At 62.0% G+C, this 55,926-nt stretch carries 53 protein-coding genes and 1 other annotated feature (2 of these 54 only partly in view); of the genes, 18 read left to right on the plus strand and 35 right to left on the minus strand.

All coding sequences use genetic code 11. The features are described from left to right. A protein-coding gene (rnhA, locus tag H8S34_RS04925; protein ID WP_101692572.1) for a ribonuclease HI crosses the window boundary here: on the plus strand, positions 1-266 show its 3' portion. The gene continues 172 nt to the left of window position 1, outside the view; only the last 266 of its 438 coding nucleotides appear in the window; the start codon falls outside the window, past its left edge; it ends in the stop codon at positions 264-266. A gap of 157 nt (positions 267-423) precedes the next feature. Here rnhA and H8S34_RS04930 read toward each other — a convergent pair whose 3' ends face one another. From H8S34_RS04930 to pta, 6 genes are all read right to left on the minus strand, one after another. Continuing rightward, positions 424-981 carry a sugar O-acetyltransferase gene (locus H8S34_RS04930; RefSeq protein ID WP_101692573.1) on the minus strand — a complete coding sequence of 186 codons (558 nt, stop codon included), beginning with the start codon at positions 979-981 and terminating at the stop codon, positions 424-426. Between the two features lie 72 nt (positions 982-1,053). Next, the gene (locus H8S34_RS15425) at positions 1,054-2,346 is read right to left on the minus strand and encodes a regulatory iron-sulfur-containing complex subunit RicT (protein WP_186963201.1); all 1,293 of its coding nucleotides are present in this window, start codon (positions 2,344-2,346) and stop codon (positions 1,054-1,056) included. Between the two features lie 14 nt (positions 2,347-2,360). Then, the gene (locus tag H8S34_RS04940; protein WP_186963202.1) at positions 2,361-3,368 is read right to left on the minus strand and encodes a DNA polymerase III subunit; all 1,008 of its coding nucleotides are present in this window, start codon (positions 3,366-3,368) and stop codon (positions 2,361-2,363) included. A 2-nt stretch (positions 3,369-3,370) separates the two neighbouring features. Further along, positions 3,371-3,694: a cyclic-di-AMP receptor gene (locus tag H8S34_RS04945; RefSeq protein ID WP_101692575.1), complete on the minus strand. Its 324-nt coding sequence runs from the start codon at positions 3,692-3,694 to the stop codon at positions 3,371-3,373. Positions 3,695-3,744: 50 nt separating this feature from the next. Beyond that, entirely contained in the window at positions 3,745-5,073 is a 1,329-nt protein-coding gene (locus H8S34_RS04950; protein ID WP_186963203.1) for an aminotransferase class I/II-fold pyridoxal phosphate-dependent enzyme, read from the minus strand. A gap of 180 nt (positions 5,074-5,253) precedes the next feature. Then, positions 5,254-6,231 carry a phosphate acetyltransferase gene (pta, locus tag H8S34_RS04955; RefSeq protein ID WP_186963204.1) on the minus strand — a complete coding sequence of 326 codons (978 nt, stop codon included), beginning with the start codon at positions 6,229-6,231 and terminating at the stop codon, positions 5,254-5,256. Between the two features lie 249 nt (positions 6,232-6,480). Here pta and H8S34_RS04960 point away from each other — a divergent pair, with 249 nt between their 5' ends. The 4 genes from H8S34_RS04960 (at position 6,481) to H8S34_RS04975 (ending at position 11,250) form a co-directional block, all read left to right on the plus strand. Then, a complete protein-coding gene (locus H8S34_RS04960; protein ID WP_101692578.1) occupies positions 6,481-7,182 on the plus strand; it encodes a helix-turn-helix domain-containing protein in 702 nt (233 codons plus the stop codon). Between the two features lie 147 nt (positions 7,183-7,329). Continuing rightward, positions 7,330-9,138, plus strand: a complete 1,809-nt coding sequence (gene lepA / locus H8S34_RS04965; protein WP_101692579.1) for a translation elongation factor 4 — start codon at positions 7,330-7,332, stop codon at positions 9,136-9,138. A 571-nt stretch (positions 9,139-9,709) separates the two neighbouring features. Continuing rightward, a complete protein-coding gene (locus H8S34_RS04970; RefSeq protein WP_101692581.1) occupies positions 9,710-10,186 on the plus strand; it encodes an RNA polymerase sigma factor in 477 nt (158 codons plus the stop codon). Continuing rightward, entirely contained in the window at positions 10,183-11,250 is a 1,068-nt protein-coding gene (locus tag H8S34_RS04975; protein ID WP_186963205.1) for a DUF4179 domain-containing protein, read from the plus strand. The genes H8S34_RS04970 and H8S34_RS04975 overlap by 4 nt, the downstream gene beginning before the upstream one ends. A 55-nt stretch (positions 11,251-11,305) precedes the next feature. Here H8S34_RS04975 and H8S34_RS04980 read toward each other — a convergent pair whose 3' ends face one another. The 4 genes from H8S34_RS04980 to gpr form a co-directional block, all read right to left on the minus strand. Further along, positions 11,306-11,959: a pentapeptide repeat-containing protein gene (locus H8S34_RS04980; protein ID WP_186963206.1), complete on the minus strand. Its 654-nt coding sequence runs from the start codon at positions 11,957-11,959 to the stop codon at positions 11,306-11,308. A gap of 31 nt (positions 11,960-11,990) precedes the next feature. After that, positions 11,991-13,268 carry a hypothetical protein gene (locus H8S34_RS04985; protein ID WP_186963207.1) on the minus strand — a complete coding sequence of 426 codons (1,278 nt, stop codon included), beginning with the start codon at positions 13,266-13,268 and terminating at the stop codon, positions 11,991-11,993. 167 nt (positions 13,269-13,435) lie between these two features. Then, positions 13,436-14,857 (minus strand): glycine--tRNA ligase, encoded by a 1,422-nt coding sequence (locus H8S34_RS04990; RefSeq protein ID WP_101692585.1) that lies wholly within the window; start codon positions 14,855-14,857, stop codon positions 13,436-13,438. Between the two features lie 106 nt (positions 14,858-14,963). Then, positions 14,964-15,186: a binding site (T-box leader), on the minus strand. Between the two features lie 77 nt (positions 15,187-15,263). Continuing rightward, positions 15,264-16,172: a GPR endopeptidase gene (gpr, locus tag H8S34_RS04995; protein WP_186963208.1), complete on the minus strand. Its 909-nt coding sequence runs from the start codon at positions 16,170-16,172 to the stop codon at positions 15,264-15,266. A gap of 184 nt (positions 16,173-16,356) precedes the next feature. Here gpr and rpsT point away from each other — a divergent pair, with 184 nt between their 5' ends. Both rpsT and H8S34_RS05005 read left to right on the plus strand, forming a co-directional pair. Further along, positions 16,357-16,620 carry a 30S ribosomal protein S20 gene (rpsT, locus tag H8S34_RS05000; protein ID WP_101692587.1) on the plus strand — a complete coding sequence of 88 codons (264 nt, stop codon included), beginning with the start codon at positions 16,357-16,359 and terminating at the stop codon, positions 16,618-16,620. Positions 16,621-16,761: 141 nt separating this feature from the next. Next, entirely contained in the window at positions 16,762-17,634 is an 873-nt protein-coding gene (locus H8S34_RS05005; protein WP_101692675.1) for a YihY/virulence factor BrkB family protein, read from the plus strand. Positions 17,635-17,683: 49 nt separating this feature from the next. Here the strand turns inward: H8S34_RS05005 and H8S34_RS05010 are convergent, their stop codons facing one another. The 14 genes from H8S34_RS05010 to H8S34_RS05075 form a co-directional block, all read right to left on the minus strand. After that, complete coding sequence (locus H8S34_RS05010; protein ID WP_101692588.1) at positions 17,684-19,180, minus strand: peptidoglycan DD-metalloendopeptidase family protein; 1,497 nt, start codon at positions 19,178-19,180, stop codon at positions 17,684-17,686. A gap of 569 nt (positions 19,181-19,749) precedes the next feature. Then, positions 19,750-21,537: an aspartate--tRNA ligase gene (aspS, locus tag H8S34_RS05015; protein WP_186963209.1), complete on the minus strand. Its 1,788-nt coding sequence runs from the start codon at positions 21,535-21,537 to the stop codon at positions 19,750-19,752. Between the two features lie 77 nt (positions 21,538-21,614). Continuing rightward, complete coding sequence (gene hisS / locus H8S34_RS05020) at positions 21,615-22,967, minus strand: histidine--tRNA ligase (protein WP_101692590.1); 1,353 nt, start codon at positions 22,965-22,967, stop codon at positions 21,615-21,617. 343 nt (positions 22,968-23,310) lie between these two features. Further along, entirely contained in the window at positions 23,311-24,195 is an 885-nt protein-coding gene (locus H8S34_RS05025) for a hypothetical protein (protein ID WP_186963210.1), read from the minus strand. Between the two features lie 92 nt (positions 24,196-24,287). Continuing rightward, a complete protein-coding gene (locus tag H8S34_RS05030) occupies positions 24,288-24,704 on the minus strand; it encodes a methylglyoxal synthase (RefSeq protein WP_101692592.1) in 417 nt (138 codons plus the stop codon). A 43-nt stretch (positions 24,705-24,747) separates the two neighbouring features. Continuing rightward, positions 24,748-25,488 carry a septum site-determining protein MinD gene (minD, locus tag H8S34_RS05035; RefSeq protein ID WP_101692593.1) on the minus strand — a complete coding sequence of 247 codons (741 nt, stop codon included), beginning with the start codon at positions 25,486-25,488 and terminating at the stop codon, positions 24,748-24,750. Positions 25,489-25,603: 115 nt separating this feature from the next. Next, positions 25,604-26,320, minus strand: coding sequence for a 16S rRNA (guanine(527)-N(7))-methyltransferase RsmG (gene rsmG / locus H8S34_RS05040; RefSeq protein ID WP_186963211.1), 717 nt, complete (start codon positions 26,318-26,320; stop codon positions 25,604-25,606). Positions 26,321-26,324: 4 nt separating this feature from the next. After that, entirely contained in the window at positions 26,325-26,651 is a 327-nt protein-coding gene (locus H8S34_RS05045) for a DUF6442 family protein (protein WP_101692595.1), read from the minus strand. Beyond that, on the minus strand, positions 26,651-27,046 hold the full coding sequence (gene mscL, locus H8S34_RS05050) for a large conductance mechanosensitive channel protein MscL (protein WP_101692596.1): 396 nt from the start codon (positions 27,044-27,046) through the stop codon (positions 26,651-26,653). The genes H8S34_RS05045 and mscL overlap by 1 nt, the downstream gene beginning before the upstream one ends. 85 nt (positions 27,047-27,131) lie before the next feature. Then, complete coding sequence (gene serS, locus H8S34_RS05055; protein WP_101692597.1) at positions 27,132-28,436, minus strand: serine--tRNA ligase; 1,305 nt, start codon at positions 28,434-28,436, stop codon at positions 27,132-27,134. 47 nt (positions 28,437-28,483) lie between these two features. Further along, on the minus strand, positions 28,484-29,062 hold the full coding sequence (locus H8S34_RS05060; protein WP_186963212.1) for a hypothetical protein: 579 nt from the start codon (positions 29,060-29,062) through the stop codon (positions 28,484-28,486). A gap of 3 nt (positions 29,063-29,065) precedes the next feature. Continuing rightward, positions 29,066-29,965 (minus strand): ParB/RepB/Spo0J family partition protein, encoded by a 900-nt coding sequence (locus H8S34_RS05065; protein ID WP_186963213.1) that lies wholly within the window; start codon positions 29,963-29,965, stop codon positions 29,066-29,068. Positions 29,966-29,996: 31 nt separating this feature from the next. Then, the gene (locus H8S34_RS05070; protein WP_186963214.1) at positions 29,997-30,758 is read right to left on the minus strand and encodes a ParA family protein; all 762 of its coding nucleotides are present in this window, start codon (positions 30,756-30,758) and stop codon (positions 29,997-29,999) included. Between the two features lie 248 nt (positions 30,759-31,006). Then, entirely contained in the window at positions 31,007-31,819 is an 813-nt protein-coding gene (locus tag H8S34_RS05075; RefSeq protein WP_101692601.1) for a ParB/RepB/Spo0J family partition protein, read from the minus strand. Positions 31,820-32,032: 213 nt separating this feature from the next. On the opposite strand from H8S34_RS05075, the gene H8S34_RS05080 reads away from it, so the two are divergent. Then, positions 32,033-32,344, plus strand: coding sequence for a magnetosome magnetite crystal formation protein family (locus tag H8S34_RS05080; RefSeq protein WP_101692602.1), 312 nt, complete (start codon positions 32,033-32,035; stop codon positions 32,342-32,344). 52 nt (positions 32,345-32,396) lie between these two features. On the opposite strand, the gene H8S34_RS05085 is transcribed toward H8S34_RS05080, so the two are convergent. Both H8S34_RS05085 and H8S34_RS05090 read right to left on the minus strand, forming a co-directional pair. After that, the gene (locus H8S34_RS05085; protein ID WP_186963215.1) at positions 32,397-33,260 is read right to left on the minus strand and encodes a YitT family protein; all 864 of its coding nucleotides are present in this window, start codon (positions 33,258-33,260) and stop codon (positions 32,397-32,399) included. A 46-nt stretch (positions 33,261-33,306) separates the two neighbouring features. Then, positions 33,307-34,956 carry an S-layer homology domain-containing protein gene (locus H8S34_RS05090; protein WP_186963216.1) on the minus strand — a complete coding sequence of 550 codons (1,650 nt, stop codon included), beginning with the start codon at positions 34,954-34,956 and terminating at the stop codon, positions 33,307-33,309. A gap of 288 nt (positions 34,957-35,244) precedes the next feature. On the opposite strand from H8S34_RS05090, the gene H8S34_RS05095 reads away from it, so the two are divergent. The 5 genes from H8S34_RS05095 (at position 35,245) to H8S34_RS05115 (ending at position 40,939) form a co-directional block, all read left to right on the plus strand. Then, positions 35,245-35,823 (plus strand): xanthine phosphoribosyltransferase, encoded by a 579-nt coding sequence (locus H8S34_RS05095; RefSeq protein ID WP_101692605.1) that lies wholly within the window; start codon positions 35,245-35,247, stop codon positions 35,821-35,823. Between the two features lie 140 nt (positions 35,824-35,963). Then, entirely contained in the window at positions 35,964-37,166 is a 1,203-nt protein-coding gene (locus tag H8S34_RS05100) for a BMP family ABC transporter substrate-binding protein (protein ID WP_186963217.1), read from the plus strand. 104 nt (positions 37,167-37,270) lie between these two features. Continuing rightward, a complete protein-coding gene (locus H8S34_RS05105) occupies positions 37,271-38,860 on the plus strand; it encodes an ABC transporter ATP-binding protein (protein WP_101692607.1) in 1,590 nt (529 codons plus the stop codon). Further along, positions 38,857-39,960: an ABC transporter permease gene (locus tag H8S34_RS05110; protein WP_101692608.1), complete on the plus strand. Its 1,104-nt coding sequence runs from the start codon at positions 38,857-38,859 to the stop codon at positions 39,958-39,960. Before H8S34_RS05105 ends, H8S34_RS05110 begins: the two co-directional genes overlap by 4 nt. Further along, positions 39,953-40,939 carry an ABC transporter permease gene (locus H8S34_RS05115; RefSeq protein ID WP_186963218.1) on the plus strand — a complete coding sequence of 329 codons (987 nt, stop codon included), beginning with the start codon at positions 39,953-39,955 and terminating at the stop codon, positions 40,937-40,939. Before H8S34_RS05110 ends, H8S34_RS05115 begins: the two co-directional genes overlap by 8 nt. Positions 40,940-41,065: 126 nt before the next feature. On the opposite strand, the gene H8S34_RS05120 is transcribed toward H8S34_RS05115, so the two are convergent. Together H8S34_RS05120 and tadA are read right to left on the minus strand one after the other, a co-directional pair. Further along, a complete protein-coding gene (locus tag H8S34_RS05120) occupies positions 41,066-42,487 on the minus strand; it encodes a VanZ family protein (RefSeq protein ID WP_186963219.1) in 1,422 nt (473 codons plus the stop codon). 265 nt (positions 42,488-42,752) lie between these two features. Then, a complete protein-coding gene (gene tadA / locus H8S34_RS05125) occupies positions 42,753-43,274 on the minus strand; it encodes a tRNA adenosine(34) deaminase TadA (RefSeq protein ID WP_101692610.1) in 522 nt (173 codons plus the stop codon). A 199-nt stretch (positions 43,275-43,473) separates the two neighbouring features. Between tadA and H8S34_RS05130 the strand changes: the two genes are divergently transcribed. Genes H8S34_RS05130 through H8S34_RS05150 form a run of 5 tightly spaced genes read left to right on the plus strand, consistent with a single transcriptional unit; the run spans position 43,474 to position 46,631 of the window. Continuing rightward, positions 43,474-44,034, plus strand: a complete 561-nt coding sequence (locus H8S34_RS05130; protein ID WP_186963220.1) for a manganese efflux pump MntP — start codon at positions 43,474-43,476, stop codon at positions 44,032-44,034. Between the two features lie 12 nt (positions 44,035-44,046). Continuing rightward, positions 44,047-44,769 (plus strand): selenium cofactor biosynthesis protein YqeC, encoded by a 723-nt coding sequence (gene yqeC / locus H8S34_RS05135; RefSeq protein WP_101692612.1) that lies wholly within the window; start codon positions 44,047-44,049, stop codon positions 44,767-44,769. Continuing rightward, on the plus strand, positions 44,757-45,548 hold the full coding sequence (gene yqeB, locus H8S34_RS05140) for a selenium-dependent molybdenum cofactor biosynthesis protein YqeB (RefSeq protein ID WP_101692613.1): 792 nt from the start codon (positions 44,757-44,759) through the stop codon (positions 45,546-45,548). Before yqeC ends, yqeB begins: the two co-directional genes overlap by 13 nt. A 52-nt stretch (positions 45,549-45,600) precedes the next feature. Continuing rightward, on the plus strand, positions 45,601-46,356 hold the full coding sequence (locus tag H8S34_RS05145) for an XdhC family protein (RefSeq protein ID WP_101692614.1): 756 nt from the start codon (positions 45,601-45,603) through the stop codon (positions 46,354-46,356). A 5-nt stretch (positions 46,357-46,361) separates the two neighbouring features. After that, positions 46,362-46,631, plus strand: coding sequence for a thioredoxin family protein (locus H8S34_RS05150; RefSeq protein WP_101692676.1), 270 nt, complete (start codon positions 46,362-46,364; stop codon positions 46,629-46,631). Between the two features lie 41 nt (positions 46,632-46,672). Here H8S34_RS05150 and H8S34_RS05155 read toward each other — a convergent pair whose 3' ends face one another. From H8S34_RS05155 to H8S34_RS05185, 7 genes are all read right to left on the minus strand, one after another. After that, complete coding sequence (locus H8S34_RS05155) at positions 46,673-47,239, minus strand: nucleotidyltransferase family protein (RefSeq protein WP_243207911.1); 567 nt, start codon at positions 47,237-47,239, stop codon at positions 46,673-46,675. A gap of 6 nt (positions 47,240-47,245) precedes the next feature. Beyond that, the gene (hydA, locus tag H8S34_RS05160; protein WP_186963221.1) at positions 47,246-48,628 is read right to left on the minus strand and encodes a dihydropyrimidinase; all 1,383 of its coding nucleotides are present in this window, start codon (positions 48,626-48,628) and stop codon (positions 47,246-47,248) included. Between the two features lie 159 nt (positions 48,629-48,787). After that, the gene (locus tag H8S34_RS05165) at positions 48,788-50,026 is read right to left on the minus strand and encodes a threonine synthase (RefSeq protein WP_186963253.1); all 1,239 of its coding nucleotides are present in this window, start codon (positions 50,024-50,026) and stop codon (positions 48,788-48,790) included. Positions 50,027-50,110: 84 nt separating this feature from the next. Continuing rightward, the gene (locus tag H8S34_RS05170) at positions 50,111-51,586 is read right to left on the minus strand and encodes a pyridoxal-5-phosphate-dependent protein subunit beta (RefSeq protein ID WP_186963222.1); all 1,476 of its coding nucleotides are present in this window, start codon (positions 51,584-51,586) and stop codon (positions 50,111-50,113) included. Positions 51,587-51,872: 286 nt separating this feature from the next. After that, the gene (locus tag H8S34_RS05175; RefSeq protein ID WP_186963223.1) at positions 51,873-53,054 is read right to left on the minus strand and encodes an acetyl-CoA C-acetyltransferase; all 1,182 of its coding nucleotides are present in this window, start codon (positions 53,052-53,054) and stop codon (positions 51,873-51,875) included. A gap of 278 nt (positions 53,055-53,332) precedes the next feature. Continuing rightward, on the minus strand, positions 53,333-55,228 hold the full coding sequence (locus H8S34_RS05180) for an ABC-2 transporter permease family protein (RefSeq protein WP_186963224.1): 1,896 nt from the start codon (positions 55,226-55,228) through the stop codon (positions 53,333-53,335). Next, positions 55,203-55,926 carry the 3' portion of an ABC transporter ATP-binding protein gene (locus H8S34_RS05185; RefSeq protein ID WP_101692619.1) on the minus strand. The gene runs 179 nt beyond the window's last position, so the window shows 724 of its 903 coding nt (coding positions 180-903); its start codon lies off the right edge, out of view; its stop codon occupies positions 55,203-55,205. The genes H8S34_RS05180 and H8S34_RS05185 overlap by 26 nt, the downstream gene beginning before the upstream one ends.

Below are 55,926 nucleotides of genomic sequence, written 5' to 3' on the forward strand. Positions count from 1 at the left end.
TGAAAGAGCCCTGTGAGGTGGATCTCTATTCCGACTCGAAATATGTCCTGGACGCCCTGGAAAAGGGCTGGGCCAAGGGCTGGCGTGCCCGGGGTTGGGTGAAGTCCGACAAGAAGCCCGCCCTCAATTCCGACCTGTGGGCGGTGCTGCTGGACCTGTGTGACTATCATACGGTCCATCTCCACTGGGTGAAGGGCCACGCCGAGAATCCCTTCAACAACCGCTGTGACGAGCTGGCGGTGGCCGAGAGCCGGAAATTCCGGTAGGGGAGGGCGCCTGCCCGCGGGAGCGCGCCTATTCGGCGGGAACCCCTCTTTCTTACGGAAAAGAAAGCGGTGCCCCCGCCGGGTAGGCTCGCTATCCTAAGCGAAGAAAAAGAGAGAGGATCGTCTTTTTGGACGATCCTCTCTTTTTCTTGGTATCTTACCCTTCCACCGGTTTGATGGGGCGGCAGGGGTTGCCCACGGCCACAACACCCTCCGGGATGTCATGGACCACCACGCTTCCCGCACCAATGACGCTGTTGCTGCCGATGGTGACGCCGGGGAGCACGGTGACTCCTCCGCCGATCCACACATTATCGCCCACGGTGATGGGCTTGGCCCACTCCAGGCCGGCGTTTCGGGTGGCGGGGTCCATGGGATGTCCGGCGGTATAGAAGCCGCAGTTGGGGGCGATGAACACGTTATCCCCAAAGGTCACCGGGGCGCAGTCCAGAATGACCAGATTGTGGTTGGCATAGAAGTGCTCCCCCAGGGTGATGTGATAGCCGTAGTCACACCAGAAGGAGGGTTCGATGGTAAAGTGTGTGCCGGTGCGGCCCAGAATGGTGCGCAGGAGGGCATTTCTGGCCTGCTGCTGGAGCGGGGGGATCTGGTTTGCCTGGTGGCACAGCTCCTTACAGCGGCTACGCTGTGCCTCGAGAGCGGGGTCTGTGGCGTCGTAGAGCAGGCCGGAGGCCATTTTTTCCTGTTCCGTCATGGGAGTTCCTCCTCCGTTGAAGTTAAGAGAAACGCTGCGCTCCACCGGGAGGGCGGAGCGCAGCGGGAAGAATCATTCGGCTTTGGGTGCGCCGCCCTCACCCTTGGGGCGGTTTCCACGGGGACGGCGGTACCGGCGGCGGGGCTTCTTGGTGCTCTCCTGTCCCTCGCCGCCCTCCTGGGCGGGTGCAGACTCGGCGTGCTCCTTTGCCTCCTTGGCCGGGGCGGGCCGCTCACTCTTTGGCTTGGGGGGCCGGGCGGGCCGCTCCGTTCGGGGCTTGTCCCCGCGGGCCTCCTTGGCAGGCGCCTCCTCCCCCTGGGGCTTGGCTGCCTGTGCGGGCTTTTTGCTCCGGGAGCGGCGGCGGCGGGAACGCTTCTCGCCCTCACTGCCCTCTTCCGGAGCCGGGGCAGCGGGCTTGGGCTCCTCTGCCAGGGTCAGATTGGCCAGGGCGGCAGAGAGACGGTCCTCCTCACTCTCGGGGGGAGCGGTCACCTTGCGGAGCTTGGCCAACTCCTCGGGGGGCGGGGCTACATAGCCCTCGGGCCGCTTGCCCTTGCCGTTGCGGACCACGCAGATCTCACAGTTGTGATAGCAGCGGGGATTTTCCGGCTCGTCATCCAGGCGGACCTTCACGGTCTCCCGCAGGAGGTTGACCTGCGAGACCGTACCCACGCCGTCGGGGGTCTCCACAAAGGACTCGTTCTTGGGCATGCGCTTGACGGCGTCCTCATAGGCGTCCTGCTCATACTTCAGGCAGCACATGAGCCGGCCGCAGGTGCCCGAGATCTTGGTGGGGTTGAGGGAGAGGCTCTGGGTCTTGGCCATCTTGATGGAGACGGGCTGAAAATCGTCCAGGAAGCCGCAGCAGCAGAAGGGCCGCCCGCAGATGCCCAGACCGCCCAGCATCTTGGCCTCGTCCCGCACGCCGATCTGGCGCAGCTCGATGCGGGTGTGGAACACGCTGGCCAGATCCTTTACCAGGGCCCGGAAGTCCACCCGGCACTCGCTGGTGAAGAAAAAGAGGATCTTGTTGCCGTCAAAGTTGTATTCCACGTCCACCAGCTTCATGTCCAGCCCGTGGTCGGCAATCTTCTCCTGGCAGATGCGGAAGGCCCGCTCCTCCTTTTCATGGTTGCGCCGTACAGTCTCCAGATCCTTGGGGGTGGCGATGCGGACCAGGGGACGCAGAGGCTGCACCACGGCGGAGTCCTCCACCATGGTGTTGGCCTGAACGCACTCGCCGTATTCCACGCCCCGGGAGGTCTCGATGATGACCCCCTGTCCGGCCTGGACCTGGGTGCCCTTTGGATCGAAATAGTATTGTTTGCCCCCGCTCTTAAAGCGGACGCCAATGATTTCCGTCATAGTTGGAACCTCATCTATCTGGTAATTTGCGCCGTTTGGATGGAGGCCAGGCGGGCGCAGAGCCACCCGGCCAGATGACCTGCGCCGACGTAAAAGCCGCAGGCGGTGCGCAGCTCCTCCAGGACCCGGATGGCCTCCAGCATAGCCCGGGGGGAGAGGGCAGACGCCAGGGAGGCCGCGGCGGCGCGGCGCTGGGGGTCTTCCTCCTGTCCGGCCCCGGCACGCTGGACCAGCGCGTCCCGCAGGAGGAGCACAGTCTCCCCCATGAGGGCGGCCAGATCGTCCCGCTCCCACTTTTCCAGGGAAATGCACAGCTCGGCCAGGGCCAGCTCGTCCCCGGCGGAGAGACGCTGGGCCAGCAGCAGGGCAGTGTCCCGCAGGCGGGAGTCCACGGCGGCCGTTCCCTCCAGCTCGGCCACAGCCCGTCCCAGCAGGCCCTCACACCGCCGGGCGGCGGCCGAGAGCTCCTCCCGGCTGCGCTGGGGATAGCGGGCATATAAAAAGGCCTCCGCCTCTGGCAGAGAGACGGGGGAGAGGGTCAGGGTCTCACACCGGGAGCGCACGGTGGGGAGCAGAGCGGCCGCGTTTTCGGTGAGCAGCAGAAAAGCCGCGTAGGGCGGTCCCTCCTCCAGCAGCTTGAGCATGGCGTTCTGGGCGCTGGGATTCATGGTATGGGCGCGCTCCAGCAGATAGACCTTGCGCGCGGCCTCATTGGGCCGGATATAGGCGTCGGCGCGCAGGGCGCGGATCTGGGCCACGTTGATGTCGCCCTCCGCCCCGGCGCGCACAATGTCCGGATGGATGCCGCCCATGGCCTTGCGGCAGCCCGAGCAGTGCAGGCAGGGGGCCTGCTCCGCGGGACCGGAGCACACCAGCGCGGCCGAGAGCAGAGCGGCCAAGGTGCGCTTGCCCGAGCCCGCCGGGCCGCTGAGAATGTAGGCGTGGGAGAGGCCCCGCCGGGCAGTCTGGAGGTCCAGCTGCCGCTTGAGGGGACCGTTGCCCGCCAGCGCGTGGAGATCCATCCTTACACGCGCTCGAACCGCTCGATGTCCACCACGAAGATGGTGGCGCCGCCCACCACGACCTCCACCGGCATGCTGGGATAGTAGCCGTAGCTCATCTCAGAGGTGGTGGGGATCATCTGCTTGCGGCTATGGGACTGCTCCTTGATGATGTCAATGACGGACTGGACCTTCTCCTCGTCCACGCCCACCAGGATGGTCACGTTGCCTGCCATCAGGAAGCCGCCGGTGGTGGCCAGCTTGGTGGAAGAGAACCCGTGCTTGGTCAGAGACTGGGTGACCGCATTGGCGTCGTCATGGTTGATGATTGCAAGGATCAGTTTCATAAGTAATCCCTCCTCGGAATAAAAGACAGGGGGCCCCGGGCCACACACCGTCAGGGGAGAACCACTTCCATGTCTTTCTCCATATTATAACCTATTTGCGATAAATATGCGATAGTTTTTTTCGTTACACGCTCTCCCGGGGCAAGAACGGGGACGCCCGGGGGATAGGGTGCCACCTGGGAGGCGGCGATCTCCCCCAGGGCCGCGCCGACGGGGAGGGAACGGGTGGAGGAGAAGCGGGCCTGCCGGGGGGAGAGGGCCTGCTCGGGCGCCGGGGCCGGGGGCAGGGGCGGGAGTTGAGAGAGGGGAGGCTGATGGGCCCACACGGCGGCGAGGGTTTCCTCCAGCCGGGCAAAATCCGCCTCTGTGTCGGCGGCGGTACAGATGAAGACCACATGGCGGGCATCGGCCATCTCGGGGTAGACCCCCAGGTCTTGCAGGGCCTTCTCGGCGGCAAAGCCGTCGGCGCAGCGGAGGACCAGCCGGGTGGGGTCCAAGGGGGCCTGCTCCAGGGTGAGGGCGGGGAAGCGGCGGCGCAGGCGGGCCACCTGCTCGGCGGTGCGCCGGAGAGCGGCGCGGCCCTCCTCCTCCATCCAGGCCCGGGCGGCATCCAGGGCGGCCATCATGGGGTAGGAGGGGGAGGAGCTGCCGTAGAGGGAGGCCGCCCGGCGCAGCTCGTCCAGGGAGAAGCGGGAGGAGAAGAGGAGGGCGGACTGCCCGGGAGCGGGCAGGGTCTTGTGGGCCGAGACCACCGCCACGTCAGCCGCGGCCAGGCTCCGGTCCTCCAGAAAGGGCAGATGGGCCCCGTGGGCCCCGTCTACCAGGAGCAGCACCCCGTGGGCATGGCAGACCCGGGCCAGGGCGGGCAGATCGGAGCACACCCCGTAGTAGGTGGGGGAGGTGACGCACACGGCCCGGACAGCGGGGTTGGCCTCCAGGGCCTCCTCCAGGTCCCGGGGAGAGATGGGGCCGGTGACCTCGCCCTCCCGGAGCCAGGGGCGGAAGAGGTAGTGGGGGTGGAGATCCAACAGGGCCATGGCGTTGAAGGCCGAGCGGTGACAGCCCCGGTCCACCAGGACCTGGTCCCCCGGGCGGCAGGCCAGGGTAAAGGCCGAGAGGACGCCCTGGGTGGAGCCGCCGGTGAGGAAAAGACAGTGTGCGCTGCCAAAGGTGCGGGCCCAGAGGGCCTCGGCGGCCTCGATGGGACCGCCGGACTCAAAGAGGTTGCCGGTGGGGGGGAGCTCGGTCACATCCAGGGCCGCGGCGGGGGAGAGCTCCGGCAGGGGGAGAAAGTGGCCCTTGTGGCCGGGCATGTGCATTCGCAGGGGGCGCTGTCCGGCAAAGCGGCGCAGGGCATCGCAGAGGGGCGTCTGGTTCATGGGGGGGACCTCCTGTGAGAAAAATGGCATTTGATATGGTTATAGCACAGCCCTTCCCAAAAGAAAAGAAAGTTTTCCACATTTGCATGTGGAAAACTTGGGGGAAAAGTGTAAAACTAATGTTCCATTGAAAAAGAGAAAAAGGGAGCACTCCAAATGGAGTGCTCCCAAAGTGTAAAATTAGTCGGCCAGAGCGGCGGTGATGATGGCCATGGAGTAGACCTCCTGGGCGTTGCAGCCGCGGGAGAGGTCGTTGATGGGGGCGTTCAGACCCAGCAGGATGGGGCCGTAGGCGTCGAAGCTGCCCAGACGCTGGGCAATCTTGTAGCCGATGTTGCCGGCGTTGATGTCGGGGAAGATGAAGGTGTTGGCGTGACCGGCCACCTTGGAGTCCTTGCACTTGGTGCGGGCCACGTTGGGGGACACGGCGGCGTCGAACTGGATTTCGCCTTCCACGGGCAGATCGGGAGCGGCAGCGCGGATCTTGGCGGTGGCGTTGCGGACCTTGTCCACGTCTTCGCCGGCGCCGGAGCCCAGGGTGGAGTAGGACAGCATGGCGACCTGGGGATCCACGCCGAAGATCTTGCCGCACTGAGCGGCCTCCAGGGCGATCTCCACCAGATCATCCTCGGTGGGCTTGATGTTGATGGCGCAGTCGCCCATCACCAGGACCTCGTTGCCGCCGGTAGCGGAGGGACGGACCATGATGAAGCAGGAGGAGACGATCTTGTTGCCCGGCTTGGTCTTGATGAGCTGCAGGGCGGGACGCACGGTGTCGGCGGTGGAGTAGGTGGCGCCGCCCAGCAGAGCGTCGGCCTCGCCCATCTTCACCAGCATGGTGCCGAAGTAGTTGCCCTTCTTCAGGTAGCCGCGGACCTGCTCCTCGGTCATCTTGCCCTTGCGCAGCTCCACCATCTTCTGGACCATCTCCTCCATGCGGGGATAGGTCTCGGGATCCACGATCTCGGCGCCGCGGATGTTGAAGCCGGCCTCTTCAGCGGCAGCGCGGACCTCATCGGGGTTGCCCACCAGCACGGGGGTCAGCCAGGTACCGGCCAGCAGACGGGCGCTGGCCTCCAGGATGCGGGGATCGGTACCCTCGGTAAAGACGATCTTCTTGGGGTTTGCTTTCAGCTTTGCGATTAGCTTGCCAAACATTGTCGTAACGCCTCCATAAAGTTGGTTCATAGGGGTTTAAATATGGTGTTACCTATTATACACCATTTTCAGGAATCTTCACAATGGACAAAAACGAAAAAATCCAAGAAAATACCCCTTTACTTTTTGTATTTACTACGCTATACTATACACGCTGTTTTTTGGATTTCTCCGGTAAAACCTGCTGTGCAGGAGTGGAAGATCCTCTTTTTTGGTTACTTTTTTGCGATTTTGAGAGGGGTATCGACTATGCATTCGGATTTTTCCCGCTGCCTTTCCCTGCTGCGTCAGGAGAAGGGGATCTCCCAGCGCGCCGCGGCCAAGGATCTGGGGATCAGCCAGGCCCTGCTGTCCCACTATGAGAACGGCGTGCGGGAGCCGGGACTTGCCTTTGTGACGCGGGCCTGTGACTACTACAACGTGTCGGCGGATTTTCTGCTGGGCCGCACCCTGACCAAAAACGGTGCCACCATCGTCTCGCCCGACGAGCTGTATGACTATTCTACCGAGAAGGACAATGTGCTCCACGGGAGCATCGTGGCCACCCTGAACAAGAAGCTGCTGGTCAACTCCATCAGCGTCCTCTTTGACCTGCTGGGTAAGACGGGCTGCAAGGGGGCGGTCAAGGCCGCGGCGGAGTATCTCTCCACCGCCATTTATACCCTCTTCCGCCATCTCTACCGGGCACCCGGCACCCAGAATGAGGACTTTTTTGCCGTGCCTCCGCTGTCCTTTACCGCGGGCGTGGCCCAGAGCGATCTCATCTACGCCCAGTGTGCCTATGTGGAGTCTCTGGAGGAGCACCGCAGGGAGAAGGGCGAGTTCCCCAGCATGAACCACGACGCCCTGATGGAGAACTATCCGGGCACCTACCAGTCTCTGCTCCAGATCATCCACAATACGGGCGGGCGGATTACCGCTTGCGTCCAGGAGCGGAAAACGATAAAATAAGGGTCATAAAATACCGCATCGGCCTCCGGAACGTGTCCGGAAGGCCGGTGTTTTCTCTCCAAAACGGCGGAACATCCGGCCGTGGCGGGATACACGCCGCCGGAGCCCAAAGGCCCCGCGCGGACATTTAGACGGAGGTTTCTGTATATGCGCGACCAGAGCAAGATCCGCAATTTCAGTATCATCGCCCATATCGACCACGGGAAATCCACCCTCTCCGACCGGCTCATCGAGAAGTGCGACGCCGTCTCCCAGCGGGAGATGGAGAGCCAGCTGCTGGATAACATGGATCTGGAGCGGGAGCGTGGCATCACCATCAAGGCCCGGGCGGTCAAGCTCAATTACAAGGCCCAGGATGGGGAGGAATATGAGCTCAATCTCATCGACACTCCCGGCCACGTGGACTTCAACTATGAGGTCTCCCGCTCGCTGGCGGCCTGTGAGGGCGCCATCCTGGTGGTGGACGCCGCCCAGGGAATCGAGGCTCAGACCCTGGCCAACACCTATCTGGCCCTGGAGCACGACCTGGAGATCCGCCCGGTGGTGAACAAGATCGATCTGCCCGCCGCCGACCCCCAGAAGGTCAAGCACGAGATCGAGGACGTCATCGGCCTGCCCGCCATGGACGCACCCGAGATCTCGGCCAAGGTGGGACTCAACATCGACGCAGTGCTGGAGGACATCGTCCACAACATCCCCGCCCCCAAGGGCGATCCGGATGCCCCCCTCAAGGCTCTGATCTTTGACAGCCAGTATGACGCCTATCGGGGAGTCATCGTCTATTTCCGGGTCATGGAGGGCACCATCCGCACCGGGATGAAGGTCAAGATGATGGCCTCTGGTGCCTCCTACGAGGTCATCGAGTGCGGCTGCCTGCGTCCCCTGGGGCTGGAGCCCACCGACAGCCTGTCGGCCGGCGAAGTGGGCTATTTCACCGCCTCCATCAAGAACGTGAAGGACACCCGGGTGGGCGACACCATCACCGGCGTGGAGCATCCCGCCGCCGAGCCCCTGCCCGGATACCGGCCCGCCCAGGCCATGGTGTACTGCGGCGTGTATACCGAGGACGGCTCCAAGTACCCCGATCTGCGGGACGCGCTGGAAAAGCTCCAGCTCAACGACGCATCCCTCTCCTTTGAGCCGGAATCCTCCGCCGCCCTGGGCTTCGGCTTCCGCTGCGGCTTTTTGGGCATGCTCCATATGGAGATCATCCAGGAGCGGCTGGAGCGGGAGTTCGACCTGGATCTGGTGACCACTCTGCCCTCGGTCATCTACGAGATCACCAAGACCGACGGCACCGTGGTACAGGTGGACAATCCCCACAACTACCCGGACCCCGCCCACATTGAGGAGGCGCGGGAGCCCTTTGCCAAGGTTTCCATCATCGCGCCCCCCGACTACGTGGGAAATATCATGCCCATGTGCCAGGAGCGCCGGGCGGAGTTCAAGGACATGCAGTATCTGGACACCAATCTGGTAGAGCTCCACTACTCCATGCCCCTCAACGAGATCATCTATGATTTCTTTGACGCCCTGAAGGCCAACACCAAGGGCTATGCCTCTCTGGACTATGAGGTAGAGGGCTACCGGCCCAGCGAGCTGGTCAAGGTGGATATGCTCCTCAACGGCGAGCAGGTGGACGCCCTCTCCTTCATCGCGCATAAGGAGAAGGCCTACAAGCGTGCCCGCCGCATCTGCGAGAAGCTCAAGGACAACATCCCCCGTCAGCTCTTTGAGGTGCCGGTCCAGGCTGCCATCGGCGGCAAGGTCATCGCCCGTGAGACCGTCCGGGCCATGCGCAAGGACGTGCTGGCCAAGTGCTACGGCGGCGACATCACCCGAAAGAAAAAGCTGCTGGAAAAGCAGAAAGAGGGCAAGAAGAAGATGCGCTCTCTGGGGTCGGTGCAGCTACCCACCGAGGCCTTTATGGCTGTGCTCAAGCTGGACGAGGAATAAGAAGATTGGGAGCCGCCCTGATGGGCGGCTCTCTTTTTGGTTTCCGGGGCTGGTATAGAGAACGCCTATTTGGAGGGAACCGCCTGCCCGGCGGGGGCACCGCTTTCTTTTCCGTAAGAAAGCGGTGGGAAAGAACGGGCCGGGGGAGGTATCCCCCGGCGCCCCCTCCAAGTACGCCCCAACGGGCTGGGCTCAAGTCGCTGCAATTGCAAAAGTGCGGTGGGCCAAAGGCAATGGCGGTTGCCTATGAGGTACTTGGTGAGCCTGGTGGTGTTTTAAGCTGCTCTCTCCCGACGGCAGTCGAAGTCGGGAGTACGCACTTCTGCGGACGCTGGTCTGCCGTCTCCGCCGGGGGTGCACGGAGGGGGAATCATCCCTGTTCCCCCTCCGGCGTTTTCTTTCTCCCCTCTTTCTTTTCGAAAAGAAAGAGGGGTTTCCGCCGAACAGGCGGCCCGCGTGGCAGCAAAAGAAAAGATTCCCCCTCGTGAAAGATTTCCCGGTCCTGAATCGTATTCCAGGTGAAAGCGCTTTTGAAACGGAAGAAAAGGATGTGAGGCATACGAGACCGACGTTGAGCCGCCAGGAGGCGGAGCGGCTGGTGGAGACCTATTCCGATCTGGTCTTGCGGCTGAGCTATACCTATCTCAAGAGCCGGGAGGACGCGAAAGACATCTGTCAGACGGTCTTTCTCAAGCTGCTAGAGAAGCCACGGGCCTTTGACTCGCCGGAGCATGAGAAGGCATGGATCATCCGCACGGCGGCAAATGCCTGTAAGGATATGCTGAAGAGTCACTGGCACAGGACCAGGGCCGATCTCCAGGAGGCCGACGGGATGGCCTGTCCCCAGGCCGAGGAGGGAAGCCTTTTGGCGGCGGTGGAGCTCCTTCCGCCCAAATACCGGGCCGTCATTTATCTCTATTACTACGAGGGCTATACCGCCAAGGAGATCGCACAGATGCTGGGGGAACACCCGGCGACCGTATCCACCCAGCTCAGCCGGGGCCGCTCCCGGCTGCGCACACTGCTGGAACAGGAGGGTTTGGCATGAAAACCTATCATCAGTCCATGGATGAACTGCATTTTACCCCCGAGGAAAAAGAGGCCATGACAGAGCGTCTCCTGAAGGCGTCCCAGGCACCGGTACATCGGGTGCGCCCGCTTCGGCGGATGGCCGCGGTGGGCGTGGCTGCCGCGCTGGTGCTGACTGTTGGGGTGGGAGCCGCGGCCACCGGCGTGCTCAAAAGCGCGGGCGAGGCCTTTTCCGAGGTCTTCGGCGGCGCTCCCGCACAGACGGAGATCATCGACCGGATCGGCCGTCCCGTGGGCGCCAGCGACATGGCGGACGGCGTGGTCATCACGGCCGACGCCATTGTGGGCGACCGGTACAGCTACGCCATCGTCTATACCATTGCCCGGGAGGACGGGAAGCCTCTGGCCGAGGATTTGACCCCCAATGACTTCGGCTATCTCCCTCTCCGGTTTGAAAGCGCCGATGTGGACGTGGGACAGCAGGGCGGAAGCCACGGCGCCTCCTACTTCTTTGACGCCGACCCGGAGGACAATGCGGTGCAGTATGTGGACCTGCGCACCGGGGATACCCCGCTGACACCGGGAACGGCCCGGGCCTCCTTCCGGAACCTGTCGGTCTATACCGACAATGACTATACCAAGAGTACCCCGGTGGCCCAGGGAAAGTGGAAGATGCGCTTTGCCTTCCAGTTTGAGGATACCTCGGTGAGTCTTCCGGCTGGACAGTCCTTCCTGCTCAATGGGATGGAGGCCACGCTGGACTCGGTGGTCCTCTCTCCGCTCTCCTTCCAGGTGAGCTACACCGTGCAGCAGGAGGTACAGTGGGACAACGCCGGAGGGAATGGCCAACAGAGCGCCCACGACCGGGAGGAGTCCCTGCGCTATCTGGAGTCCCTCCCCGTGGTACTGACCAAGCGGGACGGCACCACCATAGACCTCACCTCCAGCGGCGGGAGCATCTCCCCCCAGGGAGGTAAGACGGTGTGCCAGAAGAGCGATATTTTCTCCTCCGTCCTTTCGCTGGAGGAGATCGAGAGCATCACGGTGGCCGATCTGACCTTCCCCCTCGCGCAGGGAGAATGACCCCGAAAAAATGTCCCCCGGACAGACCGTTTTCCGTCTGCCCGGGGGACGTTCTTTATTCCCGGATGACAATGCCCAGCCGCCGGGCCAGCTCTCCGGCCTGCCAGCGGTCCACGATGACGCCCCGGAGCTCCTCTCCGGCGTCCGAGAGGATCAGCCCCTCCAGGCGGCAGGTGGTGAGATCCACCCCCGCCAGCGGGGTGTGAAAGAAGCGCACCCCGGTGAGGTTGCATTCCGAGTATGCCACACCCTTCCACACACAGGAGGCCATGGAGGCCTGAGAGAGGTCACAGCCGCTCCACAGTCCCCCCTTCACCCGCTGGGCGGTAAAGTTGGCATAGGAGAGCTTGCAGCCCCGGAAGGACACATGCTGGAGCCCGCACTGCTGGAAGGCGGTCCCCAGGGCCCGGCAGTCCTCCAGTGCCACCCGGCACCAGATCCCGTCGGCAAAGGTGCTGCCCGAGAGGTCGCAGTCCTGAAAGACCACGTCAGTCATCTCCCAGTGGGAACAGTCGCACTCCAGAAACCGGCAGCCCTGAAAGCGCACCCCCTCCAGGGTCAGACCGGAGAGGTCGGCCCCGGTGAGAAGGGCGTGCTCCACCAGAAGACCGGAGAGGGGCTCCTGCGTTTCCACGCTGTGGGCAGCCTGTATGGAGAAATCAGGGGCGGGAGAGAGGTTTTGCGGGAGGGATGGGGACAAGAGTTTCATGGGACGACCTCCGAAGAAGGTATGGGGTAAATTATTTGCGGCGTCTGCGCCGCCGCCAGACCAGAAAGACGATTAGGGCAAGCAGGAGGACCAGGGGTACCAGGAGGAGACGGAAGAAGGCCAGGGTATAGGTGGTGATCCCCAGGGAGGAGGTTACCCGGTCGGAGAGGGAGAGCTGGGGCGCGGAGTAGAGGGTAAAGGAGAGGTCCTCTTCGGGCAGACCCTGGGTATGGGCGGTGTAGGAGCCGTCTGGCTGCTCCTCCAGAGGAAGGGAGGAGTGGATGACATAGGGATAGCCGCTTTCCCCGGCGTCCACTGTGAGATCCAGGGTACCGAAGTCCGCCCAGTGCCGGGCGGGCGAGAGAAGATAGGTAAAGGTGTGCTGCCAGTCGGCGGTACCCTTCCGCACGCCGTCGCTCCGGGTGGTGTAGGTCACGGCCACCTCCACGGTGCTCTCCGGAGGAAAGTCTACCGTGTAGAGGAACTGAAGGGGCAGGGCGGAGGGATCGGAATTTTCGATCCATTCAGCCAGAAGGATGGGATTGTTTTCCCAGGATTCCCACAACTCCTCCAGCTGGCGGTATTTGAGGGCCTGGATGGAATCCATATGCCCGGCAAAGCGGGTCCCATACCGTTCCTCCAGATAGGACTGAAAAACGGTGCGGAAGGGCAGCTCCTCCGTGGTCACGGTATAATTGCCCGAGACGGTATAGTCCGGCGCTCCATTCAGACCGAAGACCAGGACAGTGGCCTTCTCACTGGTACCCAGGGTCACGGAGCCGTCCTCCTCCCCGGAATAGGAGTGGATGCCGTCATAGGTCACCCACATACGCCCGCCGGAGGCAGGGAGAGTGAGGGTGTTGTCGCTTCCGTCCTGGGTGGGCGTGAGGATAAAGGTGCAAAGCGTACCGGTCTGGTCCGGGTCAAAGGTCTGAGGCTGATAGTCGGGGGATACGCCGTCCCAGATCAGCTGAAAGGGGAGGGCGCGTCCGTCGGCGGTGATGGACACGCTGGCGGGGTCAAAATCCCACACGGACTCCTCCAGGGAAAAGGCCATCTGGACTGCCCGGCCCTCCTCCGTGGGATTCTCCATCTGATAGCGGGCGGTGACCTGGGCCTCCAGTGAGTAGGAGTCCCCCTGGTCGATCTGAAAGGCGAGATCCTCATGGGTGACCGAAATGGGACAGTTCTCCTCCACGGAGAGCACCTCTGAGCCGGGAGAGCCCTCCCAGCGGGTGGGAGCCGAGTTGGCCTGGGCCGGCAGGAGCAGAACCGGCACAAGCAGAGCGCAAGAGAGCAGTCGTTTCATAAGAGCCTCCTTTCCTGAGATGGATCCTTACAGGTGCATCATATCATGGATTGGAGGAGAGAACCAGAACAAAAGGGTAACAAAAGTGCGCCCGACGAATAGGTGGCCGGATTTCAAAAGCAAAATAAGCCCCCCGCAGATCTCTGCGGGGGGCCGCTCAAAGCTTCTTAAAACGCCATCTTCTCAGCCAGATAGGCCTTCAGCTCGGAGATGGGCATACGCACCTGCTCCATGGTGTCGCGGTCGCGGACGGTGACGCAGTGGTCAGCCTCCTCGGTGTCGGTGCCCACGGTCTGGAAGTCCACGGTGACACAGAAGGGAGTGCCGATCTCGTCCTGACGGCGGTAGCGCTTGCCGATGGAGCCGGCCTCGTCGTAGTCCACCATAAAGTCCTTGGCCAGCATGTCGCGGATCTCCATGGCCTTGTCGCCCAGCTTCTTGGACAGGGGGAGCACCGCGCACTTGAAGGGGGCCAGAGCGGGATGGAGGCGCAGGACGGTGCGCACATCGTTCTTCGCGGCGTCCACCACCTCTTCGTCGTAGGCGTCGATGAGGAAGGCCAGGGTCACGCGATCGGCGCCCAGGGAGGGCTCGATGACGTAGGGGATATAGTGCTCGTTCTTCTCCTGGTCGAAGTAGGTCATATCCTTGCCGGAGGTGTTCTGATGCTGGGTCAGGTCGAAGTTGGTGCGGCTGGCCACGCCCCACAGCTCGCCCCAGCCGAAGGGGAAGACGAACTCGAAGTCGGTGGTGGCGTTGGAGTAGTGGGAGAGCTCCTCCGGGTCATGGTCGCGCAGGCGCAGGTTCTCGTCCTTCATGCCCAGGTCCAGCAGCCACTGGTGGCAGAACTGCTTCCAGTAGTTGAACCACTCCAGCTCGGTGCCGGGCTGGCAGAAGAACTCCAGCTCCATCTGCTCGAACTCACGGGTGCGGAAGGTGAAGTTGCCCGGGGTGATCTCGTTGCGGAAGGACTTGCCCACCTGGCACACGCCGAAGGGCAGCTTCTTACGGGTGGTGCGCTGGACGTTCTGGAAGTTGACAAAGATGCCCTGGGCGGTCTCGGGACGGAGATAGACGGTGTTCTTGGCATCCTCGGTGACGCCCTGGAAGGTCTTGAACATCAGGTTGAACTGGCGGATGTCGGTCCAGTTATGCTTGCCGCAGGAGGGGCAGGGGATCTGGTGCTCATCCACAAAGGCCTTCATCTCGGCCTGGGAGAGGGCGTCCACCGGCTTGGGCAGGGTGAAGTCGTGCTCGGCGCACCAGTCCTCGATGACCTTGTCGGCGCGGAAGCGCTCCTTGCACTCCTTACAGTCCATCAGAGGATCGGAGAAGCCGCCCACATGGCCGGAGGCCACCCACACCTGGGGATTCATCAGGATGGCGGCATCCAGGCCCACGTTGTAGTGGTTTTCCTGGACAAACTTTTTCCACCAGGCCTTCTTCACGTTGTTCTTGAGCTCTACGCCCAGAGGGCCGTAGTCCCAGGTGTTGGCCAGGCCGCCGTAGATCTCACTGCCGGCAAAGACAAAGCCGCGGCCCTTACACAGGGCGACGATTTTTTCCATGGTCTTTTCGGTGTTCTTCATACAGATCAAACTCCTTCGCTTGTTGTTTTTAGGGAAAGAAAGGGGGACCCCGACGGCACGGTTTGAAGGGAAGCGGCGGATGAAAAAACGCCCTGAGCCGATTTCGGCTCAGGGCGAACAAAGTCCGTGTTTCCACCTGAATTCGAAGCGGCAAACCGCTCCGCACTCAAACCCAATAACGGCGGGGGACCGGCGGCGCCTACTGGGGAATTTTCCCGTTGGGGCCGCGGCTCGCGGGTGCCTTCCGCACAGCCCTTCGGAAGCCTCGCACCAGACGGCTTCTCTCTTGGGCCGGGACCATGCGTACTCTTCCCGGTCAATGCCTTGCTCGATGTTGGGGACATTCTACCACCTTTTTTTCAGGCCGTCAAGCCGGAAAACGGGGCTGTTTTTGGAGAAATGGGGATTAACTGAGCAAGAGCTCGGCATCCTCCAGGGTGAGATGGGGCTGGAGGGCCAGGGTGATGGCATATCCCAGCACCTTGGAGAGATCGGCCATCTGGGCGTCGATGTCCTTGGGGGTGACGATGAGCCCATCCCCGGCGCCCATAAGGGTCTCCGGATCCAGATCGGCGCCCCCAGCCTCGGAGAGCACGTCGGCGGCCAGGGTGGCGGCATCCACCACGGTGGGCACGCCCACCGCCAGTACAGGCACCCCCAGCGTGGAGCGGTCCAGGGCGTGCCGGTGATTGCCCACCCCGGAACCGGGGGAGATACCGGTGTCGGAAAGCTGAACGGTCCGGCACACCCGCTTCAGGCTCCGGGAGGCGAGTGCGTCCACCGCGATGATGCAGGAGGGGCGGATGCGCTCGGCCACCGCCCGGGCCAGCTCACCGCTCTCCACGCCGGTAGTGCCCAGCACGCCGGCCGCCAGGGCGGCCACCGGGCGGAAGGCGGCAAAGTGCTCCGGCGCGCCCGAGACCAGATGGCGGGTGACCAGGGTGTGCTCCACCGTTTTGGGGCCGATGGCATCGGGGGTGATGGCCCGGTTGCCCAGTCCCACCACCAGCACCGGCACTTGAGCGGGCAGGGAGCCCAGCAGGGCAGTCAGTTCCGCCGCGATGGCCCGCACCGCCCGGGGAAGGGCCTCCGGCTCCCGCCGCTCCAGGCCGGAGAGCTCCAGAGTCACATATTGCCCCTCGGGCTTGCCCAGGGCCCGGGCCCCTTGATGGTCCAGGATCTCCACCCGGGTGACCGGGTAGCCCTCCCGGGTGTCGTCCCGGGCCCTCACGCCCGGAAGCGCAGTCTCCCGGGCGGCGCTCTCTTTCCAGAGGTCGTGGGCCTCCACGGCCAGGTCGGTCCGTCGCTGTAACATATGCCTTCCCCCTATATCTGGTGTTTTATCCCTATTCCGTTCCCAATAAAACCGGAAAGGGGACTACGACCTAAAATTTTCCGAAAAAAATTCAATTTACTAGTTGCATTTTTCCCAATTGCCTGCTAAAATATAAATCTGCACGGGTGAACTGTGCGAATCGTCATCGGAGGAGGTGTTTGGTTTGCCGAATATCAAGTCTGCCAAGAAGCGTGTCCTGGTGAACAAGACCAAGGCCATGCAGAACAAGACCGCTAAGTCCGCGCTGAAGACCGACATCAAGAAGTTTGAGGCCGCGGTGGCCGAAGGCAACCGCAGCGAGGCCGATAGCGCTTACAAGGTGGCTGTCAAGGCCGTCGACAAGGCCGTGCTGCATGGTCTGCTGCATAAGAACAACGGCGCCCGCAAGAAGAGCGCTATGACCATCAAGCTGAACAAGCTGGCCTAATTGATTTGTGGTCTGAAAAAACCGTCTGCATTGCAGGCGGTTTTTTTGTCAAATTCCGTCGAACAGGGCGCAATACGTTCTATCCCGCCCAAGAGCGGGGAAAGATAGGTGGAGTGGTGCGGACGAAAAGGGGGTATGTGTGTGAAGCAAGTACTCAACTGGCCGCTGGTGCGCTTTCTGCATGAGATCGTGGACATTTACTTCAGCAAGCGGATTTCCCGGTCTGCGGCTGAGCTGGCCTATTTTCTGATCCTGACCTTTTTTCCCATTCTGATCTGTGTCAACGCCTTTATCGGCCTGCTCCATCTGGATATCGGGGCGGTGCTCCAGGCGGCGGACGAACTGCTGCCCCGGGAGAGCCTGAGTATCCTGGCCGACTATCTCGCCTATATCAGCATCAATCAGTCCAGGGGCCTGCTGGTGGCGGGGATCATGACCACCCTGTTTGCCGCCTCGGCCGCCTTCCGGTCCCTGATGAACATTATGGATGACATCTATGACCGGCGCAGCTACCAGGGGATCCGGCAGATCGTGGCCAGCGTGGTCTTTTCCGTGCTGATGCTCATTACCATCTACCTCTCCATCGTAGTGGTCCTCACCGGGGAGTGGCTTTTCCAGCTCATCGCCCAGCTGCTGCGTCTGGAGGAATTGTGCCTGCCCTGGACCTGGCAGTGGCTGCGGTTTCTGCTGCTCTTCTGTCTGGTGATGGTATTTATCTCCCTGGTCTACCGGATGTCCGCCCCCATCGGGAAACCCCGCCCGCCGGTGCTGCGGGGGGCCTTTTTGGCGGCGGTGGCACTGGTGGGAGCATCGGCGCTCTTTTCCTGGTTTATCGGCATGTCCTCCCGCTACTCCCTGGTCTACGGGTCCCTGGCCTCGGTGATCATTCTGCTGGTGTGGCTCTACCTGTGCGGAAACATCCTGATCCTGGGCAATGTGGTCAACTGCGTGTGGTATACCCATAAAAAAAAGCGTTACCTCCAGCGCCTCAAGCGAGAGGAGAACGGACGTTAAAATAGGCAGCGCCCCCGCTCCGATCGGAGCGGGGGCGCTGTTTGCTTCATCAGGGAAGATAGTTATAGGGGTTGACCAAGCTGCCGTTCACATGGACCTCGAAGTGGCAGTGATTGCCGGTGGAGCGTCCGGTAGAGCCGGCCTTGGCGATGGTCTGACCCTGATAGACCTTGTCGCCCACATTGACCAGAAGGCTGGAGTTGTGGCCGTAGTAGGACTGACGGCCGTCGCCGTGGTCGATGATGACCAATTTGCCGTAAGTGCCCTGCCAGCCGGAGTAGATGACCGTTCCGCCGTCGGCGGCGGCAATGGAGGTGCCGTAGGGGACAGCGATGTCAATGCCCCGGTGGAAGCTGTAAGAACCAAAGATGGAGCGGTAGCCGTAGCCGGAAGTGACGTTGCCGTAAGTGGGCCAGATAAAATAGCCCTTGGGCAGCCAGGAGGGACGCTCCTTGGTGCCCACCGCCACGACCTTCTCGGTGGGCTGGGTGAGAACGGTGGTGTTGGTGACCTCCCGGGCGGTCTCCTTGCCGTTGATATAGGTGACGTTGGCGGAGACCTGCTGGGTGCCGGTCGAACCGGCGGAGAGGACCTTGGTGTCCCCCTCATACATGGAGCTGTCCTCCACCTCGCGCACGGGGGCGGCAATGGACTCGGTATAGGTCACCGCGTCCACGGTCTCCACCGAGAGGAAGGGGATCTCCTCCTTGATGTTGAGGACCTGACCGATCATGAGCTTGTTGACATCAATGCCGGGGTTGAGGGCCTCCAGCTCCTTCATGGTCATGCCGTTATCAAAGGCCAGCGCCATAAAGGTATCTCCGGCCTGCACCTCATAGGTGGTCTCGCCGTTGGTGTTGGAGGTGAGGGTGGACTGGATGTCGGCCACATCCTGCTCCACATCGGCGGAGATGTACTCCCGGGTGATGTTGACCTGATCCACAAACTTGGAGGAGATGGTATTCTCGTCCTCATAGGTAGCCTGGATGGAATCCAGAAGGGCGGTAAGAGTGGACTGATCCTCGGCCGCGCCCACCACCTGGCCGTTGACCGAGAGGACGTAGCTCTTCATCACGTCACCGATCCGGTCCAGCAGATAGGGCTCCAGGGTAGTGGCGGGGGGGATGCTGTCCCGCTCGGAGAGAGCGAAGCGATACTCCACCTCGCCGTCCATCACATATGTATGACCCAGGATCTCAGTGGCCCGGGCCTCCACCCGATCCACCGCGCCCTCAAAGTCGCTCTTGGTGGCGACCACGCCGATGGCCTGACCGTCCACCAGCACCTGATAGCTGGGAACATAGACGGTGGCGAGCACGCCGGCCACGCCCATCAGAGTGGCGGCAGCCAGGAAGATCAGCGGGTTGAAGGAGCGCATCCAGGCCAGGGCCTGATCTACCCGGCGCACCGCGGCGGAGTTCTCCTGCAGGAAACGCTCTGCCCGCGCAAAGGCGGAATCCCGCAGGCGGCGGGGAAGGGCGGCCGCATCGGCCGCAGAAAAGCCCTCGCGCCGCGGGGCGCGGGGCTGCTGTAATAACTCGTCCATGGGAAGGACCTCCCTTTTATCGTCGTTGTGCAGGACACAAACTGGTATCAAAAGATTACAAATTGGTTACAAAGAGTAGTTTACACTGTTTTGTCCTTCCCGTCAACCCCTTATTCTTGTGTTTTTGTGCGAATCAGGTCACAAGATGGGGGAGTTTGTCTGGAATCTAAAAAATTTTGTTCAGAGATATGCAAAATGAGGCGGCGCGCCTGCCCGGCGGGGGAGCGCGCCTGCTCGGCGGGAACTCCTCTTTCTTTTCGAAAAGAAAGAGGAGGGAAAGAAAACGCCGGAGGGGGAACGAGGGCGCTTCCCCCTCCGGACCTCCCCCTCAGTGCACCCCCGGCGGTGACGGCAGACCAGCGTCCGCGAGGCGTGTACCCCCTTCCGGGGTGGTTTTTACCCCTGCGGAAAGGGTTTGGTCTGGCATTTGCGGAAGCCCTCGGCTCGTTCTTTCCCAGCGCTTTCTTGCGGAAAAGAAAGCGGTACCCTCGCCGGGAAGGCGCGTCCCGAGAGTTGGCCCATACAAAACACCGGCGCCCGCGGAGTAATCCGCAGGCGCCGGTATTGTTTTATTCAGCGGTCTCTTCTTCCTTCTTGGTGCAGACGATGTTCAGCTCATCCAGCTGCTTGGGCTCTACGAAAGAGGGGGCGCCCATCATCAGGTCCTGGGCGTTCTTGTTCATGGGGAAGGGGATAATCTCCCGGATGGAGTCCTCACCGGCCAGCAGCATGACCATGCGGTCCACGCCGGGGGCGATGCCCGCATGGGGGGGCGCGCCGTAGGTAAAGGCGTTATACATGGCGGGGAACTTGGCCTTCACGTCGTCCTCGCCCAGACGGACCAGCTGGAAGGCCTCGATCATGATCTCAGGATCGTGGTTCCGCACGGCGCCGGAGGAGAGTTCCACGCCGTTGCACACCAGGTCGTACTGGAAGGCGGTGATGGTGAGGGGGTCCACCTCACCGGCGGCGGCCTGCTTCAGGATCTCCAGTCCGCCGTTGGGCATGGAGAAGGGGTTGTGGCAGAACTCCAGCTCGCCGGACTCCTCGCCCATCTCGTACATGGGGAAGTCCACGATCCAGCAGAACTCATAGCGCTCCTTGTCGAAGTGCTCGGGGGCCAGGGCGGCCACCTGCTTGAGCAGGACACCGGCGGTCTTCTGGGCGGTGAGCTTCTTGCCGGCGGTCAGGCCCACGAAGGTGTTGGGCTGAAGGTTCAGCGCGGCAATGACGGCGTCCTTGATGGGCTGGACAAACTTGGCGATGCCGCCCACGATCTCGCCCTTCTCGTCCAGGCGGAACCAGTAGGCCTTCTGACCGGACTGGACCTCCACGTCGGCGCAGAGCTTGTCGATCTGTTTGCGGGTGGCGGTGAAGTTGGTGACGGGCACGGCCTTGACGGTGTTGCCCTCAAAGGGACCGAAGCCGCAGCCGGACAGGACCTCGGTGGCATCCTGCACGGTCAGGTCAATGCGCAGGTCGGGCTTGTCGGTGCCGTACTTCTCCATGGCCTCCAGGTAGGGGATGCGCTGGAAGGGAGCGGAGGAGGCCACGTTGTAGGTGCCGTACTTGGCAAAGATGGGGGGAAGCACGTCCTCCAGCACGGCGAACACGTCCTCCTGATCGGCGAAGGCCATCTCCATATCCAGCTGGTAGAACTCGCCGGGGGAGCGGTCGCCGCGGGCGTCCTCATCCCGGAAGCAGGGGGCGATCTGGAAATACTTATCGAAGCCGGAGGCCATCAGCAGCTGCTTGAACTGCTGAGGAGCCTGGGGGAGGGCGTAGAACTTGCCGGGATGTTTTCTACTGGGCACCAGATAGTCCCGCGCACCCTCGGGGGAAGAGGCGGTGAGGATGGGGGTGGTGATCTCCATGAAGCCGTGGTCGATCATGGAGGCGCGGAGGGCGGCCACCACGTTGGAGCGCAGGATGATGTTCTGCTTCACGGCGGGGTTGCGCAGGTCCAGGTAGCGGTACTTCAGGCGGGCGGTCTCATCGGCCTCCCGGCTGCGGTTGATCTGGAAGGGGAGCTCGTTGTGGCGGCAGCGGCCCAGCACCTTGATCTCGGTGGGGACCACCTCGATGTCGCCGGTGGGGAGCTTGGGGTTCTTGGAATCACGCTCCCGCACCACGCCGGTGACCCGGATGGTGGACTCCTTGTTGAGGGGCTTGACCACGTTCATCATGTCCTCGGTCTCGATGACCACCTGGGTGGTGCCGTAGAAATCCCGCAGGACCAGGAAGGCGAAGTTCTGGCCCACCTCACGGACATTCTCCAGGAAACCGGCCAGGGTAACGGTCTGGCCCACATGCTCCATGCGGAGCTCGCCGCAGGTATGCGTGCGGTTCTGTGTCATAAAATCAACTCCAAATCGTAATATAGAAAAGAAATATAACTAACTGGCTTAAAAATTTGGGGGATAGGCCCCAAACATCAGTTGTGGGGATCCCGGATGGGGGTGCCCTCAGCCCGCTGGGCCAGACCCGCACGGATGCGGTCGATGGCCTCCTCCACGCTCTGGGTGAGCTGCTCACCGGTGGCCATGTCCTTGACGGCGGCCTTGCCCTCTTTCACCTCATCTTCGCCCAGGAAGATGACATAGGGGATGCCCAGCTTGTCGGCGTAGCCGATCTTCTGCTTGAACTTCTTGTTCTCGGTGTAGAGCTGGGTGCGGATGCCCGCCTCCCGCAGCTGGGTGGCCAGGGCAATGGCGGGGGAGAGGTCCTGCGTCATGGGCAGCACCAGCACGTCGGCGGGGGCAGTGAGCAGGTCGTCGTTCAGGTACTTCTGGTCCTCCAGCACGAAGAAGAGCCGGGTCAGGCCGATGGAGATGCCCACGCCGGGGAGTTGTTTGTTGGTGTAATATTCCGCCAGGTTATCATACCGGCCGCCGGAGCAGATGGAGCCGATCTCCGGGTGATCCAGCATGGCGGTCTCGTAGACGGTGCCGGTGTAGTAGTCCAGACCGCGGGCGATGGTCAGGTCCACCTGATAGTTTTCCGCGGGGACGCCGAAGGCAGACATATAATTCACCACGGTGGAGAGCTCCTCCACGCCCCGGTCAAAGAGCTCGTTCTGCCCCTTGAGGGCGTTGAGGGCGGCCATGGGATCGGCGGTGGAGAGGAGCTCCAGCAGCTGATCGGCGGTGGCGGCGGGGACGGAGAACTCGTTCACCAGCAGCTCCTTGACCTTCTCGGGGCCGATCTTCTCCAGCTTGTCGATAGTGCGCATCACGTCCCCAGCTTGCTCCTTCAGGCCCAGGATCTCAAAGAGGCCGTTCAGGACCTTGCGGTTGTTCACCCGGATCTGGAAGCGCTTGAGGCCCAGGGCGGTAAAGGTCTTGTAGATGATGGAGGGGATCTCCGCCTCGTTGATGATGTCCAGGGAGCCGTCGCCGATGACGTCGATGTCGGCCTGATAGAACTCCCGGAAGCGGCCCCGCTGGGCCCGCTCGCCCCGGTAGACCTTGCCGATCTGGAAGCGGCGGAAGGGGAAGGTCAGGTCACCGGTGTGGAGGGCCACATACTTGGCCAGGGGGACGGTGAGGTCAAAGCGCAGGGAGAGGTCGCTGTCTCCCTTGGTGAAGCGGTAGATCTGCTTCTCGGTCTCGCCGCCGCCCTTGGCCAGCAGGACCTCGCTGGCCTCGATGGCGGGAGTGTCCAGGGGGGTGAAGCCGTAGAGGGAATAGGTCTTGCGCAGGGTCTCCACCATCCGGTCAAACTGGACCTGCCGGGCGGGCAGCAGCTCCATAAAACCGGAAAGGGTGCGGGGTTTGATTTGAGCCATAGTGATTTCTCCTTTATAGAAGGATAGTGGATGTGACGGGATATCCGTATTGGGAGCGGGAGGATAAAAAAACGCTTTCGTCCCATCTCCTATGGGACGAAAGCGTCTGCTTCCGTGGTGCCACCCATGTTCAGCGGAGAGAGAAACCTCCGCCCTCTGGCCTTCACTGGTGCGGGAAGGGGACCGCGCCCGTCTCCGGGCCCGCTGGTAAGGCCGTCTCCCGTGTTCCTTGCCGTGGCGCGCTTGCAGCCCAAAGGCGCGCCTCTCTGTCCGGCGGTGTCCGCGGTACTTGCCCCGTCATAGCGGTCATGCCCCTCAATAGTATCCCAAACCGGGGAAAAAGTCAACTATCCTCCGGAAAAACCGGGACAAGATTAAAGGAACCGTAGGCATAGGAGAAGCTGTTGTCCGAAGAGAAGACCACCTCACTGGCGGAGTAGGAGCTGCGCAGCTCCAGACCGCCGTCGCTGCGCCCGGCGATCCAGTAGAGGAGAGGCTCCTCCTGCCCGTCCCCGGAAAAGGAGCTCAGATCAGCCTGCCAGCTCCCGTCGGACTGCTTGGACGCGGGGAAGGAGGCCAGCAGCTCACCGGGCAGAGTTTCGTCCGTGGGATGGACAGCGCGGACCTCCACCTCCAGGGTGGAGAGGGTGAGGGTGGAGTCAGCGGGGGAGAGGTTCAGGTCCATCCGGGTGGGAAGGGCGGTGTCCTCCGGCCCCATGCTGCAATCCCCGCTGAGGTAGAGCGTATCACTGGAAAGGGTGGGGAGTGCCTCGGAATAGCGTGTCTCCCCCCGCAGGAGGGTCACCGACGGCTTGAGCTCCCGCCGCAGAGAGCAGGGGAGGGCGCCGGTGAGCCGCCCGTTCTCCTGGTAGGTCAGAGGGATGCTCTCCCCGGTGTCCAAGGCGAGGAGGGCGGTATCTCCGGGGGAAAACTCCTTGGGAATGAGAGAGACCGTCAGGACCAGGCCGCCGTCCTGGTCGTCCAGCACGGTCTCCACGCCGGTAAAGAGGCTGGCCTCGGACGCCAGGGCGTCCCGGATGGTGGTCTCCTGGTTGGAGAGAGAGCGGCTGAATTCCTGGTTCCAGTGGGTCACATTCTCCTGATAGTCACTGACCCGGCGGGAGAGGTTTTCCACCTCGCTGTGGAGGGAGAGGTTCATCCAGCCCAGGGCCAGAAATCCAATCCCCACGCCCAGGACGGAGAGACGGTATCGCTTTTTGGGGTCCATAGGGGTGCCTCCTCTCTGAAAAAGCGAAATGTTTTCCACAAAAAGAGCGCATAATGTGGAAAACCGGGCCGCGAGATACGGCCCGGTTGCACTTAGGCGGTAAAAGGTTTGGTCTTGGGGTTGATGATATCTCTCCAGTCCAGATCGCCCCGCTCCAGACCGTGGATCAGCATCTCGGCCGTGGCCACATTGGTGGCGAAGGGGATGTTGTACTGGTCGCACAGGCGGGTGATATAGTTGAGATCGGCCTCCAGATCAGTGGACTGGGGATCGGAGAAGAAGAGCACCATGTCGATCTCATTGTAGGCGATGCGGGCGCCGATCTGCTGGCTGCCGCCGTGGGTGTGGGACAGGAAGAGATTGACCGGCAGACCCGTGGCCTCGGCCACCAGCCGTCCGGTGGTGTTGGTGGCGCACAGGGTGTGCTTGGACAGGATGCCGCAGTAAGCGATGCAGAACTGCACCATCAGCTCTTTCTTGCGGTCATGGCTCATCAGGGCGATATTCATAACAGGACTCCTCTCGTGTTGAGAAATACAGGGGCGGACCGGCTTACCGGATCCGCATCAGCGGGACGCGCTCGCCGGTCAGGCGGCGGGCAATGTTGAGATAGGCCCGGGCGGCGCCGTAGCGGGCCATCAGGATGAGGGGCTGGCCCCGGTTGGCGGCCAGCATAACCTGAGGGTCCTCGGGCACGACGCCCAAAAGGGGCAGACCGGCGGCGTCCATGGCGTCGTCAATGGTCGTGCGCAGCTGCCGGAGCAGCTTGGGCTGCACCCGGTTGACCACCAGATGCAGGGAACGGATGGAACGGCTCAGCTCTCCAACGGTGCGCTGGGCGTCCCGCAGGGCGGAGGCGTCGGTGGTGGAGACCACCAGCGCCCGGTCCGCGCCGCAGACCGACATACGGAACCCGCCGCCCAGACCGGCGGGGGCGTCCATCAGCACATAGTCGTAGGAAGCCTTGGCCTGCGCCAGGAAGGCGCGCAGTTTTTCCTCAGTGATCACATCCCGGGGCTGGGTCAGCGGCGCGGTGAGAAGATAGAGGCCCTGGATGACTGGGTGGGCCACCGCTGCCTTTTCCAGCGTCGTGCGGCCGGATACCACGTCGGTAAAGTCCATCAGGGCGCGGTCGCTCATCCCCAGGGAAAGGTCCAGATTGCGCAGTCCGATGTCCATATCGATGCACAAAACCTTGTGTCCCAGGGCGGCCAGGCAGGAGGCCACGCCGCCGGTGAGTGAGGTCTTGCCCGTCCCACCCTTGCCGGAGGTGATCGCGATTGCAGTTGACATGGGGTTGCCTCCCTTTTCGCCAGTCTAATGTATCATAAAATGGCGGAAAATACAATGGTCTTTCCCTCTGAATTTGTGCAAATCAGAAAAAATGAAACCATTTTTTAGAATTTCTTTATCTTATTGGTGATTTCTGTATTTTAGCCCATCTTCTGGGATACCCCTTCGGGGTGGGGGAAGTCTTGTCCACACGCACCAGACGGTGGGTGACTTCCGTGCCGGGGATGGTATAGTCCTGGCTGGGGCGCAGGGTCCCGCCCAGCTTGGCAATCCCCGCCGCGGCGCGGGAGAGCTCTTCTTCACAGTCCACGGCCTTCATGGCCAGGAACTGTCCGCCCACCTTCACATAGGGAAGGCACAGCTCGCTGAGCAGCTCCAGGGACGCCACCGCCCGGGAGGTCACCAGGTCAAAGCTGTCCCGCCAGCCGGGCTGGAGGGCCTGCTCCTCGGCTCGGGCGTGGAGGGTCTGGATGCCGGAGAGCCCCAGGGTCTGGGCCACCTCTCCCAGCCAGTCCAGTCGCTTATTCAGGCTGTCCAGCAGCACCACATCCAGAGAGGGGACCAGGATCTTGAGCACCATGCCGGGAAAACCGGCTCCGGTGCCCACATCGACGAGGCGCTTGTCCGCAAAGTCGGCGCAGGTGAGGAGGGCGGCACAGTCCAGCATGTGGAGCTTGACCACCTGGTCGGGGTCGGTGATGGCGGTCAGGTTCATGACCTGATTCTTTTCCAGCAGGAGACGGCCGTATTCGGCCAGCTGTTCCGGAGCCTGGGCGGGCACCCGGTCCAGAAGACCCAGGGCGGACAGCCCCGCTTGAATTTGTTCTTTCATGGGCTCAACCTCCCAGTGCGCCCAGGAGAGCGGTCACACCCAGCACCAGATTGACCAGGCAGGCCACGGCGGCCAGCACGGCCAGGAGGAGCATGGGCAGACGCTTCTCGGCGCGGTATTTCAGAAAAGAGATGGCGGAGAGTCCGCCGCAGGCGGGGAAGAGCAGGATGCCGGGGATACCGTGGAGCGGCTCCCCCGTGGCCAGATTATAGGTGGTGAGAAGGACCAGGATGACCATATAGACAATGCCCATCCAGGCCAGGGCACGCTTGATGGGGGAGGCGGGGGTATAGGTGGGCTTGTTCTCCCCGGGGATCTTGTCGTCCGGCATTACGATCTCTCCTTCAGCAGATCACGGATCTCGGTGAGCAGGATTTCCTCTTTGGAGGGAGCGGGAGGAGCGGCAGGGGCCTCCTCCTTTTTCCGGTGGAACACATTCAGGGCCTTGATCAGGCAGAACAGCGCAAAGGCGGTGATAAGAAAGCTGAGCACCGTGTCCAGAAAATGTCCCACGGCCACCGGACCGATGGTCCAGCCGGAGAGGGAGAGTCCGCTGGGGGTCAGCAGACCCAGCAGCGGCATGAGCAGGTCGTTGGACAGGGAGTCGGCAATGGACTTGAAGGCGCCGCCGATGATGACGCCCACCGCCAGGTCCATGACATTGCCCCGGGCAATGAACTTGCGGAACTCGGCCAGAAAGCCGGTGGCCTTTTGATTGACTGACATGATAAACCTCACGATCGTAAATAAAAAAGAAGGGAAGGGGCGGCGGAATTCCGCCGCCCCGGGTCTTGTGTTTGGATGTGCGCTCTTATTTCTTGGGCAGCAGGACTTCCTTGCCGCCCATGTAGGGCTGGAGGACCTTGGGGATCTTCACGCTGCCGTCGGCCTGGAGGTTGTTCTCCAGCAGGGCGATGAGCATGCGGGGAGGAGCCACGCAGGTATTGTTGAGGGTGTGGGCCAGGCAGACCTTGCCCTCGTCGTCCCGGTAGCGGATCTTCAGGCGGCGGGCCTGGGCGTCGCCCAGGTTGGAGCAGGAGCAGACCTCGAAGTACTTCTGCTGACGGGGGCTCCAGGCTTCGATGTCGCAGGACTTGACCTTCAGATCGGCCAGGTCGCCGGAGCAGCACTCCAGCTGGCGCACGGGAATGTCGAAGTTGCGGAAGAGCTCCACGGAGTAGCGCCACATCTTCTCGTACCAGTCCATGGACTCCTCGGGCTTACAGACCACGATCATCTCCTGCTTTTCGAACTGGTGGATGCGGTAGACGCCGCGCTCCTCGATGCCGTGAGAGCCCTTCTCCTTCCGGAAGCAGGGGGAGTAGGAGGTGAGGGTCTGGGGCATCTTCTCAGCGGGGATGATCTGGTCGATGAAGCGGCCGATCATAGAGTGCTCGCTGGTGCCGATGAGGTAGAGGTCCTCGCCCTCGATCTTGTACATCATGGACTCCATGTCGGCGAAGGACATGACGCCCTCCACCACGTTGCCGTGGATCATGAAGGGGGGGATGCAGTAGGTGAAGCCCTTGTCGATCATAAAGTCACGGCCATAGGCCAGCACGGCCTCGTGGAGGCGGGCGATGTCGCCCAGCAGGTAGTAGAAGCCGGAGCCGGACACGCGGCCGGCGGCGTCCATGTCGATGCCGTCAAAGGACTCCATGATCTCGGTGTGGTAGGGGATGGGGTAGTCGGGCACCACGGGCTCGCCGAAGCGCTCCACCTCCACATTGGCGGAGTCGTCGGGACCGATGGGCACGGAGGGATCGATGATCTGGGGGATGACCAGCATGATCTTGCGGATCTCCTCGGCCAGCTCGGTCTCGCGACCCTCCAGATAGGCCAGACGGTCGGCGTCCGCCTTGACCTCAGCCTTGAGGGCCTCGGCCTCGGCCAGCTTGGAGGGGTCCTTCTTGGACTGGCCCATCAGCACGCCCACCTGCTTGGACTTGGAGTTGCGGGCGGTGCGCAGGTCCTGGGCCTCCTGGATGGTGGCGCGGTTCTCAGCGTCCAGCTCCAGCACCTTGTCCACCAGGGGGAGCTTCTCCTCCTGGAACTTCTTCTTGATATTTTCCTTGACCAGTTCGGGGTTTTCCCGGACAAAACGAATATCCAACATTGTGTTACACCTCGTCATTCAAAATCGCGCGGGGGAAGCTCTGCCGCTCAGGGCTGGGCAGAGGGGGAAGGGGAGGGCGCGGAGGTCGTCTCCACATCCAGCAGGTCCAGGATATCCCGGTACTGCTCGGCAGGGGAGAGACCCTCCTGGCCGGTCAGGTTCTCGGTGGGGAGATACTGGGGAAGGCCGGTAGCCTCAAAGGCGGCGATGAGTTCCCGGGCCTTCGTGTAGTAGCCCCGGGAGTACTGCCGCTGGATGCGCCAGAACCAGTCCATGGCGGTGAGGGCCTGCTGAGAGGACTCCTTTTCCTCCGCCAGCTCCACCCGGCTGTCCTGGAGCTGTTCGTGGAGAGCCTCGTTGGCCTCCTCCAGCTCGGTCACCCGGTTTTTCAGATCCCCATTCTCCTGAAGCATGTTATCCAGGGTCTGCACGGTGGAATTGGAGGTCTGCTGCAGGTCGTTATAGCGCTCCTGATTGGTGCGCTGCTGCATAAAATAGGAGAGGAGCAACAGGAGGAAGGCCGCGGCAAAGAGGATCACCAGATAGAGGAGCACCGCGTTCTTCTTACCCGGCTTGGCGTGCTCCGCCTCATGCTGAAGAGGCTGCTCGTGGTTGTCATCGTGCACGGCTTATTCGACCTCCTTTCCGGAGGGGGGGAGCTGCTCCAGCACCTCCAGGAGAAGATTCAGGTCATCGGTATTGTAATACTCCAATTCGATTTTACCCTTCTTCTTGCCATTTATAATATGCACCTTCCGGCCGAAGCGGCTGGAGAGATCCTTTTCCGCGTCCCGCAGGTAGAGGGAGAAGTCGGCGGCAGCCGGTGTGGCGGGGGGCTCATCCAGGGCCTCCTCCGACTTGGCCAGCCGCTTGGCCAGCGCCTCGGTCTGGCGGACGGAGAGTCCGTCATTGACCACCTTCTGAGCCAGCTTCTTCTGGAGCTCCTTCACGGGGCAGGAGAGGATGGCCCGGGCGTGGCCTGCCGAGAGACGCCCCTCCTCCAACAGAAGGTGTACCGCGTCGGGCAGGGAGAGGAGACGCAGGGCGTTGGTCACGGCCGAGCGGGACTTGCCCACCCGCTTGGAGACCTCCTCCTGGGTGAGGCCGTACTCGTCGATGAGGGTCTGATAGCCGGCCGCTTCTTCGATGGGATTCAGGTCCTCCCGCTGGAGGTTTTCGATGAGGCCCAGCTCCATCACGGTGCGGTCGTCGGCCTCAATGATGACGGCGGGGACCTCATGGAGACCCGCCAGCTTGGCGGCCCGCCAGCGGCGCTCCCCGGCGATGATCTGATAATAGCCGGAGGAGAGGCGGCGGACGGTGAGGGGCTGGATGATGCCGTGGGTGCGGATGGAGTCGGCCAGATCGGCCAGCGTCTCATCGTCAAAGCGCTTGCGGGGCTGCTTGAGGCCCGGCTGTACCTCGGAGATGGGGAGGGAGAGGGAACCGCCCTCCTGGGGCTGAAGGGCGTTGTCGCCCAGCAGGGCGCCCAGGCCCTTGCCCAGTCCGCGGTCCTTTGAGGATGCCATATACTCAGTCCTTTCCTAAGTGATGTGAGCTTCAGGTGCGGTTCTGGTCCAGGACCTCCTGGGCCAGGGCGGCATAGGCCTCCGCACCCCGGGAAAAGCTGTCGTAGGCCGACACGGGAAGCCCGTGGCTGGGGGCCTCGGAGAGCCGTACATTGCGGGGGATGACGGTGGCATAGACCTGCCCGGGGAAATGGCGCTTGACCTCCTCGGCCACCTGGAGCGAGAGGTTGGTGCGCCCGTCGTACATGGTGAGGACCACGCCCTCCATGCTGATGTCCGGGTTGAGGGCCCGCTTGACGATCCGCACGGTGGAGAGGAGATCGGACAGTCCCTCCAGGGCATAGTATTCGCACTGGACCGGCACCAGGATGCTGTCGGCCGCACACAGGGCGTTGAGGGTGAGCAGCTCCAGAGAGGGAGGACAGTCAATGAAGATGTAGTCATAGTCTCCCGCCACTTTGGAGAGCGCGTCCTTGAGCCGGTATTCCCGCCGGTCCATGGCGATCATCTCCACCGTGGCGCCGGTGAGCGCCTTGTTGGTGGGCAGCACGTCGGCATAGTCGGTGTGAACGATGGCCTTGGTGATATCCGCGTCGTTGACCAACACATCATAGATGTTGGGAGAGGCGGTCACCTTGTCCACCCCAAAGCCGGACGTGGTGTTGGCCTGGGGATCAAAATCGCACACCAGTACCCGGGAGCCCAAGGCCTTCAGGGCGGCGGCCAGATTGACGCAGGTGGTAGTTTTGCCGACGCCGCCTTTCTGGTTGACGATTGCGATGGTTTTTGCCATAATGCACCTGCCTTTTACCTGCACGGTAGAATAAGTAAGTTGAATTTTGTCAAGTGGTTTCCATAATACAGCCCTGAGTGGGATAAAAGCAAAAACCACCGGAACATAGATTCAGCAGACCTTATTATAATGCCATCCTGGATGGAGCGCAACCGAAAATGCAAAAATAAAAAAACAACTCCGTATGTTTCACGTGAAACATACGGAGAGAGGGAAAAAAGAAGGGGAAGATGGTTTCACGTGAAACATCAGCTTCGACCGCGCTTTGGGATGCGAATGGTGAGCAGGATGGAGTCCTCAGTATCCTCCCGGTCACAGTTGGCATCCACCCCTGCGCTCTGCATCATGCTCAGTCCCTTGGTAATGGAATTGAGAAAGAGCCGGACATCCTTGAGGATAAAGACCGGCTTGCGCCGGGGAGCGGCCGGAGGAGGAGCCAGGAGAGAGTCAATGTACTCCTCAGTGCGGGCCACGGTCAGGGAGTGCTCCACCACATAGTGGGCGGCGGAGCGCTGCTCCTCGGCGGTGGGCAGACGGAGGAGGGCGCGGGCGTGCCGCTCGGAGTAGTGCTTCTCCCGCAGCAGGGCCAGCACATCGGGAGGGAGGCGGAGGAGCCGGAGCTTGTTGGCCACCGCAGACTGGGATTTTCCAATCTTCTGGGCGGCCTCCTCCTGGGAGAGATGGAAGGTGCGGATCAGCTTGGCCAGAGCGGCCGCCTCTTCCACAAAATCCAGATCCCGCCGCTGGAGATTTTCAATGAGGGCCAGCAGAGAGGAGGCCTCATCATCCACATTGACCAGAATACAGGGGACCTGGGTGAGGCCCGCCATCTGAGAGGCGCGGAGCCGGCGCTCCCCGGAGACCAGTTCATAGCCGCTCTCCACCTTGCGCACCGAAAGGGGCTGAAGGATGCCATATAACCGGATGCTGGCGGCCAGTTCCTCCAAGCCGTCCTGGGCAAAGGCCTTGCGGGGCTGGTTCGGGTTGGGCGCAATGGCGTCGGCGGGGAGAAAGAGGACGCGGGTACTCTCAAAGAGTCCCTTTTTTCGAGATAAAAGCATGGGAGCTTCCCTCCTTGTCACAACAGATTTGATAACCATATTTTACCATACAATCGCGCAAAGGGAGGGGAAGGGGGTCGAGTGGGAAATATTTCCTAAAGCTTCGGTCGCCCTTGAAGCCGGCCGGAGGGCTGTGCTATACTGAAAGAACCCAAATCACGCGGGCCCGGGGCGGCATGCCCCGGTGGAAAGAGAGGAAAGGAGCCAACGGCTATGAGTCGGAAAGCAACCAATGTTGTGGCATATTTGACGCTGATTGGACTGATTATTGCGCTTTTGCTGGGGGACCGGGCGGCCTGCCGCTTTCACCTGAACCAGGCGCTGACCCTGTGTGTGTGCAGTCTGGTGCTCTCGGTGGTCTCGCAGATTTTAGCGGTCATCCCGGTGCTGGGCTGGCTGCTGCTGATCGTGGTACAGATCCTCTATCTGGTGCTGTTGGTGTTGACCATTGTGGGCATCATCAACGCGGCTCAGGATGTGGAGAAGCCCCTGCCCATCGTGGGAGGCATCCAGCTTCTGCGATAAGAGAAAAACTGCGGCCGGATACCATTTGGTATCCGGCCGCAGTTTTTTGTACTCAGGCCCGCAGGAAGCCTTTGCCGAAGATCTCGCTGGAATTGGCAATGATGAAGAAGGCCTGGGGATCGTTCTCCTTGAGGTAGCGGCGCAGGGCCACCGCCTGTCCCCGGGAGAGCGCGGTGAGGACCACCCAGTGTTTTTCGTGGGTATAGGCGCCCTCGCCCTCCCACACCGTGGCGCCCCGGTGGAGGCGGAGGGTGATGTAGTCGCAGGCCATACGGGGGTCGGAGGTGATGATAAAGAAGTTTTTCCGGCGGTTGAGGGATTCGATGACGCTGTCCACCAGCACCGATTTGAGCACCAGGCCCAGCATGGAGAAGAGACCGGTCTCCACATCGAAGATCAGGAAGGTGGAGGCGGCAATGACCACGTCGGACAGAAGCAGGGCCTTGCCTACATCCAGGCCGGTGTACTTTTTCAGAATCATGGCCACGATGTCGGTGCCGCCGGAGGAGGCGTTGATGTTGAAGAGGATGGCCGAGCCCAGGGCAGGGAAGATGACGGCAAAGAAGAGCTCCAGCATCTTCTCGTGGGTGAGGGGGGCGTCCAGGGGACAGATCCACTCAAAGGCCTGGATGACCAGGGAGTAGAGGATGGAGCAGTAGACCGTGCGCAGGCCGAACCCACGGTTGAGCATGGCAAAGCCCAGGAAGAGGAAGAGAATATTGATCACGCCGTTGATGGCCGAGGCGCTCAGCCAGGGCCAGGGCGAGAGAGGGGCCAAAATCACGGCCAGGCCGGATACGCCGCCCATGGAGAAGTTGTTGGGAAATTTGAAGAAATACACGCCGATGGAGACCAGAACAATCCCCAGTGTCATGAGGAAAACGTCCCGGAGCCGTGCGTTCCATGATGCCTTCATGTCAGGTCATCCTCCTGTTGATGGATCTCTCCGATCCAGTGATGGGCTATGGACGTTCGGCCTGGACGGCGGTCCACAGGTTGTAGTTGCTATAGGTGGGGATGTTCCCCAGGCGCCAGAAGGAGAAGCCGGTGATGCCGAACATCTGGGCCAGATCGATCTTGTCCGCAATGCTCTGGGCATCCTCGAACCAGACCTGATAGCGCGCCCCGCTCTCGTCGGTGTAGATGGCGTAGGGATTGCGGGCGGTCTGGCTGTAAGTAACAGTGGTGTCGCTCTGGGCCAGGCGCTGGGAGAGGGTCTCCATGGTGGGACGGTAATACTTGTTCTCCAGCACACGCCCGTTCTCGTCGATCCGGAAGCCGGTGGTATCCATGGAGAAGGCCAGGGCCAGCTTGCTCTTGTCCTGCACGCCGGTGAGGGGGTCGGTGATCTCCGCCAGGGCGGCATAGATCTTGGAGAAGGGGGTGAGGGCAAAGCTCTCCGAGGGGATGGAGCCCACCTTCAGGCTGGAGACCGGCGGGCGGTAGTCGTGGGCCATGAGGATGACCTTGTCACAGCTCTCCCCCAGGGATTTGAAGTCAAAGCCATTGTTATAGGGCCCGGGCTGGACGCACACGTAGAGACGCTTGTCCGCCGGAAGGGCGGCACGCAGTTCGGACATAAAGGAGGCAAAGTGCTCCTTCAGGCCGTCCTTGTCCTTGAGCCCCTCAAAGTCGATGGTGATGCCCGCATAGTCGGACGCGGCGGCGGCCAGCGCGGCCACGGCCTGGGCCCGGCTGGCAGAAGAGGCGGTCACGGCCGCCACAGTGGAAGTGGTGGTGCCGTCCGGGAGGGTGATGGAGTCGGAAGCGCTTCCAAAGACACACAGATTATAGGGGATGCCATTGCTCTCAAAATAGCCGGTGGCCGCCTCGCTCTGAGCGGGGATCTTCCAGTCGTTCCCCCCCGCGCTGGTGGTGTTGAGGACCGCTCCCCGCTGGGGATCGTACTCCATCCGGGCCCAGCCCACCGAGACGGCGTCCATCTGCCGGGTCAGGTCGATCTGGCTGTACGAGGAGAGGGCATAGAACCCATGGAGCCACTCAATGGTGGAGGTATAGCGCTCATAGACCTGCACCAGCATGGTGGCGGCCTCGGCCCGTGTGGCCGAGCTGGTGGGCTTGAAGAGAAGCTTGCCGTCCTCCTCGATACCCGAGACCATGCCGATGTGGTAGGCCAGGGAGATATAGCCCTGGTTCTCGGTCACGTCGGAGAAGGGCAGGTCGGCCGCGGCACTCTTTGCCAGCGTGTCATAACCCAGGGCCTTGACCAGCATGACGGCCATTTCCTCCCGGCTGATGTAGTCGTCGGGACGGAAGCTCCCGCCTGCGTCCATGACGCCGTGGGCCCGGGCCGCCTCCACATAGCCGTAGGCCCAGTGGGAGGAGGGACAGTCGATGAAGCTGGCGTGATCGGGCCGGACCGCCTCCCAGGAGAACATCTGACAGAGAATGGTCACAAAGGAAGCACGGTTCAGGTTGTCGGCCACGCCGAAGCGGCCGTCCTCATAGCCCACCATCAGGCCGTAATTGGTGGCCCGCTGGATGACTGACTCGGCCCAGTGGCCGGCGGTATCGCTGTAAGCCAGAGCGGGGGCGGACAGAGAGAGCATCAATCCGGCGGAAAGCGCCAGGGAGAGAAGTCTGCGTCGCATGAAAAAACCTCCTTATGAATCAGCGGATGGATAACTCGATCGGGTGAGACTCCTGTCCGGGAGGAGAACCCGGACAGATGCCGCTTTCATTGTAGCAGGCGAAGGAAGTAAACGCAATGGATACCCGGACGGAAGGGGTCGAACTGTGGTGGAACAACAAAATATTTTGTTTCTAAGAAAACCATTTTTCGATGAAAAGGGGGTGACGGAGGTGCTTTTTTTTGCTATGATAAAACAAAGAGAAAGTCCCTCGCGGGACCAATGAATGACGAGAATGGGAGAAGAGCTATGAAACTGTTGGAAGAGCGCATTCGCAAGGATGGCACCATCCGGGGCACCGAGGTGCTCAAGGTAGACCGTTTCCTCAATCATCAGATGGATATCGGCCTCATCAATGAGATCGGCAAGGAGTTCAAGCGCCTGTACGGGGACTGCGGCGTGAACAAAATTCTCACCATCGAAGCCTCGGGCATCGGCATTGCGTGCATCACCGCGCAGTTTTTTAACGTGCCCGTGATCTTTGCCAAGAAGAACAAGACCAAGAACATCGCCGGCGATGTGTACACCTCCAAGGTGGAGTCCTTCACCCACGGAAAGGTGTACGATATCATCGTGTCCAAGGAGTTTTTGGGCCCTGAGGACCGTGTGCTCCTCATCGACGACTTCCTGGCCAACGGCAGCGCGCTCCAGGGTCTGATCAACCTGGTGCGGGACGCGGGCGCCACCCTGGTGGGCGCCGGTATCTGCGTGGAGAAGGCCTTCCAGCCCGGCGGCGACCTGATTCGCTCCATGGGCGTACGGGTGGAGTCTCTGGCCCGGGTCAAGTCTATGGACGAGGCCACCAACTCCATCGAGTTCTGCGAATAAGAACCGCGGGAGAGGTGCGCGCCTCTTCCGTTTTTTCTCTTGCAGGTATTGCGCAGATCATATGTCTATTACGGCACGCGCCGTTATAGGATACACAAGGACACTCTTGCAAAGACCAAAGTGAAAAGGAGGAACATGGTATGAAAAAGCGGATTTTGGCGATGCTCCTGGCCGGTACGCTGGCCGTAGGGCTGGCCGCCTGCGGCGGCGGTGAGGAAGCTCCGGCTCCCAGCGGAAGCGGCGGGGGAGAGACGGCCGGTGTAGCCAAGGAGGAGCTGAAGGTAGGCTTTGTCCACATCGGCGACGAGAGCGACATGGGCTACACCTACAACATGGTCCAGGGCGTCAAAGAGATGCAGGCCAATCTGGGTCTCTCCGACGACCAGATCATCACCAAGTACAACATCCCGGAAAACGATGCCTGCGCCGACGCCCTCAACGACCTGATCGACCGGGAATGCGACATCATCTTCGCAACCAGCTTTGGCTTCGGTGACTATGTGACCATGGCGGCCCGGGAGAATCCCGACATCCAGTTCTGCCATGCCACCGGTACCCAGGCCCACACAGAGGATCTGCCCAACCTGCATAACTGCTTTGCCAACATCTATGAGGGCCGCTACCTGGCCGGTATCGCCGCCGGCATGAAGGCCAAGGAGATCGGCAATCCCAAGCTGGGCTATGTGGGTGCCTATCCCTATGCCGAGGTTATTTCGGGCTACACCGCCTTCTATCTGGGCGCCAAGAGCGTCTACCCCGAAGTGACCATGGACGTCATCTATACCAATACCTGGAATGACGCCAGCCTGGAGAGCCAGACCGCTCAGGCCCTCATCGACCGGGGCTGCGGCGTGGTGAGCCAGCACTCCGACTCCACCGGCCCCGCCACCACCGCCGAGATGAACGGCGCCTTCCAGGTGGGCTACAACGCCGACATGACCGAGGCCGCTCCCGGCGCCTCCCTCCTGTCCACCCGCATCGACTGGGGCATCTACTTCACCGAGGCGGTCCAGGCAGTCCTGGACGGCAAGGAGATCCCCAAGGACTGGAGCCAGGGCTATGCCGACGGCGCCGTCCTCCTTACCCCCCTGAATGAGGCCATCGCCGCCGAGGGCACCCAGGAGGCCATTGAGGCAGCCGAGGCCGGCCTGAAGGACGGCAGCCTCCAGGTCTTTGCCGGTCCGCTGCACGGCGTGTCCTACAACCCCGACGGCAGCGAGAAGGACGTGCTGGACCTGGCCGAGGGCGAGGCCTTCATCGAGAGCGATGTGGCCGGCGGCAAGACCAGCGCCCCCTACTTTGACTACATTGTGGACGGCATCACCGTGGTGTCCGACCAGTAACCAAAAGCAACCGACGGCAACACCCCGGGCGGGGCTGCGCATTCCCGCAGCCCCGCCCTTTTTTCCACAGGGCGCTGCCCAAACTGAGCAAGAGAGGTGAGCACATGGATAACCAGGCCAACTATGCCATCGAGCTGCGGGAGCTGACCAAGACCTTTGGCGAGGTGGTGGCCAACGACAAGGTCTCCCTGACCCTGCGCCGGGGAGAGATCCTCTCCCTGCTGGGAGAGAACGGAAGCGGCAAGACCACACTGATGAACATGCTCTCGGGCATCTATTTTCCCGACCACGGCTCCATCCTGGTGGACGGGAAGGAGGTCACCATCCGCTCCCCCAAGGACGCCCACGACCTGGGCATCGGGATGATCCACCAGCACTTCAAGCTGGTGGACGTGCTGACGGCCGCCGAGAATATCATTCTGGGTCTCAAGGGGGGCGGGCGTCTGGACCGGCGGGAAGTGGGGCGCCAGGTCAAGGCCATCAGTGAGAAATACGGCTTTGAAATCGACCCGGATCAGAAGGTGTACGACATGTCGGTCTCCCAGAAGCAGACGGTGGAGATCGTCAAGGTCCTCTACCGGGGCGCCAATATTCTCATTTTGGACGAGCCCACCGCCGTTCTCACCCCCCAGGAGACCGCCAAGCTCTTTGCCGTTCTCCGCAACATGCGGGACGACGGCAAGTCCATCATCATCATCACCCACAAGCTCCACGAGGTCATGGCCATCTCCGACCAGGTGGCCGTCCTGCGCAAGGGCCAATACATCGGTACCGTCCCCACCTGTGAGACCAATCCCCAGAAGCTCACCGAGATGATGGTGGGCCATGCGGTGAGCCTGAACATCGACCGGCCCAAGACGGAGTATCAGGACCTGCGTCTGGAGGTCAAGGGACTCAACTGCCGGGGGGCAGAGGGAGTCAAGGCACTGGAGGATGTGTCCTTTGAGGCCCGGGGCGGCGAGATCCTGGGCATCGCCGGGATCGCCGGTTCGGGCCAGAAGGAGCTGCTGGAGGCCATCGCGGGACTCCAGAAGGTGGAGTCGGGGCATATCTTCTACTACCCGCCCCATCCCAATTCGGAGATCGCCGGACTCCATGTCCCGGTGGACAAGGCCGGAGAGGAGCTGGTGGGGAAGACCCCCACCCAGATCCAGAAGATCGGGGTCTCCCTGGCCTTCGTACCCGAGGACCGGCTGGGCATGGGCCTGGTGGCCAGCATGGACATGGTGGACAACATGATGCTCAAGACCTATCGGCAGGGCAAGGGCCCTCTGGTGGACCGGAAGCCGCCCCGGGAGCTGGCCATGCGGCTGAAGGAGGAGCTGGAGATCGTGGCGCCCAGCATCTCCACCCCGGTGCGCCGCCTCTCGGGCGGCAACGTGCAGAAGGTGCTGGTGGGACGAGAGATCGCCTCCAGCCCCACGGTGCTCATGACGGCCTACCCGGTGCGGGGACTGGACATCAATTCCTCCTACACCATCTACAACCTTCTCAATGAGCAGAAGAAGCGGGGGGTGGCCGTCATCCTGGTGGGTGAGGATCTGGACGTGCTGCTGGAGCTGTGCGACCGCATCCTGGTGCTCTGCGGAGGCCGGGTCAGCGGCATCGTGGACGCGGAACAGACCACCAAGGAGGAGGTGGGCCTCCTCATGACCCACCTGAGCGGGACTGGAAAGGAGGGTGCGGCGGTATGAGCGTACACACCGAACACAGAGAGCCACTGATTCGTCTGGCCAAGCGGGACGACATCCCCCGCGCCCAGGCGTGGGCCATCCGGGCCGCGGCCATCCTGCTGGCCCTGGTCACCGGCGGACTCATCATCGCGGTGCTGGGGCACAACCCCATCCAGGTCTACGCCTCCATGGTGGAGGGGTCCCTGGGCAAGAGCCGGGTCCTGCGGGAGACCGTGAAAAAGGCCATCCCCCTGCTGGGTGCGGCGGTGGCCATCGCCCCCGCCTTCAAGATGAAGTTCTGGAACATCGGCGCGGAGGGCCAGATCCTGGCCGGCGGCATCGCGGCCAGCTACTTTGCCCTCTTCTGGGCGGACAGCCTGCCCCGGCCGGTCCTGCTGGTGGTTATGGCGGTGGCCGGCATCCTGGCCGGCGGAGTGTGGGGACTCATCCCCGCGGTCTTCAAGGCCCGGTGGGGGACCAACGAGACGTTGTTTACCCTGATGCTCAACTACATCGTCCTGGGGTTTGTCAAGTATCTCCAGGCCGGCCCCTGGGGCCCCGACCTGAACGCCAACGGCTATCCCAAGATCCCCATGTTTGACTCGGCGGCCCTGCTGCCCAAGGCGCTGGGCGTCCACATCGGCTGGATCATCGTCCTGGCGGTGACCGCCCTCATGTTCGGCTACCTCAAGTACAGCAAGCAGGGCTATGAGATCGCCGTGGTGGGCGAGAGCGTGCGCACCGCCCAGTACGCGGGCATGAACGTATCCCACATCATCCGGCGCACCATGTTCCTCTCGGGCGGCATCGCGGGGCTGGTTGGCTTCCTCCAGGTGTCGGGGGCCAGCGGCACCCTCACCGAGAATACCGCCGGCGGCATCGGCTTTACCGCCATTACGGTGGCGTGGCTGGCCAAGCTCAACCCCTTTGTCATGATCGCCATTGCCGCGCTGCTGGCCATCCTGGAAAAGGGCGCGGATACCATCCAGACCCTCTATACCATCCCGGCTTCGGCGGCTGACATGCTCACGGGCATCGTGCTCTTCTTCATGCTGGGATGTGAGTTCTTCATCAGCTACCGGCTCATCGTCCGGGGAAAGGGGGAGCGTACGCATGAGTAATCTGTTTTCCATTGCTTTTGTCATGGCCGCTGTGGCGGCGGGGGCGCCCCTGCTCTTCGGCACACTGGGAGAGATCCTCACCGAGAAATCGGGCAACCTGAACCTCGGTGTGGAGGGCATGATGTACATGGGCGGCGTGGCCGGTCTGGCCGGGGCCTATTACTACGAGCAGATGGCCGGTCCCGCGGCCTCCGGCGTGACGGCGGCGGTCATCGCCACGGTGTGTGCCTTCCTGTGCGCGGCCTTCGGGGCGTTGCTCTACAGCGTGCTCACCATCACCCTGCGGGCCAACCAGAACGTGACCGGTCTGGCCCTGACCATCTTCGGCACCGGCTTCGGCAACCTGGTGGGCGAGGCCATGGGCAACGCCGCCGGCGGCTTTGTGGCAGTGAGCCAGAGCACCAAGAGCGTCTTCAACGGCGGCATCCCGGTGCTTCAGGACCTGCCGGTGGTGGGGAAGCTCCTCTTCTCCTACAACTACCTGGTCTATCTGGCGGTGCTGGTGGCGGTCGTTCTCTCGCTGTTCCTGAATCAAAGCCGGCTGGGCCTCAACCTGCGCTCGGTGGGTGAGAATCCGGGCACGGCCGATGCGGCCGGCATCAACGTGACGACCTACCGGTATCTGGCTACCTGTATCGGCGGCGGTATCTCGGGCCTGGGCGGTATGTACATCGTCATGGCCCAGCAGCAGGGCGTCTGGGTGCACAACTGCATCGCGGGTAAAGGCTGGATCGCCGTGGCCCTGGTTATCTTCGCCACCTGGAGCCCGGCCCGGGCGCTGGCGGGCAGCCTGGTGTTCGGCGGACTGTCGGTGCTGCGCCTGTACATGAACTGGGGCGGGAACCGTCTGGCCCCCATCTATGACATCGTACCCTACATCGCCACGGTGGTGGTCCTCATCGCCGTGAGCATCCGGCAGCGCCGGGAGAGCCAGCCCCCCGCCAACCTGGGCAACGCCTATTTCCGGGAAGAGCGATAACAAGGGCTGCTCCGCAAACTAAGCCATAAACGCAGAAAAACCTCCTGTCCGGCATACCCGCCGGGCAGGAGGTTTTGTAATTAAAACGGGCAAATATGCCATCCGGAGCCGGAGTTTGGCTGCGGTTTAGTTGAGAGCGGCGACATAGTCCGTAAAGGGCTCCCCCTCCGGAGCCTGGAGGAGAAAGCAGTAGACGGGCTGATAGAAGCCCTTGGTGTCGGCTATCCACTCCAGCGTACAGGAGAGCACCTGGATCTGGGTGAGGCCGGAGTGCTCCAGCACTGTGCCCGCAAAGCTGCGTCCGCCATAGAGTTGCTCCACCGCCTGTGCGGGGGTGAGGATCGGGCGCTCCTCACAGGGGGTCAGGGAGACCAGCTGGTTTTCGATGGACGTGAGGGTGGAGGCGCCGTCCTGCTCCTGGAGAAGGCAGGTCAGCGTACCGTAGACGCTTGGTCCGTCGGCAGGTATGAGCCGGGAGGTAAAGCTGGCCTGGACATACGCCTCACCCGAAGGTTCCAGAGCAAAGGCGGCGCCCTCCGGCACCGAGATCCCCCAGACGTCCAAAATGGAGAGAAGTGCGTCGGGAGAGACCTGGGAGGCGGGAACATCGAAGACGGGCCGCTTCTCCCGGTCGATGCGGTATTCCCATGTGCCGTCCCGCTGGTACAGGTTCAGAAAATCTCCGCTCGTGTGATTGGCGAAGATAATGATGTCATCGTAGTAATAGGTATCCTCAAAGGTGATTCTCAGCTTCTGCGCAAAGGCTGCGGCAAATGCCTCACTGGCGGAGCGGTCCAGCCGCCCTGCCCGGTAGATGGGGGCCGTGGCAGGCGCATCCTCCGGCGTAAAGGCCAACTCCCACTGTATCCCATCAAGGTTGGCGGTGATCACAGGGGCGTCCGGGAGATTGCCGTACGGCTTCAGGGCGTAGCCGCCAAAGATGAGAGCCAGTGCGAACAAAAGAGCGGCTGGTATGGGCAGCAGCGCCCCACAGCGCCTTTTCCAGCCGGGGCTGCGTTTTGTCAGGGTTAGAATGAGCATGGAGATGCTCCAGCCTACCATGGCGCCCAGAGTATTGGTAAAGAGATCGTCTACGTCCAGCATGCCTCTGGCGGTAGCAAACTGTCCCAGCTCGATCAGCAGGGATACGCCCAGCCCGGCCAGCAGCATCCGGGGCCACGAGCGGAACCAGCGGGTCAGCAGAGGGAGCAGGAAGCCAAGGGGAAGGAACAGGGCGATGTTGAGCAGCACGTTGAGCCAGACCTGGAGGGTAAATTGATTCCAGGCCTCGCGCCATGCCAGAAACAGGTGCAGGTTCCACTGCCGGTGCCCGGGCTCGCCCCTCAGCAGGGTGAGAAAAACCGTGAGGACCAGCCAGCCGATCAGGAGCAGCAGCACCAGCACCCGCCCCCATGGGAAGGGGCGGTTCTGTCTCCGAAAGAGGAACCAGCATACCGCCACGATTGCTCCACAGAGCAGGAGAACCGGGACGGCCAGATGAAGCCCGCGCTGGAAAAGAGACAGGATGTATCCGATAAAATCGTGCAAAACGATCCCCCCTATGATCCGTATTCTGCTGTCTGCATTTTACCATAGGAAGCATGTGGGGACAACCGCGGGAGGTTCTCACAAAATGAGAGGGCCAAACGAAAACGACAAGGGCCGGACGCCTGCTCCTGACGTCCGGCCCCTGCCTTAGGAAAGAGGATACAATGAAATGAAAAGAAACTGTCTCTTGCAGGTATTATAATAGCCGAGAGTTGTTAACAAATCAGCGAAAAGGTGTTACAAGAGTTTTAAATCTTTTTGGATTTTATGTAAAGGTCTCACGAGACGGGGCAGACGCCGCATCGGAGGGGGACGAAACGGATTTCGCCGCCTTACGCTTGTCCCGGAGACGCTGGAAAAAAGCCTGGAGCAGCGCGGCGCACTCCTCCTCCAAAAGGCCGCTGTGGACCTGGGGGTGGTGGTTGAAGGGCTGGGCAAAGAGGTCCAGCACCGACCCGCAGCAGCCCGCCTTGGCGTCGGCCGCGCCGTACCACACCTGGGGGATGCGGGCGTTGATAATGCCTCCGGCACACATGGGGCAGGGCTCCAGCGTCACATAGAGGGTGGCCTTGTGGAGCCGCCATCCACCCAAAAGGGCGTTGGCCTGGCGGATGGCCTCCAGCTCGGCATGGGCCAGGGCATCTTTCCCGGTCTCCCGGCGGTTGCGGCCACGGCCGACCACCCGCCCGTCCTCCCAGACGATGACGCAGCCGACCGGCACCTCGCCCTCCTCCATGGCCTCCCGGGCTAAATCCAGGGCCATGCGCATATAGTCCTCATGGGTCATGAAAGCCATCCCCTTTCGCTTGCTCTCCCCGCAGGGGCAGCATTAGCATACCTGTTTTTCCCGGGCGGCGCAAGGGGAGAAAGGAGAAGTTGGAGCGGAAAAAAGATGGCGTGGGGGAAAACTCTATGGTATAATCATGTGATGATGTCTGGGGAAATGCCGGGCATCGGGAGAAGAACAGGAGAATAGGTGAGCATATTTGATTGAAGTTTTGTTGATTGCGGTGAGTCTGGCCCTGGACGCTTTTGCGGTATCCGTGTCCAGCGGCATCTCGGTCCCTGGCTTCGGCTGGAAGCAGGCCGTGCGCATGGGCCTCTATTTCGGCTTTTTCCAGTTTGCCATGCCCCTGATCGGCTGGTTCTTGGGTACCAGTGTCAGCGGCTACATCGAGGCGCTGGACCACTGGGTGGCCTTCGCCCTGCTGGCGGTCATCGGCGGACGCATGGTCTGGGGCGCAAGGGACGACTCCTGTGAGACCGAGAGCGGCCCCGTGGAGCTGACCTGCCGCCGCCTGGTGATGCTGGCGGTGGCCACCAGCATTGACGCGCTGGCGGTGGGAGTCTCCATGGCCTTTATGAAGAACGTGAACATTTTCTCGTCCGCCCTGGTGATCGGCGTGGTGGCCTTTGGCCTGTCGGTGGTGGGCGGTCTGGCAGGACGCCGGCTGGGATGCCTCTTTCAGAAGCGGGCGGAGCTGGTGGGCGGACTGGTGCTCATCGGCATCGGCCTGAAAATCCTGCTGGAACATCTCTTGGGATAAGGGGGTAATCGGATGGGACTCTGGAGCGATCTGCACCTGGATATGGACCGCCACCGGGCGGTCACCCTGGTGGGAGGCGGCGGAAAGACCACCACCATGTATGCCCTGGCCCGGGAGGCCCGGGAGGCGGGGAAGCGGGTGATCGTGACCACCACCACCCACATCATGCCCCACCCCCGCATTTTTCTCACGGACGACCCCGCGCCGGAGCATCTGCGCCAGTGCCTGGAGCGCCATGGGATCATCACCCTGGGCACCCTGGGCCGGGCGGACAAGCTGTGCGGCACGGGAGAGATCGGCCTTTGCCGCTCGGTGGCCGACGTGGTCCTGGTGGAAGGGGACGGGGCCCGAATCCGGCCTCTGAAGATCCCGGCCGACCATGAGCCGGTCATCCCACCGGAGAGCGACGCGGTGGTGGCGGTAGCCGGGATGGACGCCCTGGACAAGCCCATCGGTGAGATCTGCCACCGGGCCGACCTGGTGGCGGCCTTTCTGGGGAAAACGCTGGAGGACAAGGTCACCGAGGCTGATATGACAGCCATCCTCTCCAGCGAGCGGGGGAGCCGGAAGAATGTGGCCCCCGGCATGGCATACCGGTGCCTGCTGAATAAGACGGATACTCCGGCCCTGCGGGAGCGGGCCCGGGTCATCGCCGCCGGTCTGGACCGGCTGGGTATTTTCACGCTCATCAAGAGCTATGAGGAAAAGGAGCGAGGAGGACTATGCTGGTTCTGATCAAAGGCGCGGGAGACCTGGCCACCGGGGTGGCCTACCGGCTTTACCGGGCGGGCTATTCGATCGTAATGACCGATATTGAACAGCCCACCGCGGTGCGGCGGACGGTGGCCTTCTGCCAGTGTATCTATGACGGCACCGCCACGGTGGAGGGGGTCACCTCCCGCCGGGTGGAGACCGTGGAGGAGGTCAAGGCCTGTCTGGAGCGGGGGGAGATCCCCGTGCTGGTGGACCCGGAGGCGGCCATCCGCACCCAGATGCCCTTTGACGCCGAGGTGGACGCTATTCTGGCCAAGTATAATGTGAACACCCGGATAGACGACGCCCCCATCGTGCTGGCCCTGGGGCCCGGCTTCACCGCTGGGGTGGACTGCCACGGCGTCATTGAGACCAAGCGGGGCCACTATCTGGGCCGCCTGATCCTGGAGGGGTCTGCCATCCCCAACACGGGCGTGCCCGGCGATGTGGGAGGCTACACCACCCAGCGGATCATCCGCGCCTGCCGGGACGGCATCTTCCACCCGGTGGCCCACATCGGCGATACGGTCGCTGAGGGAGATGTGGTGGCCACTGTGGACGGTGAGCCGGTCTATGCCCTGATGCCCGGTACGGTCCGGGGCATGCTGCCCGACGGGCTGCGGGTCAAGCAGGGGATGAAGTCGGGGGACATCGATCCCCGGTGTGAGTGCAACCACTGCTTCACGATCTCGGACAAGGCCCGGGCCATCGGCGGTGGCGTGCTGGAGGGCCTGCTCTATTTCCAGAACCGGAAGGGATAAAGACGACCCCGCCTCCAGGGCGGGAAACCGATGATACAGAGGAGAATGATCCATGGAACGACTGATTTTATGCGGCGGCGGCCATGTGTCGCTGGAAGTGGCCTACATGGCCAGCCATCTGGAATTTGAAGTGGTGGTCATCGACGACCGGGAGGAGTTTGCCAACCCCGAGCGCTTCCCCATGGCTGCGCAGGTGCTGTGCAAGCCCTTCCTGGAGGCCCTGGACGAGCTGGGCAGCCGGAGCGACGACTACTATGTGATCCTGACCCGGGGACATGCCTTCGACGGAGAGTGCCTGGCCAAGGTGCTCCAGGGCGACTACGCCTATGTGGGTATGATCGGCAGCAAGATCAAGGTGGCCGCTGTGATGAAGCGGATGAAGGAGCTGGGCTTCCACGCCAACGTGTTGGCTGGAGTACACTCTCCCGTGGGACTCCAGATCGGCGCGCAGACTCCGGCCGAGATCGCTGTGTCCATCCTGGGTGAGGTCATCCAGGAGCGGGCGCGTAAGGGACCCGGAACGCCGCCTCCCCCCAGTGAGAAGGGCGTGCTGTGCACCATTACCCGCAAGAGCGGCTCCGCGCCCCGGGGTGAGGGGACCTGGATGCTGGTGCATCCTGACGGGACGTGCGTGGGTACCATCGGCGGCGGCGCGGTGGAGTACCGGGCCAAGCTGGACGCCCTGGAGATGATGAAGAACGGCGTGGAGCGGGAGCACAAGCTCTACGATCTCTCCCACGCGGCGGCCGAGCTGGGCATGGTCTGCGGCGGTAAAATCGAAGTGGACTTTGAGAACCGAAAGGGTTGATCGCAATGAAAGAGATCCTGATGTTTGTCCAGGCGGGCTGCCCCCACTGTAAGCGCGCCCTCAAGTGGCATGAGGCGCTGACCGCCAAGTTCCATCCCGAGTGGGCCCAGGTGCCCCTGCGCATCGTGGATGAGGAAGTGGAGAAAGAGCTGGCCGACGCCCACGACTACTACTATGTGCCCACCTACTATGTGGACGGAGTGAAGATCCATGAGGGTCCCGTCACCCAGCAGGATGTGGAGAAGGTCTTTGCGGCTGCCATGAGCGCCGAATAAGTCAAAAAATACCCCCTGTCCACCGAGGACAGGGGGTATTTTTATGTCTGGGGGAGATCCTCCGGGCGGTCGATATCAAAGAGCTCCCGGGGATGGGCGGCCGACACCAGGTGCAGAAGTTCCTTGTGACGGCGGATGACCTGGCCGCCGCCGGTATCGCCGGTGAGGGCCAGAAGCTCGGGAAAAAGGGCGGAGGGGAACAGGGCGGGATTGCCCCGCCGCTCCCCATAGCAGAGGGAGTAGATCCGGTCCGGGTGGGACTGGAAGGCCTCCAGCAGAGCATTCACGCTCTCCGGAGTGAGCCAGGGCTGATCGCACACGCCGAAGAGGATGCCATCCAGGTCCATACAGGCCCGGGTCCCCAGGGTGACCGAGGCGGAGATTCCCCGCGCGGCCTCCAGGTTGGGAAGGGGGAGAAATCCCGCCTTCCGGCCCAGGGAGAGGATGGACTCATACTGACTCACCACCACCCGGCGGGCAAAGGGGGCACCGGCATAGAGGGTGAGCGCCCGCTGGACCAGGGGCACCCCCTCCACCGGCAGAAGGAGCTTATTGGAGCCAAAGCGCCGGCCAAATCCCGAGGCCATCAGGACGCATCCGATCTCCATACAGCCTTATCTCCAGAACTGGGAGGGTCCGCGGTGGACGAACTTGCCCAGGCCTTCCTTGACCACTTTACCGTCCTCCACGGCGACCTCGCCGCCCAGCAGGACGGTCTCGGTACGGCCCGCCATCTCCATGCCCTCATAGGGCGTGTAGTCCACATTCTGATATTGCTCGGCTGCGCGAATACACCAGGTATAATTCGGATCAAAAATAACGATATCAGCGTCGCTTCCCACAGCCAGCGTGCCCTTCTGGGGGAACATGCCAAAGAGCTTGGCGGGATTTTCCGAGAGGGTCTTCATCATCTGAAGCTCGGAGATGTGCTCCTGCCGGACGCCGTAGGTGTACATGAGAGCCGGACGGTGCTCCACACCGGGAATGCCGGGGGGGATGGCGGAGAAGTCGTCCTTGCCCAGGTGCTTGGTGGTGGCGTAATTGAAGGAGCAGTGATCGGTGCCGATGGTGTCGATCTCATCCTCACCCAGGGCCTCCCACAGGGCGTCCACATCCTCCTGCTTGCGCAGCGGGGGAGAGAAGACGTACTTGGCGCTCTCAAAGCCGGGGAGGTGATACTTCTCGTCGGTCATGGTGAAGTACTGGGGGCAGGATTCCAGGTAGAGGGACTGGCCGTGGGACCGGGCCATCAGGGCCTCCTCCAGGCCGCGCTGGGTGGAGAGATGGACCACGTTGACCGGATAACCGGCCTGCTCGGCCAGATTGAGCCAGCGGTTGACGGCCTCGGACTCGATGAGGTCGCTGTGGGCAAGGGGATGGGAGGCGGGCGTGAGCATACCGGCCTTCTTGAGCTCGGCAATGGCCTCGTCGATGAGGTCGCCGTTCTCGCAGTGGCAGCCCACCACGCCGCCCTCCTTACCAACGGCCTTGATGACCTCATAGGCCACGCCGTCGGGGATGCGCATGCCGTGGTAGGCCAGGTAGACCTTGTAGGAGGTGATGCCCTGCTCGGTCATTTTGGGCAGCTCCTCCCGGATGCGGGCATCCCAGTCCACGATGGTCATGTGGAAGGAGTAGTTGCAGGAGGCGTGGCCATCGGCACGGCTGTGCCACTCGTCCAGCGCGGACTGGAGGGAGTGGCCGTGCTCCGGCTCGGCAAAGTCCAGCACGCAGGTGGTGCCGCCGGCCAGAGCGGCCCGGGTGCCGGTCTCCCAGTTGTCCGCAGTCTCCCGGTCGGTGCCCTTGTTCATCTCGAAGTGCGTGTGGGTGTCGATAAAGCCGGGGAAAACCAGCTTGCCCCCCGCGTCGATGACCTGACAGCCGTCGGCGGAGAGGGCGGGGCCAATCTCGGCGATCTTGCCCGCATCCACCCGCAGATCAGCCTTTACCGGGCCGTCGGGGAGGATCAGGGTACCGTTTTGAATGAGGATGGACATAGATAGGCCTCCTTCAATAAGAGTAAATACAAAACAGGGCGGGTCACATCCAAAACGGATGTGACCCGCCCATTCAGGCTCCGTTTCAGCCATTTCCGGCTCTATTGTAGCACATGGAAAGGTTGAACGCAAGAGTACAGGAACGCTGCGCCGGAGGGGTCAGGGGTGGATCCCATTGGTGTCGAAGGCCTTGAGCAGTTCGTCCATGGAGGGACGGACCAGCATGGGCTCTCCCGCGGCCTTGATGCCGTTGGCCACATCCTTGAGGCCGTTACCGGTGACCACGCTGACCACCGTGGCGTCGGGGTCCAGGATGCCGCGCTCCAGGGCCTTCTTGACACCGGCGGTACCGGTGACACCGGCGGGCTCGCCAAAGACGCCCTGGGTCCGGCCCAGAAGGCGCATGGCGGCCAGAATCTCGTCGTCGGTGACGTTGACCACCAGACCGTCGGACTCCTCAATGGCCTGGAGGGCCTTGTCCGCGTTGCGGGGCACGCCCACGGCGATGGAGTCGGCCAGGGTGTTCTCCTCCATGGGCTGCCAGGGAGTGGCCGTCATGATAGCCCGGTTGAGGGGGCAGCAGCCCTCCGCCTGGACCGAGATGAGGCGGGGGAGCCGGTCGATGAATCCGGCGGCATAGAGGTCCTTGAGGCCCTTCCAGGCGCCGGCGATGGTGCAGCCGTCGCCCACCGAGAGGGCGATGAAGTCGGGCACCTTCCAGTGGAGCTGCTCCAGGATCTCCAGGGTGACCGTCTTTTTGCCCTCGGAGAGATAGGGGTTGATGGCGGCGTTGCGGTTGTACCAGCCCCACTTCTCGATGGCGGCCTTGGAGAGCTCAAAGGTATCCTCATAGGAACCGTCCACGCTGATGACTGTGGCGCCGAAGATGCGCAGCTGGGCCACCTTGCCCTTGGGGGCGCGGGAGGGGACAAAGATGTAGGTGGGGATGCCCGCTGCCGCTGCGTTGCCCGCCAGAGAGGAGGCGGCGTTGCCGGTGGAGGAGCAGGCAATGGTGTGGGCACCCGCCTCCCGGGCCTTGACCACCGCCATGGCGGAGGCGCGGTCCTTCAGAGAGGCCGTGGGATTCTGTCCGTCGTCCTTGATGTAGAGGGTCTTGAGGCCCAGCTCCCGGGCCAGATTGTCCGCCCGGTAGAGGGGAGACCAGCCCACCCGCAGCGGAGTGGGCGCCGAGTCGGCCTCCACGGGCAGGAAGGGACGGTAACGCCACATGGACCACTCCTGGCTGCGCTCCAGGTCGTCCCTGGTGAAGTGGGCCTTGATGTAATCGTAGTCGTAGACGATGTCCAGGATACCGCCGCAGGTACAGGTGGTGGTATTGGGGGTGGCTTCATACTCCTTGCCGCACTTGACACATTTGGCGTATTTTACATTCTTCAGCAACGGGATGACCTCCTTTTCAAAACAGCCGGCGGGCGGGATTTCCCCGCCCGCCGGTCCGGTGTGTATGGATGAATGAGGCGCTTACAGGGCCTTGAGCAGTCCCGTGGCGTCGTTGAATTCGTTGATCAGCTCGTCCAGATCCTTGGCCTGCTGGTGGACGGCGTCCCAGGTGCCCTCGGTGTCGTACCACAGAGCGTTGAGGTCCTTCACGTCGCGGGCCTGCTGCTCCACCCAGGTGTAGTACTTCAGGTTGTGGACCCGCTTGCGGTCCCAGTAGTTGAGCTCGGCCATGTTGTCGGTCTTGAGGCCCAGAATGTGCAGGTTATGGTCCAGAGCGGCCTCCTGCAGGTTGTAGGCGCCGTGCATCTGGTTGAGCTCTTCAATGCGGCTCTGATACATGACGGCCGAGTCGGTGAGGACGGTGACCACCACGTCGCGCTCGGTCAGCTCGTAGTACTTGGCCATCTTGATGCAGCACAGCACGTTGGCGATACCGGAAATGCCCATCCAGGTCAGCTTCTCCAGCAGCTCGTCCGAGAGGCCCAGCTCTTCCTTCAGGTACTTCTGGCCGTCGGAGGTGTTGAAGAGGCGGAGCAGGCGCTGGGAATCCTCATCGTCAATGTCGATGACCATATCGGTGTTCTTGACATTGTGGATCCAGGGGATGTGCTTGTCGCCGATACCCTCAATGCGGTGGCCGCCAAAGCCGTTTTCCAGAATGGTGGGGCACTGGAGCGCCTCGCCCACGGCCAGCTTCACATGGGGATAGCGGTCCTTGAGCAGGTCGCCGGCCGACATGGTGCCCGCCGAGCCGGAGGTAAAGCAGGCGCCGGCCAGACGGTCGCCGGGGCGCTTGACCGCCTCATAGAGATCGGCCAGAGCGGTACCGGTCACATTGTAGTGCCACAGGGGGTTGCCCATCTCTTCAAACTGGTTGAAGATCATCATGGTGGGGTCCTGCTTGAGCTCCCAGGTCTTGTCAAAGATCTCCTTGACGTTGGACTCACAGCCGGGGGTGGCGATGACCTGGCCGGCGATCTGGCTGAGCCACTCGAAGCGCTCCTTGCTCATCTCGGCGGGAAGGATGGCTACGCTGTCACAGGCCAGCAGCTTGGAGTTGAAGGCGCCGCCGCGGCAGTAGTTGCCCGTGGAGGGCCAGACGGCATGGTGATAGGTGGCGTCAAACTGTCCGGTCACCAGACGGGGGGCCAGACATCCAAAGGAGGCGCCCACCTTGTGGCATCCGGTGGGGAACCACTTGCCCGCCATGGCCAGAATGCGGCAGGGAACACCGGTCAGGGAGGAGGGCAGCTCCACATAGTTGGGCACAGCCTGATAGCCGCCGCCAAATTCCTTGGCTTCGTTCTTCCAGGTAATGCGGAACAGGTTCAGAGGATTGACGTCCCACAGTCCCACATTTTTCAGCTTGTCCCGGATGGCGCCAGGAATGGATTCCGGCTCCTGCATCTGGGCAATGGTGGGAATGATGACGTTATTTTCGCGGGCCTTTTTGATGTTTCGGTCCAGACTGTCTCGGCGGATGGTAAGGTCAATCATATTCCGTGTCCTCCTTAAAATACAGAGTGCCAAAGGCGCTGCCATGCCCTAATCATAGCACAATCTGGAAATAAATCAAGAGGAAAGAAATAATTTTTGAACTTAGGCGTTTTCATTGAAAGTAAATCATATAATGAATTATTTGTGCAAAATAACGGGAGTGTGACCATGCACGTTCAGCTGAGGGAAATTCTGTCCGCCCGATAAAAACAGAGAACGGCCGCGGCGCGGAGAAAGACAGAAAAAAGCGGGCCGCAAATGCGGCCCGCCGGAAAAAATATTTAGATTAGCACTTCTCGAGGATGACGGCAGTGCCCATGCCGCCGCCGATGCACAGGGTGGCAAGGCCCTTCTTGGCCTCGGGACGCTTGCTCATCTCGTGCAGCAGGGTGACGATGATGCGGGCGCCGGAGCAGCCCACGGGGTGACCCAGGGAGATGGCGCCGCCGTTGACGTTGACCTTGCTCATGTCAAACTTCAGCTCGCGGGCCACAGCGATGGACTGGGCAGCAAAGGCCTCGTTGGCCTCCACCAGATCCATGTCCTCGATGGTCAGGCCGGCCTTCTCCATGGCCTGCTTGGAAGCGGGAACAGGACCCACGCCCATGATTTTGGGATCCACGCCGCCCTGGCCCCAGGAGACCAGCTTGGCCATGGGCTTCAGGCCGTACTTCTCCACAGCCTCGCCGGAGGCCAGGATGATGGCGGCAGCGCCGTCGTTGATGCCGGAGGCGTTGCCGGCGGTGACGCGGCCGTCCTTCTTGAAGGCGGGCTTCAGCTTGGCCAGACCCTCAGCGGTGGTGCCGTGGCGGGGGAACTCGTCGACCTTGAAGTCCACGATCTCCTTCTTGACCTTCACGGGCACGGGGACGATCTCGTCGTCAAACTTGCCGGTCTCCTGAGCAGCCTTGGCCTTCATCTGGGAGTTCAGGGCGAACTCATCCAGCTCCTCGCGGGTGATGCCCCACTGGTCGCAGACGTTCTCAGCGGTGATGCCCATGTGGTAGTCGTTGAACACATCCCACAGGCCGTCCTTCACCATGGTGTCCACCAGCTTGGTGTCGTTCATGCGGGCGCCGAAGCGGGCGGCGGGCATGGCATAGGGGGCAGCGGACATGTTCTCGGTGCCGCCGGCCACGATGATGTCGGCGTCACCGGCCAGGATGGTACGGGCACCCTCGATCACGGACTTCATGCCGGAGCCGCAGACCATGCTGACGGTGTAGGCGGGCACTTCAACGGGAATACCGGCGCCCAGAGAAACCTGGCGGGCCATATTCTGACCGGCAGCGGCAGTCAGGATGCTGCCGAACATGACCTCGTCCACCTGCTCAGGCTTGACGTTGGCACGCTTGAGCGCCTCAGTCACAACGATGGAGCCCAGCTTGGCGGCGGGAACATCCTTCAGGGAACCACCGAAGGAGCCGATGGCGGTACGGCAGCAATTGACAACATAAATGTCCTTCATAGAATTGACCCTCCAAATTTTTTACATTTCGTTCGATATATGGTCGCGGAATCGGCAATGAATACAAATTCGGTTTGCGAACCGGATGAGCTTATTATATATGATGGGGAAGAAAAATGCAACGGTGACTTGTGAATATTTTAACAATATACTTTGGAGGTCAAAAATCCGGCGGTCACCGGGACGAAACGCCCAGGACCGCCGGATTTGAATGAGAAAGTTAAAAATTTAACATACTTTCAAAAAATCTTTGGAGAGGTGCGGGATGCCGGAGTTTCTCAGGGTGCTGCGCTGCGGAGGATGAGTACATCCTCTGCGCCCAACTCCCGCAGGGCCTCCAGGGTATGGGTGGCCGTAGTCTGAATGGTAATGGTGAACTGATAGATGTGCCCGTCCTCCACCAGTTCCGAACGGGCCTCCGGCGAATAGAAGTGGAAGGTCAGATCGTTATAGTAGCAGTTGGCATAGCGGTCCTGATTTTCCAACAGATAGTGACGGCCCAGATTTCCCTCTTCCAGATCGGTGAGCACGGCGTCCAGAAGCAGCTGGGTGTCCGCACCGCTGGAGAAAATCTGATCGGCTCCCGTATAGGTGGAGAGGTTGACGCTGGTCAGCACATCGCCGCTGCGGTAGAGGGAGAGATACTCCTGCTGTGCCAGACCCGGAGCATTGATGAGCGCATCCAGCTTGGCGGCGGGAGAGGTGGGATCGGCCAGAAGCTCCTCGTCCACCGGGATACGGTAGCTGCGTCGCATGGTGCCGCCGTCCCGGAAGAGATAGGTGAAGGAGAAGTAGAACGAGCCGGAAGTCTCCACATCCACCATATAATCTCCCACCTGCTGGGAGACATAGGAGTGGGAAGATACACGCTCAGCCGACTCCAGCTGGGACTGATGGTCGATGATGGTCTGATGGAGCTCCACCAGACGGGCAATGTCCTCCTCCCGGCGCAGGACGGAAGGAGAGGAAGCTCCATCATAGGGGGCGAAGGAGGGCGTATCCAGGCGTACTTCCACCACCTGCTGGGCCTGGGGGACCCGGACCTCAAAGCCGATCGGGTCGACCTCCAGAGTGCTCACGCCCAGTGTGAGCAGGATCAGAAAGCAGAGGCAGCCCTTCCAGCCCTGCCGGAAGACGCGGAAGGATTTGCACAGCAGCATTTCGGCGATAAAGTAGCCCAGGGCTCCCGTGAGCAGCAGGAAGAACAGGAGAGACCACAGGATGCTATGCGAGACCTGGGGCAGGAAGACGCTCCACAGAAAAGTGCCGATAACCACGGCAGAGCAGAAGGCCACACCGTATTTGAAGATGGGGCGCAGCCAGGAGACAGCCACCACGTCCCCGGCGGTCTCCAGATGGCGGCGGCGGTAGAGGAGCAGGGCCAGTCCGGTGAAGACCAGCCCGGCCAGCATATACACAAAGACGGGAAGCAGTCCGGTAAAGTGATAATTGGGGGAGCCGGTGCTGCCCATGCGGTCGATGTAGCAGAGTGTGGGAGTGAGCCACTCCACCCAGGGGTTGAGTTGATATGAGGTATAAAATCCGAAGAGGAAGATGCGGGCCAGCTCCCGAAAGAGAGCATCTAGGCCGAACACCAGGCCGTTGAGGATGCCGTAGAAGGCGGGCAGCGCCAGAATGTGGCCGGTAAACATGGCGCAGAACACCGCAAAGGAGTAGAAGAACAGGGAAACCATACACTGGCACCAGCCCCACAGGAAGAGAGAGGTCAAATCCACCCCGTGGCCCGCATAGAGCTCTGCCCCCAGGGTGAGCAGGGCCACCACCAGAATGGGCAGGACAAAAAAGCTCAGGCCCGAGAGGTAGTTGGTGAGAAAGAGCCCCTCCCGCCGGATGGGCAGGGCGTGCATGAGCCCCACCGGACGGCTGGAGTAGAGATAGGAAAAGACCGCCATGGCACACAGTACACCAAAGCCCAGTGAGAGCAGGATCCCCATGGGGATGGCGTACACCACATAACCGGTCGGGTAGTAATTATCCGGCATGGTATCATAGATGCCGCGGCTGTTGAGAATGCCCACGGTCAGAATTAAGAACCAGATCACCCCGTACAGAGACCACAGGGGCCAGAACCGGGACCAGTTTTTCCGAAAGAGCGTGATGTTGAACCAGGCGCAGGGGCGGCGCTCCTTAGAGCACGATGTCACGGACGGCATAGTCCTCACCTCCCAATTCATAGATAAAGATTTCCTCCAGCGTCAGAGGCAGGGCCTCCATCAGGATGGGGGCATAGATCGCCAGACGATTGGTCACCTCGTCGGCCGAGCCCCGGACAATCAGGGTATGAATACGCCCCACCTGGGACACATGGAGGACGGCCAGGTCCTCGGGGAGCTGGGGCAGCTCCCGCTCCTGGAAGACGATCTGCATCTTCACGATATTGTCCTGCAGATCCGCCAGGGCACGCTCCAGCAGCACCTTGCCCTGGGAGAGGATTCCCACATGGTCGCAGACGTCCTCCAGCTCCCGCAGGTTGTGGGAGGAGACCAGCACAGTGGTGCCATACTCCGCCACGTCGCCCATGAGGAGGGACCAGACCTGCCGGCGCATCACCGGGTCCAGACCGTCCACCGGCTCATCCAGCACCAGCAGGTCGGGCCGGCAGCACAGGGAGAGCCAGAAGGCCGCCTGCTTCTGCATGCCCTTGGAGAGACGGCGCACCGGGATATTTTCCTGCACTGAGGAAAAGACCTCTTTCAGAGCCTGGTAGCGCGCTTCATCAAAGCGGGGGTAGAAGCCCCGGAAAAAGCGCATCATATCCCGGGTGGAGGCGGACAGGAAGGTGTAGAGCTCATCGGGGATGGAAGCGATGCGGGCCTTGACGGCGGGGTTCTCGTAGACCGGCTCACCTGCC

The sequence above is a fragment of the Pseudoflavonifractor hominis genome, assembly GCF_014288125.1.
GTDB classification, from domain to species: Bacteria; Bacillota; Clostridia; order Oscillospirales; family Oscillospiraceae; genus Pseudoflavonifractor_A; species Pseudoflavonifractor_A gallinarum.

Excerpts from the sequence above, each read along its gene's own strand:
- H8S34_RS04930 (WP_101692573.1), bottom strand. The coding sequence starts at position 981 with ATGACGGAACAGGAAAAAATGGCCTCCGGCCTGCTCTACGACGCCACA.
- H8S34_RS15425 (WP_186963201.1), bottom strand. The coding sequence starts at position 2,346 with ATGACGGAAATCATTGGCGTCCGCTTTAAGAGCGGGGGCAAACAATAC.
- H8S34_RS04940 (WP_186963202.1), bottom strand. The coding sequence starts at position 3,368 with ATGGATCTCCACGCGCTGGCGGGCAACGGTCCCCTCAAGCGGCAGCTG.
- H8S34_RS04945 (WP_101692575.1), bottom strand. The coding sequence starts at position 3,694 with ATGAAACTGATCCTTGCAATCATCAACCATGACGACGCCAATGCGGTC.
- H8S34_RS04950 (WP_186963203.1), bottom strand. The coding sequence starts at position 5,073 with ATGAACCAGACGCCCCTCTGCGATGCCCTGCGCCGCTTTGCCGGACAG.
- pta (WP_186963204.1), bottom strand. The coding sequence starts at position 6,231 with ATGTTTGGCAAGCTAATCGCAAAGCTGAAAGCAAACCCCAAGAAGATC.
- H8S34_RS04960 (WP_101692578.1), top strand. The coding sequence starts at position 6,481 with ATGCATTCGGATTTTTCCCGCTGCCTTTCCCTGCTGCGTCAGGAGAAG.
- lepA (WP_101692579.1), top strand. The coding sequence starts at position 7,330 with ATGCGCGACCAGAGCAAGATCCGCAATTTCAGTATCATCGCCCATATC.
- H8S34_RS04975 (WP_186963205.1), top strand. The coding sequence starts at position 10,183 with ATGAAAACCTATCATCAGTCCATGGATGAACTGCATTTTACCCCCGAG.
- H8S34_RS04980 (WP_186963206.1), bottom strand. The coding sequence starts at position 11,959 with ATGAAACTCTTGTCCCCATCCCTCCCGCAAAACCTCTCTCCCGCCCCT.
- H8S34_RS04985 (WP_186963207.1), bottom strand. The coding sequence starts at position 13,268 with ATGAAACGACTGCTCTCTTGCGCTCTGCTTGTGCCGGTTCTGCTCCTG.
- H8S34_RS04990 (WP_101692585.1), bottom strand. The coding sequence starts at position 14,857 with ATGAAGAACACCGAAAAGACCATGGAAAAAATCGTCGCCCTGTGTAAG.
- gpr (WP_186963208.1), bottom strand. The coding sequence starts at position 16,172 with ATGTTACAGCGACGGACCGACCTGGCCGTGGAGGCCCACGACCTCTGG.
- H8S34_RS05010 (WP_101692588.1), bottom strand. The coding sequence starts at position 19,180 with ATGGACGAGTTATTACAGCAGCCCCGCGCCCCGCGGCGCGAGGGCTTT.
- aspS (WP_186963209.1), bottom strand. The coding sequence starts at position 21,537 with ATGACACAGAACCGCACGCATACCTGCGGCGAGCTCCGCATGGAGCAT.
- hisS (WP_101692590.1), bottom strand. The coding sequence starts at position 22,967 with ATGGCTCAAATCAAACCCCGCACCCTTTCCGGTTTTATGGAGCTGCTG.
- H8S34_RS05025 (WP_186963210.1), bottom strand. The coding sequence starts at position 24,195 with ATGGACCCCAAAAAGCGATACCGTCTCTCCGTCCTGGGCGTGGGGATT.
- H8S34_RS05030 (WP_101692592.1), bottom strand. The coding sequence starts at position 24,704 with ATGAATATCGCCCTGATGAGCCATGACCGCAAGAAAGAGCTGATGGTG.
- minD (WP_101692593.1), bottom strand. The coding sequence starts at position 25,488 with ATGTCAACTGCAATCGCGATCACCTCCGGCAAGGGTGGGACGGGCAAG.
- rsmG (WP_186963211.1), bottom strand. The coding sequence starts at position 26,320 with ATGAAAGAACAAATTCAAGCGGGGCTGTCCGCCCTGGGTCTTCTGGAC.
- H8S34_RS05045 (WP_101692595.1), bottom strand. The coding sequence starts at position 26,651 with ATGCCGGACGACAAGATCCCCGGGGAGAACAAGCCCACCTATACCCCC.
- mscL (WP_101692596.1), bottom strand. The coding sequence starts at position 27,046 with ATGTCAGTCAATCAAAAGGCCACCGGCTTTCTGGCCGAGTTCCGCAAG.
- serS (WP_101692597.1), bottom strand. The coding sequence starts at position 28,436 with ATGTTGGATATTCGTTTTGTCCGGGAAAACCCCGAACTGGTCAAGGAA.
- H8S34_RS05065 (WP_186963213.1), bottom strand. The coding sequence starts at position 29,965 with ATGGCATCCTCAAAGGACCGCGGACTGGGCAAGGGCCTGGGCGCCCTG.
- H8S34_RS05070 (WP_186963214.1), bottom strand. The coding sequence starts at position 30,758 with ATGGCAAAAACCATCGCAATCGTCAACCAGAAAGGCGGCGTCGGCAAA.
- H8S34_RS05075 (WP_101692601.1), bottom strand. The coding sequence starts at position 31,819 with ATGCTTTTATCTCGAAAAAAGGGACTCTTTGAGAGTACCCGCGTCCTC.
- H8S34_RS05080 (WP_101692602.1), top strand. The coding sequence starts at position 32,033 with ATGAGTCGGAAAGCAACCAATGTTGTGGCATATTTGACGCTGATTGGA.
- H8S34_RS05085 (WP_186963215.1), bottom strand. The coding sequence starts at position 33,260 with ATGAAGGCATCATGGAACGCACGGCTCCGGGACGTTTTCCTCATGACA.
- H8S34_RS05090 (WP_186963216.1), bottom strand. The coding sequence starts at position 34,956 with ATGCGACGCAGACTTCTCTCCCTGGCGCTTTCCGCCGGATTGATGCTC.
- H8S34_RS05095 (WP_101692605.1), top strand. The coding sequence starts at position 35,245 with ATGAAACTGTTGGAAGAGCGCATTCGCAAGGATGGCACCATCCGGGGC.
- H8S34_RS05100 (WP_186963217.1), top strand. The coding sequence starts at position 35,964 with ATGAAAAAGCGGATTTTGGCGATGCTCCTGGCCGGTACGCTGGCCGTA.
- H8S34_RS05105 (WP_101692607.1), top strand. The coding sequence starts at position 37,271 with ATGGATAACCAGGCCAACTATGCCATCGAGCTGCGGGAGCTGACCAAG.
- H8S34_RS05110 (WP_101692608.1), top strand. The coding sequence starts at position 38,857 with ATGAGCGTACACACCGAACACAGAGAGCCACTGATTCGTCTGGCCAAG.
- H8S34_RS05115 (WP_186963218.1), top strand. The coding sequence starts at position 39,953 with ATGAGTAATCTGTTTTCCATTGCTTTTGTCATGGCCGCTGTGGCGGCG.
- tadA (WP_101692610.1), bottom strand. The coding sequence starts at position 43,274 with ATGACCCATGAGGACTATATGCGCATGGCCCTGGATTTAGCCCGGGAG.
- yqeC (WP_101692612.1), top strand. The coding sequence starts at position 44,047 with ATGGGACTCTGGAGCGATCTGCACCTGGATATGGACCGCCACCGGGCG.
- yqeB (WP_101692613.1), top strand. The coding sequence starts at position 44,757 with ATGCTGGTTCTGATCAAAGGCGCGGGAGACCTGGCCACCGGGGTGGCC.
- H8S34_RS05145 (WP_101692614.1), top strand. The coding sequence starts at position 45,601 with ATGGAACGACTGATTTTATGCGGCGGCGGCCATGTGTCGCTGGAAGTG.
- H8S34_RS05150 (WP_101692676.1), top strand. The coding sequence starts at position 46,362 with ATGAAAGAGATCCTGATGTTTGTCCAGGCGGGCTGCCCCCACTGTAAG.
- H8S34_RS05155 (WP_243207911.1), bottom strand. The coding sequence starts at position 47,239 with ATGGAGATCGGATGCGTCCTGATGGCCTCGGGATTTGGCCGGCGCTTT.
- hydA (WP_186963221.1), bottom strand. The coding sequence starts at position 48,628 with ATGTCCATCCTCATTCAAAACGGTACCCTGATCCTCCCCGACGGCCCG.
- H8S34_RS05170 (WP_186963222.1), bottom strand. The coding sequence starts at position 51,586 with ATGATTGACCTTACCATCCGCCGAGACAGTCTGGACCGAAACATCAAA.
- H8S34_RS05175 (WP_186963223.1), bottom strand. The coding sequence starts at position 53,054 with ATGAAGGACATTTATGTTGTCAATTGCTGCCGTACCGCCATCGGCTCC.
- H8S34_RS05180 (WP_186963224.1), bottom strand. The coding sequence starts at position 55,228 with ATGCCGTCCGTGACATCGTGCTCTAAGGAGCGCCGCCCCTGCGCCTGG.